At 32.8% G+C, this 57,671-nt stretch carries 50 protein-coding genes, 1 tRNA gene and 2 pseudogenes (1 of these 53 only partly in view); 38 read left to right on the forward strand and 15 right to left on the reverse strand.

Annotation, left to right across the window (positions count from 1 at the left end):
* From AAHM86_RS04920 to rimM, 6 genes are all read left to right on the forward strand, one after another.
* A protein-coding gene (locus tag AAHM86_RS04920; protein WP_342267480.1) for an AsmA-like C-terminal region-containing protein crosses the window boundary here: on the forward strand, positions 1–1,276 show its end. Its footprint begins 1,331 nt before the window's first position; the window shows 1,276 of its 2,607 coding nt (coding positions 1,332–2,607); its start codon lies beyond the left edge, outside the window; it ends in the stop codon at positions 1,274–1,276.
* 10 nt (positions 1,277–1,286) lie between these two features.
* Entirely contained in the window at positions 1,287–2,531 is a 1,245-nt protein-coding gene (locus tag AAHM86_RS04925; protein ID WP_342267481.1) for an AmpG family muropeptide MFS transporter, read from the forward strand.
* Positions 2,532–2,535: 4 nt separating this feature from the next.
* Positions 2,536–3,480: a D-alanyl-D-alanine carboxypeptidase family protein gene (locus AAHM86_RS04930; RefSeq protein WP_342267482.1), complete on the forward strand. Its 945-nt coding sequence runs from the start codon at positions 2,536–2,538 to the stop codon at positions 3,478–3,480.
* Between the two features lie 7 nt (positions 3,481–3,487).
* Positions 3,488–4,144 (forward strand): isoprenoid biosynthesis glyoxalase ElbB, encoded by a 657-nt coding sequence (gene elbB, locus AAHM86_RS04935; protein WP_342267483.1) that lies wholly within the window; start codon positions 3,488–3,490, stop codon positions 4,142–4,144.
* Between the two features lie 142 nt (positions 4,145–4,286).
* The gene (locus tag AAHM86_RS04940; protein ID WP_342267484.1) at positions 4,287–5,639 is read left to right on the forward strand and encodes an MFS transporter; all 1,353 of its coding nucleotides are present in this window, start codon (positions 4,287–4,289) and stop codon (positions 5,637–5,639) included.
* A 3-nt stretch (positions 5,640–5,642) separates the two neighbouring features.
* A complete protein-coding gene (gene rimM, locus AAHM86_RS04945; protein WP_342267485.1) occupies positions 5,643–6,134 on the forward strand; it encodes a ribosome maturation factor RimM in 492 nt (163 codons plus the stop codon).
* A 9-nt stretch (positions 6,135–6,143) separates the two neighbouring features.
* Here rimM and typA read toward each other — a convergent pair whose 3' ends face one another.
* The 5 genes from typA to AAHM86_RS04970 form a co-directional block, all read right to left on the reverse strand.
* Positions 6,144–7,964, reverse strand: a complete 1,821-nt coding sequence (gene typA / locus AAHM86_RS04950) for a translational GTPase TypA (protein ID WP_342267486.1) — start codon at positions 7,962–7,964, stop codon at positions 6,144–6,146.
* Between the two features lie 287 nt (positions 7,965–8,251).
* The gene (locus tag AAHM86_RS04955; protein WP_342267487.1) at positions 8,252–9,058 is read right to left on the reverse strand and encodes an MFS transporter; all 807 of its coding nucleotides are present in this window, start codon (positions 9,056–9,058) and stop codon (positions 8,252–8,254) included.
* Positions 8,991–9,599, reverse strand: a complete 609-nt coding sequence (locus AAHM86_RS04960) for an MFS transporter (protein ID WP_342267488.1) — start codon at positions 9,597–9,599, stop codon at positions 8,991–8,993. The genes AAHM86_RS04955 and AAHM86_RS04960 overlap by 68 nt, the downstream gene beginning before the upstream one ends.
* Before the next feature lie 209 nt (positions 9,600–9,808).
* Positions 9,809–10,228 (reverse strand): type II toxin-antitoxin system VapC family toxin, encoded by a 420-nt coding sequence (locus AAHM86_RS04965; RefSeq protein WP_341751551.1) that lies wholly within the window; start codon positions 10,226–10,228, stop codon positions 9,809–9,811.
* On the reverse strand, positions 10,225–10,467 hold the full coding sequence (locus tag AAHM86_RS04970) for a type II toxin-antitoxin system prevent-host-death family antitoxin (RefSeq protein WP_342267489.1): 243 nt from the start codon (positions 10,465–10,467) through the stop codon (positions 10,225–10,227). Before AAHM86_RS04970 ends, AAHM86_RS04965 begins: the two co-directional genes overlap by 4 nt.
* A gap of 202 nt (positions 10,468–10,669) precedes the next feature.
* On the opposite strand from AAHM86_RS04970, the gene AAHM86_RS04975 reads away from it, so the two are divergent.
* The 5 genes and pseudogenes from AAHM86_RS04975 to AAHM86_RS04995 all read left to right on the forward strand — a co-directional run bounded on the left by AAHM86_RS04975 (position 10,670) and on the right by AAHM86_RS04995 (position 19,764).
* Positions 10,670–11,455, forward strand: a complete 786-nt coding sequence (locus tag AAHM86_RS04975; protein ID WP_342267490.1) for an HAD family hydrolase — start codon at positions 10,670–10,672, stop codon at positions 11,453–11,455.
* 392 nt (positions 11,456–11,847) lie between these two features.
* Positions 11,848–12,602, forward strand: a pseudogene (tatC, locus tag AAHM86_RS04980) (twin-arginine translocase subunit TatC).
* Complete coding sequence (serS, locus tag AAHM86_RS04985) at positions 12,580–13,872, forward strand: serine--tRNA ligase (RefSeq protein ID WP_342267491.1); 1,293 nt, start codon at positions 12,580–12,582, stop codon at positions 13,870–13,872. Before tatC ends, serS begins: the two are co-directional and overlap by 23 nt.
* Positions 13,873–13,904: 32 nt before the next feature.
* On the forward strand, positions 13,905–16,337 hold the full coding sequence (locus AAHM86_RS04990; protein WP_342268387.1) for a VirB4 family type IV secretion/conjugal transfer ATPase: 2,433 nt from the start codon (positions 13,905–13,907) through the stop codon (positions 16,335–16,337).
* A gap of 13 nt (positions 16,338–16,350) precedes the next feature.
* Entirely contained in the window at positions 16,351–19,764 is a 3,414-nt protein-coding gene (locus AAHM86_RS04995; RefSeq protein ID WP_342267492.1) for a hypothetical protein, read from the forward strand.
* A 43-nt stretch (positions 19,765–19,807) separates the two neighbouring features.
* Here the strand turns inward: AAHM86_RS04995 and AAHM86_RS05000 are convergent, their stop codons facing one another.
* Entirely contained in the window at positions 19,808–20,578 is a 771-nt protein-coding gene (locus tag AAHM86_RS05000) for a 16S rRNA (uracil(1498)-N(3))-methyltransferase (protein ID WP_342267493.1), read from the reverse strand.
* Between the two features lie 119 nt (positions 20,579–20,697).
* Here AAHM86_RS05000 and AAHM86_RS05005 point away from each other — a divergent pair, with 119 nt between their 5' ends.
* The 14 genes and pseudogenes from AAHM86_RS05005 (at position 20,698) to AAHM86_RS05070 (ending at position 30,656) form a co-directional block, all read left to right on the forward strand.
* A complete protein-coding gene (locus tag AAHM86_RS05005; protein WP_342267494.1) occupies positions 20,698–21,384 on the forward strand; it encodes an isocitrate lyase/phosphoenolpyruvate mutase family protein in 687 nt (228 codons plus the stop codon).
* Positions 21,385–21,515: 131 nt separating this feature from the next.
* On the forward strand, positions 21,516–21,644 hold the full coding sequence (locus AAHM86_RS05010) for a DUF1674 domain-containing protein (RefSeq protein WP_342267495.1): 129 nt from the start codon (positions 21,516–21,518) through the stop codon (positions 21,642–21,644).
* 7 nt (positions 21,645–21,651) lie between these two features.
* Positions 21,652–21,849 (forward strand): annotated as a pseudogene (locus tag AAHM86_RS05015) (type II toxin-antitoxin system RatA family toxin); the annotation flags it as partial.
* Between the two features lie 118 nt (positions 21,850–21,967).
* Positions 21,968–22,747, forward strand: coding sequence for an IS3 family transposase (locus tag AAHM86_RS05020; RefSeq protein WP_342267496.1), 780 nt, complete (start codon positions 21,968–21,970; stop codon positions 22,745–22,747).
* 12 nt (positions 22,748–22,759) lie between these two features.
* Positions 22,760–23,164 (forward strand): integrase core domain-containing protein, encoded by a 405-nt coding sequence (locus AAHM86_RS05025; RefSeq protein ID WP_342267497.1) that lies wholly within the window; start codon positions 22,760–22,762, stop codon positions 23,162–23,164.
* Positions 23,165–23,167: 3 nt separating this feature from the next.
* Positions 23,168–23,467, forward strand: coding sequence for an SRPBCC family protein (locus AAHM86_RS05030; protein ID WP_342267498.1), 300 nt, complete (start codon positions 23,168–23,170; stop codon positions 23,465–23,467).
* A gap of 175 nt (positions 23,468–23,642) precedes the next feature.
* Positions 23,643–24,362 carry a UMP kinase gene (gene pyrH, locus AAHM86_RS05035; protein ID WP_341747884.1) on the forward strand — a complete coding sequence of 240 codons (720 nt, stop codon included), beginning with the start codon at positions 23,643–23,645 and terminating at the stop codon, positions 24,360–24,362.
* A gap of 3 nt (positions 24,363–24,365) precedes the next feature.
* Positions 24,366–24,926, forward strand: coding sequence for a ribosome recycling factor (gene frr / locus AAHM86_RS05040; RefSeq protein ID WP_342267499.1), 561 nt, complete (start codon positions 24,366–24,368; stop codon positions 24,924–24,926).
* Between the two features lie 132 nt (positions 24,927–25,058).
* The gene (gene gatC / locus AAHM86_RS05045) at positions 25,059–25,361 is read left to right on the forward strand and encodes an Asp-tRNA(Asn)/Glu-tRNA(Gln) amidotransferase subunit GatC (protein WP_342267500.1); all 303 of its coding nucleotides are present in this window, start codon (positions 25,059–25,061) and stop codon (positions 25,359–25,361) included.
* Between the two features lie 3 nt (positions 25,362–25,364).
* A complete protein-coding gene (gatA, locus tag AAHM86_RS05050; protein WP_342267501.1) occupies positions 25,365–26,852 on the forward strand; it encodes an Asp-tRNA(Asn)/Glu-tRNA(Gln) amidotransferase subunit GatA in 1,488 nt (495 codons plus the stop codon).
* Between the two features lie 35 nt (positions 26,853–26,887).
* The gene (locus tag AAHM86_RS05055; RefSeq protein WP_341747888.1) at positions 26,888–28,399 is read left to right on the forward strand and encodes an NADH-quinone oxidoreductase subunit M; all 1,512 of its coding nucleotides are present in this window, start codon (positions 26,888–26,890) and stop codon (positions 28,397–28,399) included.
* Positions 28,400–28,545: 146 nt separating this feature from the next.
* Positions 28,546–28,836 (forward strand): hypothetical protein, encoded by a 291-nt coding sequence (locus AAHM86_RS05060; protein WP_341747889.1) that lies wholly within the window; start codon positions 28,546–28,548, stop codon positions 28,834–28,836.
* A gap of 690 nt (positions 28,837–29,526) precedes the next feature.
* Positions 29,527–29,685 (forward strand): hypothetical protein, encoded by a 159-nt coding sequence (locus AAHM86_RS05065; protein WP_410521236.1) that lies wholly within the window; start codon positions 29,527–29,529, stop codon positions 29,683–29,685.
* Positions 29,686–29,735: 50 nt separating this feature from the next.
* Entirely contained in the window at positions 29,736–30,656 is a 921-nt protein-coding gene (locus AAHM86_RS05070) for a hypothetical protein (protein WP_342267502.1), read from the forward strand.
* Positions 30,657–30,728: 72 nt separating this feature from the next.
* Here AAHM86_RS05070 and AAHM86_RS05075 read toward each other — a convergent pair.
* A tRNA-Asn gene (locus tag AAHM86_RS05075) sits at positions 30,729–30,803 on the reverse strand.
* Positions 30,804–31,045: 242 nt separating this feature from the next.
* Positions 31,046–32,146: a rod shape-determining protein RodA gene (gene rodA, locus AAHM86_RS05080; protein ID WP_342268388.1), complete on the reverse strand. Its 1,101-nt coding sequence runs from the start codon at positions 32,144–32,146 to the stop codon at positions 31,046–31,048.
* A gap of 67 nt (positions 32,147–32,213) precedes the next feature.
* Here rodA and cysS point away from each other — a divergent pair, with 67 nt between their 5' ends.
* The 9 genes from cysS to AAHM86_RS05125 all read left to right on the forward strand — a co-directional run bounded on the left by cysS (position 32,214) and on the right by AAHM86_RS05125 (position 42,587).
* On the forward strand, positions 32,214–33,596 hold the full coding sequence (cysS, locus tag AAHM86_RS05085) for a cysteine--tRNA ligase (RefSeq protein ID WP_342267503.1): 1,383 nt from the start codon (positions 32,214–32,216) through the stop codon (positions 33,594–33,596).
* A 192-nt stretch (positions 33,597–33,788) separates the two neighbouring features.
* Positions 33,789–34,676 (forward strand): 30S ribosomal protein S2, encoded by an 888-nt coding sequence (gene rpsB, locus AAHM86_RS05090; RefSeq protein WP_342267504.1) that lies wholly within the window; start codon positions 33,789–33,791, stop codon positions 34,674–34,676.
* A gap of 167 nt (positions 34,677–34,843) precedes the next feature.
* The gene (locus AAHM86_RS05095; protein WP_410521543.1) at positions 34,844–35,041 is read left to right on the forward strand and encodes a palindromic element RPE1 domain-containing protein; all 198 of its coding nucleotides are present in this window, start codon (positions 34,844–34,846) and stop codon (positions 35,039–35,041) included.
* 70 nt (positions 35,042–35,111) lie between these two features.
* Positions 35,112–36,029 (forward strand): translation elongation factor Ts, encoded by a 918-nt coding sequence (tsf, locus tag AAHM86_RS05100; RefSeq protein WP_342267505.1) that lies wholly within the window; start codon positions 35,112–35,114, stop codon positions 36,027–36,029.
* Positions 36,030–36,056: 27 nt separating this feature from the next.
* The gene (locus AAHM86_RS05105) at positions 36,057–37,427 is read left to right on the forward strand and encodes a UDP-N-acetylmuramoyl-tripeptide--D-alanyl-D-alanine ligase (RefSeq protein ID WP_342267506.1); all 1,371 of its coding nucleotides are present in this window, start codon (positions 36,057–36,059) and stop codon (positions 37,425–37,427) included.
* Positions 37,424–38,509: a phospho-N-acetylmuramoyl-pentapeptide-transferase gene (mraY, locus tag AAHM86_RS05110; RefSeq protein WP_342267507.1), complete on the forward strand. Its 1,086-nt coding sequence runs from the start codon at positions 37,424–37,426 to the stop codon at positions 38,507–38,509. Before AAHM86_RS05105 ends, mraY begins: the two co-directional genes overlap by 4 nt.
* A gap of 321 nt (positions 38,510–38,830) precedes the next feature.
* Positions 38,831–39,265, forward strand: a complete 435-nt coding sequence (locus tag AAHM86_RS05115) for a hypothetical protein (protein WP_342267508.1) — start codon at positions 38,831–38,833, stop codon at positions 39,263–39,265.
* A gap of 24 nt (positions 39,266–39,289) precedes the next feature.
* Positions 39,290–39,664: a HEPN domain-containing protein gene (locus AAHM86_RS05120; RefSeq protein WP_342268389.1), complete on the forward strand. Its 375-nt coding sequence runs from the start codon at positions 39,290–39,292 to the stop codon at positions 39,662–39,664.
* Positions 39,665–39,779: 115 nt separating this feature from the next.
* A complete protein-coding gene (locus AAHM86_RS05125) occupies positions 39,780–42,587 on the forward strand; it encodes a 2-oxoglutarate dehydrogenase E1 component (RefSeq protein ID WP_342267509.1) in 2,808 nt (935 codons plus the stop codon).
* Positions 42,588–42,616: 29 nt separating this feature from the next.
* Here AAHM86_RS05125 and ubiA read toward each other — a convergent pair whose 3' ends face one another.
* A complete protein-coding gene (gene ubiA, locus AAHM86_RS05130) occupies positions 42,617–43,474 on the reverse strand; it encodes a 4-hydroxybenzoate octaprenyltransferase (protein WP_342268390.1) in 858 nt (285 codons plus the stop codon).
* A gap of 337 nt (positions 43,475–43,811) precedes the next feature.
* Here ubiA and AAHM86_RS05135 point away from each other — a divergent pair, with 337 nt between their 5' ends.
* The 4 genes from AAHM86_RS05135 (at position 43,812) to AAHM86_RS05150 (ending at position 48,397) form a co-directional block, all read left to right on the forward strand.
* The gene (locus AAHM86_RS05135; protein WP_342267510.1) at positions 43,812–46,310 is read left to right on the forward strand and encodes a valine--tRNA ligase; all 2,499 of its coding nucleotides are present in this window, start codon (positions 43,812–43,814) and stop codon (positions 46,308–46,310) included.
* Positions 46,311–46,486: 176 nt separating this feature from the next.
* Positions 46,487–46,780 (forward strand): patatin-like phospholipase family protein, encoded by a 294-nt coding sequence (locus tag AAHM86_RS05140; RefSeq protein WP_342267511.1) that lies wholly within the window; start codon positions 46,487–46,489, stop codon positions 46,778–46,780.
* 35 nt (positions 46,781–46,815) lie between these two features.
* Entirely contained in the window at positions 46,816–48,042 is a 1,227-nt protein-coding gene (locus AAHM86_RS05145; RefSeq protein ID WP_342267512.1) for a hypothetical protein, read from the forward strand.
* 103 nt (positions 48,043–48,145) lie between these two features.
* Positions 48,146–48,397 (forward strand): BolA/IbaG family iron-sulfur metabolism protein, encoded by a 252-nt coding sequence (locus AAHM86_RS05150; RefSeq protein ID WP_342267513.1) that lies wholly within the window; start codon positions 48,146–48,148, stop codon positions 48,395–48,397.
* 31 nt (positions 48,398–48,428) lie between these two features.
* Here the strand turns inward: AAHM86_RS05150 and AAHM86_RS05155 are convergent, their stop codons facing one another.
* From AAHM86_RS05155 to AAHM86_RS05180, 6 genes are all read right to left on the reverse strand, one after another.
* Positions 48,429–49,919, reverse strand: a complete 1,491-nt coding sequence (locus AAHM86_RS05155) for a HAMP domain-containing sensor histidine kinase (protein ID WP_341748406.1) — start codon at positions 49,917–49,919, stop codon at positions 48,429–48,431.
* Positions 49,920–50,387: 468 nt separating this feature from the next.
* A complete protein-coding gene (locus tag AAHM86_RS05160) occupies positions 50,388–51,767 on the reverse strand; it encodes a S41 family peptidase (RefSeq protein WP_342267514.1) in 1,380 nt (459 codons plus the stop codon).
* A gap of 42 nt (positions 51,768–51,809) precedes the next feature.
* On the reverse strand, positions 51,810–53,792 hold the full coding sequence (gene parE, locus AAHM86_RS05165) for a DNA topoisomerase IV subunit B (RefSeq protein ID WP_342267515.1): 1,983 nt from the start codon (positions 53,790–53,792) through the stop codon (positions 51,810–51,812).
* Between the two features lie 308 nt (positions 53,793–54,100).
* Entirely contained in the window at positions 54,101–54,277 is a 177-nt protein-coding gene (locus AAHM86_RS05170) for a twin transmembrane helix small protein (protein ID WP_341747906.1), read from the reverse strand.
* A gap of 61 nt (positions 54,278–54,338) precedes the next feature.
* The gene (locus tag AAHM86_RS05175; RefSeq protein ID WP_342267516.1) at positions 54,339–56,618 is read right to left on the reverse strand and encodes an NADP-dependent malic enzyme; all 2,280 of its coding nucleotides are present in this window, start codon (positions 56,616–56,618) and stop codon (positions 54,339–54,341) included.
* A 38-nt stretch (positions 56,619–56,656) separates the two neighbouring features.
* A complete protein-coding gene (locus tag AAHM86_RS05180; RefSeq protein WP_341747908.1) occupies positions 56,657–57,586 on the reverse strand; it encodes an AEC family transporter in 930 nt (309 codons plus the stop codon).
* Positions 57,587–57,671 lie beyond the last annotated feature (85 nt).

Raw genomic sequence — 57,671 nt, forward strand, 5'->3', positions numbered from 1 at the left:
CACTAAAGTTACAGGTAATATTACTGCTAGATTTATTGGTTCTATGCCGCATTTTATAGCGACCATTGACTTTTCTTCGATTGATTTAAATAGAGACGATTACCCGATAATCTCACCAATGATCAAATTTGCTAAAAGTTTGTCAGAGAATATGCAAGATGAATCATACTTAGCTAAATATATTCCCATTAGGACAGCTGATTATTTAGGTAATTTTGATATTACTATAAATGATCTGCTGATAGGAAATAATTCATTTGGCAAAGCATATATCTTAGCAAATGTCTCACCAGGTAATATTGGAATTAGTAATCTTGATATAAGAGGCAATAGTGATTACATCAATCTTAGTGCTAGTTTGTTAGCAAGTAACATTAAACCGCAACTAACAATTACAATAAATGATGGTTCTCTTAATGTTAACTTTTTAACCCCTAAATCTTTACTTAATCTGCGAAATAACTTATTGAATGAATTTGACGTAGAAAAAATAGAGTTAAAATTAAATTGTGCATTATCAAAAATAATTCAGAATGATCTAGTATTACAAAATGTTAAACTTGCTTTAGCAAATAATAATGCTTTATTTAAGATTGATAACCTTGAAGCAAATCTACTTTCTGGTAAATTAAAAGCAGAAGGTAATATTTTATTAAATCCATATACTCTGAACTTTGTTTATGCACTTAATTCTATTGATTTAGCTCAATTATCTAATGTTTTGCCAAGAGGATTACTAGACAATTACGGTGGAATGAGCATAAATGGAACACTTGCTACTCATGGCAATAGTTTAAAAGAATTATTGTATGAGCTTAACACTCAATCAGAATTTGTAGTAAAAAATGCCAAGATTAGTAACTTCTCTGTTGATTCATTGATAGAAAAAATTAATAATAAAGACTATAGTCTAAAGTATTTAAAAGATGATTTAGCAAAATTTATGTATCAAGGGCAAACTGAATTGAATAATTTGCGTGGTAATCTTCAGTTAAAAAATGGAATAGTTACAATGAAAGACTTAGTATTTAATACAAAATATGCTAGCGGAGCTGCATCATTAGCTGTAAATATATATAATTTGGATATGGTATTATCTTCAATATTATCTTTCTATATATCAGACTTAAATCCTAATCTAAATAATTCTAGTAATCAAAATACACCTATAAATCTTACAATAAAAACCTCAGGCACTATATTAGATACCATAAAAACGTCAGACGAGACTGAACTAAGAAAGGCTTTAGAGAACAGAAGGAAATCTACAAATTAAAGAAGAATAAATGTTATTATTAAGAATTTTAAAAGATTATAGACTATTCGAAATATTGGTTCTTGGGGCAATTAGTGGCATGCCACTAGCTATATTATTCACTAGCTTAGTTGCTTGGCTTAAAGATTCTAATATTGATATTGCAATTATTACCACTTTTGCCGTTGCAAGACTATCCTATTCGCTAAAAGTTTTTTGGTCTCCTTTGGTAGATTATTTTAATATACCATTATTAAAGAAATTTGGTCATAGAAAAAGTTGGCTGATACTTTGTACTATACTAATATCTTTAGTACTATTCACTATGAGTACAATTTTACCTAATGAATCATTAACTTTACTATATTTTCTTACTATTTGCCTTGGTTTCTTGTCAGCAACATTTGATATTAGTGTTGATGCACTTAGGATAGATAAATTTGATCAGGAAACCCAAGCTATAGCAAGTGCTACGGCAGTATTAGGCTATAGACTTGGCATGCTGATTACTGGAGCTGGGGCTTTGTATTTTGCTGAAGCCACAAGTGATTGGTCAGCTACATTTGTGTCTATGAGTATAATTTTTGTTGTAGCAACAATTTTTATAATTACTGTCAATGAACCTACATTATTACGAGAAAATGTTGATATTTTATCTTTATTATCACTAACAAAAATAGTAATTAACCCTTTTAAGGACTTCTTTGTTAGGAAATATGCCGTTACTATTTTACTAGCAGTAATATTCTTTAAATTAGGTGATGCTATGCTTGCTGTAGTATCTATGCTATTTTATATGGAACTTGGTTATACAAAGGGACAGATAGCACTGATTACTAAATTTTATGGTGTACTAGCTACAGTTGCTGGGTCTTTTGCTGGCGGAATAGTTGTATACCGACTTGGAAATTTTAGAGGACTGATTATAACGGGAATTATACAGAGTATCACGCATTTCGCATTTATTTGGTTAAATCATCAACCAGTAAGTTCTGAATCTCTGTTTATTGCCATTACTATAGAAAATTTTGCTTCTGCTATGGGTATGACTGCACTTGTTGGATATATTAGCATATTGTGTAATAAACAATATTCTGCATCGCAATATGCTTTACTCAGCAGTAGTAGTACTTTATTTAATAATACAGTCACCATTTATGGTGGTAGCCTAGTAAAAATGTTGGGTTGGGATAATTTTTTTATCTTAACAATAATTCTAGCCTTGCCAGGACTTATAATATTGTTCTATCTTAATAAAAAGATTTCTAAAATATAAAATTATGTTAATACGATTATTGCTATTTTTTACTTGCGTAATAATATTCAGTACAAACCTAAATCCTGTTTATGCTGCAAAAAAGCTTGTGTCTTCGCCAACTCAGACAAGTCTTGTCGTAGATTATAATACTGGTAGGATACTGCACGATAAAAATTCTACTACTAGAATATATCCTGCTTCATTGACAAAATTAATGACCTTGTATTTGTTATTTGAAGCGTTAGAATCTGGCAGGTTATCAATGAATCAAAGATTATATGTTTCAAAAAACGCAGAGAAAATGTTGCCCTGCAAATTATGTCTTAAAGCAGAAGAAACTATTACTGTAAAAGAAGCTATTTTCGGGCTAATTATTAGATCAGCAAACGATGTAGCTATGGTAGTAGCTGAAAATATTAAAGGTACTGAAGAAAATTTTGCTCGTTTGATGAATATTCGTGCTAAACAGCTTGGTATGAAAGATACTTATTTTAAAAACGCTTCTGGATGGCATCATCCTTGTCAGAAAACTACAGCCCGAGATCTTGCTAAACTATCTATAGCTATTAAGCGATATTTCCCTAAATATTATGCTTTCTTCTCTAGAAACAACTTTGTTTTTAGAGGCAATATTGTACGGGGACATAATAAAGTAAATGAAACTTATGAAGGAGTTGAAGGGTTGAAAACTGGTTATACCATTCCAGCCGGCTATAACTTGATTACTGCAGCAACTAGACAAAATAAATCTTTGGTTGCTATTGTTACTGGTGGTAAATCTGCTGAGTCTAGAAATATGCAAATGGTAAAACTATTAGATACCCATTTTGACCATCCTAGAAATAATAAGACTATGGTTGATAAATTGATAGTCAAGACAACAGTACCATCAAGAACATATGGTAAGAAAACAAAATCAACTAAAGTTGCTACAAATCTTAAAGCAAGAAACAGAAAAAAACTATAGAAATATTATGAAAAATATTGCTGTAATTATTTCAGGTTGTGGATATTTAGATGGAGCTGAAATCTTTGAAACAGTTTTTACATTATTGGAACTTGATAAGCATAATGTAAATGTAAAAATTTTTGCTCCTAATAAAAATCAACATCATGTGATTAACCATCTAACTCAAGAAAAAATGTTAGAGGAGCGTAATATCTTGGTTGAATCAGCACGCATTGCTCGTGGTAAAATTCAACCATTAAATCAAATACGTGCTGAAGACTTTGATGCTTTAATATTACCGGGTGGGTTTGGTGCTGCACTAAATTTGTCTGATATAGGACTTAAAAATGAAAATGCTACAGTACTAAAAGACTTACAGGAAATAATAGTAGGCTTCTATAATTTATCAAAACCAATTGGAGCTATATGTATTGCTCCTGCTTTACTTGCTATAGTCTTAAGAAATCATACAAAAATTAAGGTTATCCTTGGAGAATCAAATGATCTGATACATAAGCTAGGAGCAACAGGAGAAACTTGTAATGCTCAAGATATAGTCGTGTACGAAGATAATAGATTGGTTACTACTCCTGCTTTTATGTTAAATTCTCCTTTAGCACAAATACATAAAGGTATTAAGGGTTTAGTAATTAAAGTGCTGCAAATGTGTACTAATATCTGAACGATAATAGATTAAAATGTATTCGTAGAAGCACTTCAAGAATACATTTTTCTGAAGAACTTAAATTATTCTAGCTAGTTTTGGATTAAAATTTTTAATTTTAATCCAAAACTGAGGTTAAATAAGGAAGATATAGGTCAATATGAATAGATTAATACAAGCAGATGGGGTATCTCAAACTTGTCTAACTAGAGAACAAAAAGAGGCTGTCGGATTACTTTCAATCGGTATATTTCTAGAGTATTTTGATCTGATGCTCTATATACATATGGCGGTAATTCTTAATGAACTTTTTTTCCCGAAATATGATCCCTATGCAGCACAATTACTTTCAGCCTTTGCTTTTTGTACCACATATTTATTAAGACCTATTGGGGCGTTAATTTTTGGATGGATTGGTGATACTATAGGACGTAAAGTAACTGTTATTATTACTACTTTTATGATGGCATTTTCTTGTATTATTATTGCTAGTTTGCCAACTTATGCTGAAATAGGTATTACTGCTGCTGTGATTGTTTCAATATGTCGTATTATACAAGGCATGACTTCCATGGGAGAAATAATAGGGGCAGAATTATATTTGACTGAAACTATAAAACGTCCACAACAATATATGTCTGTAGCATTAATAAGTTTTTTTGCTGTATTAGGGGCAACCTTTGCTTTGGGCGTTGCATTTATTGCTACCTCTTACAACTTCAATTGGCGTTATGCTTTTTGGTTTGGTGCATTGGTTGCGTTAGTCGGTTCATTAGCTAGAACAACTCTACGAGAAACACCAGAATTTGCTGACGCAAAACGACGAATGAAAATGATTTTTGCAGATATTAATGAGAATTCTAGTATATTGGAAAAGAATCCTATTTGGACAGAAAAAGTTAATAAAGTAACAGCTTTATCTTTGTTTTTAATATTCTGTGCTTGGCCAGTATGTTTTTATTTAACATTTATTCATTGCGGAGAGATTCTTAGAAATAATTTTGGTTATACGGCTGAACAAGTTATCTATCAAAATTTCTTTGTTTCAATAGTAGAAATGTTAGGGAATTTATCATTGATATATTTAGGTTATTATGTGTACCCCCTAATGATTTTAAAAATTAGAATGGTAATTTTTTGGGTTCTTATTCTAGTTTGCCTATACTTATTGAGTCATGCTAGAACACCTTTTGATATTTTTCTGTTCCAAGCATTTATTATATTGATTATACCTGGTTTAACACCAGCCCATTCAATTTTATTTATATATTTCCCTGTTTTTAAACGCTTCACATATGTTAGTTTTTTATATGCTATATCTAGTACTATTATGTATATTATCACATCTTTTGGGCTTATTTATTTAACAAAATATTTAGGTAATTATGGATTGCTGATTATTATAATTCCAGTCATGATAGGATATAGCTTTGGCATATTTCATTTTGAAAAATTAGAGAAAGCAGCTGGAAACTATCCAAAAAAGAAAAAATGGTTTCTCTTAATGAATTAGGTGGTGTCTATTAAAAAAGATTTAATTTTTGTTGGTGTAGTATCATCAGCACACGGAATGCAGGGTAATGTTTACGTCAAATCTTTTACTATGCCAAATACTAATATCATTAAAATGAATTTGGTGGATGAATTAGGAAAAAAAATTATCCTTAAACTCATTAGTAAAAATTCTAAAGGTGATATAATATGCAGATTTAACCAGGTGAATAATAGGACGTTAGCTGAAGGATTAAAAGGATGTAAGATTTTCTGTCATAGAGCAGACTTCCCTTCATTAAGTGAAGATGAATTTTATATTGAAGACTTAAGAGGCTTACTGGTACTAGATACCAATTTGGTGGCTATAGGAAAGATTACAAATGTTTTTAATTTTAAAGCAGGTGATATCATTGAAATCGAGTTTGTCAGCAATAAAAAAGTAGAACTATTTCCTTTTAACAAGCAATTTTTCCCAGTAGTGACGAAAGAGCATGCTATTTTAGCAAAGATTTGACTATAGCAATTAGTCCTCATTACGTCGTTCTGATCTCTTTCGGTCATTAGGGTTTAATACTGCCTTACGAAGCCGAATTGATTTAGGAGTAACTTCTACTCTTTCATCATTTTGGATATAGCTGATAGATTGTTCTAATGTCATAATGACTGGTGGGATAAGACGCATAGCTTCATCTTTGCCAGAAGCTCTGACATTTGATAATTGTTTGGCTTTCAGAGGATTTACCTCTAGGTCATTATCCCGATTATGTTCGCCTATAATCATTCCCTGGTATACTAGTTCATTAGGGTTTATAAACATTTTTCCACGCTCTTCAAGATTCCATAGAGCATAAGCAACAGATTCACCATCCCCATTAGAAATTAATACTCCATTACGTCTTCCTTCAATAACCCCTTTATATGGACCATAACTATGAAAAACACGGTTCATAACACCTGTACCTCGAGTTTCGGTTAGAAACTGACCGTGGTAACCAATAAGACCGCGTGATGGTCCTAAGAATGTGACTCTAGTTTTACCGCCACCAGATGGACGCATATCAGTCATTTCTGCTTTACGTATTGCCAAGGATTTAACAACAACTCCAACAAAATCATCATCAACATCAACTTGGATTTCTTCAATTGGTTCTAATCTTTTTCCCTGTTCATCCTCTTTGAATAATACACGTGGTCTGCTGATTGATAGTTCAAAACCTTCACGTCGCATAGTTTCAATTAATATTCCTAATTGTAACTCACCACGACCTGCAACTTGAAAAGCATCTTTTTCTTCAGTTTGACTGACATGTATTGCCACATTACTTTCGATCTCTCTCATCAATCTATCACCTAAAACTCGTGATGTAAGCTTTGATCCTTCCCGTCCAGCAAGAGGAGAGTCATTTACTCCAAAGGTCATAGATAATGTTGGTGGATCTATAGGTAAGGAAGGGAGTGCTAGCATTATTTCAGGGTCACAGATAGTATCAGCTACCGTAGCGTTTTGGATTCCAGCAATAGCAATGATATCCCCTGCATATGCTACATCGACAGCTACACGTTCCAATCCTCGGAATGATAGTATTTTACTTATTCTAGCATTTTCAATTACCATATTATCGCGATTAAGTACTTTAACATTTTGGTTGATCTTAACCGTACCGCTCTGCACTAGACCGGTAAATACACGACCAAAATATGAGTTATATTCTCTAGTAGTAACAAGCATAGAAAATGGAAGACTGCTATCAGCAACAGGAGCAGGTACATGAGATACTATCAAATCAAAAAGAGGAGAAATATCTTTTTGCTCATCTTCTAGATGACGCGATGCCCAACCGCTACGTCCCGAAGCGTAGATAATTGGGAAGTCTAGTTGTTCATTAGTTGCTTCTAATGCCATAAATAATTCAAATACTTCATCAACTACTTCACTTACTCTTCTATCAGGACGGTCGATTTTATTGATAACAACAATTGGTTTCAAACCAAGTTTTAGAGCTTTTGACAACACAAATTTTGTCTGAGGCATTGTACCTTCAGAAGAATCAACTAGTAATACAACTCCATCTACCATAGTAAGAATGCGTTCTACCTCACCACCAAAATCAGCGTGACCAGGAGTATCAACTATATTGATACGGATATTTTCCCACATAAGGGAGGTACATTTAGCTAAAATAGTTATACCACGTTCGCGTTCAAGGTCATTTGAATCCATAGCACGTTCTGCTACCGCTTGGTTTTCTCGGAAAGTCCCACTTTGTTTAAGCATATTATCAACTAGAGTAGTTTTACCATGATCAACGTGGGCGATAATGGCAATATTGCGAATAGCAAACATCAAAAACCTTTAATATATTTTTAGATATGCATTATAGAGCAAAATATATCAAATTGGAATAGAGTTCTTGTGTTATAGTGAATTCAGTTGAATTAGCAACAACGTTGCTCCTCGCTTGCTAGAATTCTTGGATCGAATTCATAATTTAGAAACGCTAGGAGCTAAATCACTGGAAAAAGCTAAAAAGATAGTAGAAGAAACTGTAATACATTTTTTAACTTTAGCTATGCATTTAAAAATACCAACAGTAACAAAACGAATTATTACATTATGTTGTCAACATTTATCTATACCTCTACATAAGGCTTTTGTGGATAATTCCCAGTCTCTTTCTCCAACTTTTCAAAATGAAATATCCCAAATGCAAAACCTATGTAGACTGGAACTAATATAATCATTATCCCCCAATGATGCCAATACTCAGTTAAGTAAGCAATCAAAAAAGAGCTAACTAAAAACATTAAGGCACGAGATATGGCAAAGGTAAGACTAGCACAGCTAAACCGTTTAAAGACAGGGAAATGTTTATAATAAATTGGCTGTCCTAAGCTGGGACCATTAGGTACAAATAACATAACGAATAATTGCATTAAAAATACATCAAATGAGCTATTAATATTATTTAATAAATAAGGGCAAGCTAAAACAAATACACCAAATATTAATAACAAAGTTTTTACAATTTTTAACGGATATATTTTATAACTTAAATATGCTAATACCAAAGTACTTAGGAAGGAACATATTGAAATAATAAAATTTTGATGAATGACCTGTTCAGCACTATAACCACAAGAAGTTTTTAAAATATTTCCGCAATAAATATAAGCAAAATAAAAACATACGGGACACATACATTCTATTAAGAATAAGGCTATTACTGTTACTTTATTAGCTTTTTCCTGCCATATCCGGTTGTTTTCCAGTTTTTTGAGAACTATACCGGCAACATTTGAAGTCTGCTGAAGAGTTTTTTTTAGTTGACGTTTGGTATTAGCAAATTCCGGCGTTTCTCTAAGACTCTTTCTAGCTACTGTACCAACTAGTGCTACACTCGCTCCCATCCAAAATGCTATACCGCCAATTAAATCCATAGGAGGTCACTAACGATGCTATGCCTAAAGCAGCGACTCCTCCTAAAGTAGCAAAAACCGAAACTGACGAAACAGCTGGATATTGGGCTGGTGGATTTATAGATTCAGTTAAATAAAGTACTGCTCCTACTGTCTCTCCCATAGAGGACATTCCTTGTAGTATACGGCATATGGTGAGCAACCAAGGAGCTGTAATACCTACTTGGGCATAGGTAGGTAGATTAGCTATTATAAGACATGATAAAGCCATTATAAAAGTCGTGATGATAACGGTATTCTTACGCCCTACATTATCACCTATCCAACTAACAATTAATGCACCAACCGGTCGAAAAACAAAGCCAGAACAGAAAGCTGTAGCAGAGTAAATTGCTGTAGTATGTGGATCATATTTTGGGAAAAATAGCTCATTAAGAAATACTGCCATATGAACATATAACATCAGGTCAAAATACTCTAGGAATGTCCCGGCTGAAAGCAATCCGATGGCTTCTTTTTGTTTCCTTGTTAAACCTTTTTGTTCTTTATAGTTCCCTATCATTCATTCACCTTATAATTTTAATAGTACTATAAATATTGATAATTTGGTTAATTAATAGCAAGAAAAAATGATATAGTAGGCTAAAATAATTAAACTATTAGTATAACAATATACTAGTACTTAATACAACCTAAAAGGTCGAGTGGAGATTTATTTGACATAATTCAACTGAATTCACTATAAGTATATATTTGAAGTATTTTAGTATTTTAAATTATAGATTCTATATTTGCTATCTTACAGCTATTAGCCAAATTATTATCTAGAGTAGCAATGCTTGCTTCAAGGCGTAGGGATAATTCAAGGTAAGAAGCATCATAAGACGTTAGACCATATTTAGCTGCAATCCTTGCTATTATATGTAGAGATTCAGGGCTAGAACAAAATTTATCAATATTAATTGGAAGGGTATTTAAGAGGTGTAAATACTCTTCATAATTACTTTTAATAATACGCTGTTTTTTTAAGGATGATATAAGCACGTTGTTACATTCTAAAAAAAAGACAGCAGGGGCAAATATATTATATACTTTGTTAGAAATCTGATGGTAAATATTATCGACCTTAAGCTGCTGTTCATCCGGTAAAATCGATGACATGATGAATGAACAATCTACTACTAAATTCATTTTCTACCAAGATTTTTCATTTTAATAACATCATCTGTAGAGCCAAGAGGACTATGTTTTTTAAGTTCAGCAAGTTTTTTAAATAGATCATCAAATCGTTGGGAATAATATTTAGCTACAGGTATAACAAAAGCTACCTCTTTTCCTCTGTTTGTTATGCATAATTCTTCACCTGCTTCTACTTCTTTTATTAGCTCCGTTAAGTGAGTTTTTGTTTTAAACATACCAACTATTCTCATGAATCCTCTTTAATAAACTAGTTAAATTAACTAGTTTATTATATTTTAATAAGCAATGCAATATGCTAATCACAGTGATTAATCTATTTCATTTTACTTAAATAATCTTAATAATCTGCTTGCAAAAATTTTAAAATTAATTTATTAAGTTCTGAGTTTTTGGGTTCAAGAAGAATAAAAAATAAATATAAGAGAACAACAGATGTCAAAATTAAAACAGGCAAGATTAGAACTCGCCCCTTTAGATTTTAGCATACCAAAAGATAGACAGATACTGAATACTCCGGATGCTGAACAACTAGAAGTTAAACAGCAAAAGAGTTTTTTGGAGAAAAAAACTCAATTTGATAAGATGTTATTATGTATTGATTGGGATGGAACAATAGTAAAAGGTTCCTTACACAATGCTCTTAGTAGTACTTTCAATCGTAAAAATTGTGTAGATCAATTTCTAGCAGATGAAACAAAAAATTGGAAAAATAAAGAGCTATTAGTAGAATTATTACAAAAAGCATTAACTATAGGATGTCATATAGCTATTGTATCTTTTGGCTCATATCCTGATTGGATCAAATACGCTCTTGAGCAACTTGCTTTAGAATCGACTCTATTGGAAAAAATTTATGTAGTGTCGCATCCTCGTAGAGATGACTATGAAGGCAAACAGGAGCATATAGAGGAAGCCAAGAGGCATTTTGGTGTTTCTGAGAATAAGAAGGTTGTTTTAATAGATGATGATTCAGATAATGTGGATATAGCAAGGAAAAATGGTATGCAGGGGATATATGTTACCGAGGATATCGGGTATTTAAATGAGGCTTCTGAGATAGTTACAACACAAGAACAAAAAGAAAATCAAATACAGATTAACTTTGATCAGCCAACAGAGAGTAAATTAGAACTGTTAGATGAAGTTCCTTCCCTAGGAGATTTAAACTACTCTTATGATAGGGATTATACTAATTTTGCTTTGAAGAAAAGACAATAGCAAAACTTCTAGGACTCCTAGTATAATTTTCATTAAAACTAAGGATTATTTCTCCCATTTTTCTTAAAGCTTTGTTATAATCATTCTAGTTACAAACCTTTTTTATAGATGGTATACTGCTCGTAGGATCATTTGAGTATACCGCTAGACTCTTGGATAATGACGACGCAATTTTTGGTTTTCTATTCTAGAGTATATAGTATACTTCTGATGAGTTTTTTATCATTCTATTCAATTTTTAGGTTCATAACAACCTATTTTGACTATCCACGTTAGTAATACCTCCTCACGAAAGCAGGAACGTCCATATATGACATCCTAGGCTATTAAACCGATGTCTTACATCAAACTGAGGTTATATACCTACTTAAACTTGTACATTTGGTTAATTTATGAAGTCATATACTTTTAAAGAGCATTTTTTAGAGCTAAAGGCTAGGTTTTTACGAGTATTTGCTGCATTCATTATTGGTTTTATTATTTGTTATTATTTTAGTAGCGATATATATAACATTTTATTAGAACCACTTGCAGAATTAGATCATGCTGATATAAGGAAAGTAATCTATACTGGTCTTACTGAAGCATTCTTTACTTATATAAAACTTGCAGCTTTTGTTTCTTTTGTCATGATTATGCCAATTATCGCTATAGAATGTTTTTTATTTATAAGACCTGGGTTATATTCAGGTGAGAAGAAATATGCTGCTTTTATTCTTTTTATGTCGCCTGTTTTGTTTTGGTGTGGGAGCATCTTTGTATTTTATTTTGTTATGCCGCGTGCATGGCAATTTTTTCTAAGCTTTGAAGATAATAATGCTATTATTCCACTAATTCTAGAAGCTAGAATTAGTGAATATTTAAACTTAGTAATTCAGTTAATTATTGCGTTTGGTATAGCTTTCCAATTACCAATTATTATGTTAATATTAAATTTATTAAAAATATTAACAGCAAAAGACTTAGTGGACAAAAGAAGATCGTCTATAGTAATTATTTTTATTATTGCTGGTATTTTAACTCCACCGGATGTACTTAGCCAATTTGCCCTTGCAATACCAATGCTTTTATTATATGAAACTTCAATTATTATGTGTAAATTTGTAGAAAATCGAGGAAGTTAAATGTTAGATATAAAGTGGATTAGGGAGAATAAGCAGGAATTTGATGATCTACTTATCAAAAGGGGAATTCCCCCAATGTCCGATAAAATTACTAAACTAGATGAAAGCAAACGCCAGCTAACTAATCTTATTCAGCAATTTCAGCATGCAAGAAGGAAAAAATCTAGGGATCTAGGCAACATGCCTAACAAATTTAGTAAAGAATTTGAAGAAATAAAGCGTGATGTGGATCACATAAATGAGAAACTGGAAGAACTGAATTTAAAATTAAATAGTAATCACCAGTTAAACGATATGTTGGAGGTATTGCCAAACCTTCCTGATCCTGACGTACCATATGGCACTGATGGCAGTATGAATAAACTGCTTAAAACAGTAGGAGACATTACAACAAAACTATCTCTTCCATTACCTAAGCAGCATTTTGAACTTGGTGAAAGTTTAGGAATGATGGATTTTGTACGTACTGCTAAAATGTCTGGTAGTAGGTTTGTGACTCTAAAGGGAGATTTAGCAAGGCTAGAACGTGCATTGATTAATTTTATGATTGATACACATACTCAAGAATTTGATTTTACTGAACTATCTCCTCCATCTTTGGTGCGACCAGCTGCTATGTATAATAGTGGTCAATTGCCAAAATTTGCAGAAGAGTCGTTTGAAACGGTGAATAATTACAGGTTAATTCCAACAGGTGAAGTACCTCTCGTTAATATGGTGGCCGATACCATAATAGCTAGGGAAGAATTGCCTATACGTTATGTTGCTTACACACCCTGTTACAGATCAGAATCTGGAAGTAGTGGTAGAGATACTAGAGGTATGATACGTATGCACCAGTTTGGTAAAGTTGAGTTGGTTACAATAACTACTGCAGAAGAATCTCAGCGTGAACATGAATATATAACTAATGCAGCTGAAACCATTCTAAAAAAACTTGATCTACCATATAGAGTTATGTTGCTTTGTACTGGAGATATAGGATTTACTGCCAAAAAGACCTATGATTTGGAAGTATGGTTGCCTGGTCAAAATCTATACCGTGAGATTTCAAGTTGTTCTAATTGTGGAGATTTTCAGGCTAGAAGGATGAAAGCTAGATATAAAGAATTTGGTAGCAACGAAACCACTCTTGCCCATACTTTGAATGGTTCTGGTTTACCAATTGGTAGGACAATAATCGCAATTCTAGAAAATTACCAAAATGCAGATGGTTCAATAACAGTTCCAGATGTTTTGGTGAGTTACATGGGTGGGTTGGAGCGAATTCATACCACTAAAGAGTATAAATAACATGTATTTGATAGGTATCATTGGTGTTCAAAATAGCTAGCAACTCAAGAAAAGTTGATAAGGATTTATATAATAATTCTGCAGAGGATTTCATTCCAATTGCTTGTCATTATAATGAGAATACTTTGTTAACTAAGAATGGTGAACTACTCCAAACTATCCAAATAAATGGTATCAATGCAGAAAATATTAGCACTAAGTTATTCAATTTACGAGAAGTAGTGCGTAATGCGATTAAGAAAAATGTTCATAATAAAAATTTTGCATTTTGGATACATACTGTACGACGTAAGACAAACTTAGATGACCCAACTCCTTACAATAAATTGTTACCAGCTAATATTCACAATTTATGGCAACAAAAAAATTACTGGGATGATAAATTTGTTAATACCTTATATATCTCAATAATTTATGATTCTAATAACATTAAAGTTAAAGATATCAACTCTTTGATAACTTCTTTGTCTTTCGATAAACTTGTCAATTACCAAAATAACTATTTAGATAGTGTTTTTAAAATGCTAAATAGTACTGTTGACAAAATACTTCTAGATTTACAAGATTTCGGTGCAGTAAAGTTAGGAATAAGATTTGAAGGGGAAGAATCTTACTCTGATTTGATGTTTTTATATCGTAGAATAATTCATCTCAACGAAGAATATTGCTTAGTACCGATTGCAAATCTATCTAATGCTTTAGCCTCTAATCAATATGCAGTTGGTAACGATAAGATTGAAGTAATAAGTAGGCATGATAAAAAGTTTGCCTCCATTATTTCAATAAAGGAATATCAAGAAGTATCATCAGCTGCACTTGATGGATTCCTACAATTACCTGTGGAATTAATAGCAACAGAAATATTTTACTTCGTTGATAAAAAAGAAGTATCTAAAACATTTGAACAACAGGCATATATTTTACAAGTTAGTAAGGATACTAAACTTGCTGAAATTACAGGAATAGATAAGATAATGAACCTTGATGCTTCAATCCCGAACCAATTTTGTAAACAACAAATTTCTATTGCTATTATAGGGTCAGATTTGGAGAAATTGGATCAATCAATTGCCCAAGCATCTAAGGAACTTGCTAAAATTGGTATTGTCCATGTGCGGGAAGATATAAACTTAGAGCAAACATTTTGGGCACAGCTCCCAGGGAACTTTTCCTATGTTAGGAGGCTCGCTCCCACAATTATAGAAAATACCGCCGCTTTGGCCTCATTACATAATTTCCCGACCGGAAACCAAAATAACATATGGGGTAAAGCAGTGACTTTGCTTAGAACAGAAAAAGGAACTCCTTACTTTATGAATTTTCATGCTAAAAGTAATAATAGAGGAAATACTTGTATTTTTGGCACAGCTAATACTGGTAAGACTGTACTAACAAATTTTTTAATTTCTGAAGCAACTAAATACAAGCCAACAATATTATATCTTTCCAATAATAATAATTCAAAGATTTTTGTTGAATCAATTGAAGGGCAGTGGTTTGAAAAGGAGAAGAACCTAATAAATCCATTTCTACTAGATGATACTCTAGAGTCAAGGCATTTCGTTATCGAATTTCTTAAGATAATTTGCAATCATTCTTTTTACCCTCTAACCAAAGCAGAATTAGCTTTTCTAGAAAACTTCGCTGATAAAATTTGGACTTTAGATAATAAAGATCGTAATTTTTCCTCCATTTTAAAAACAATGGACTTTTCTATAGAAGATGGAGATTTAATTAAACTAAGGTTGACTGATTATACAAAAGGAGGATTATATGATGGTATATTTGATAGTGATAAATTCCCTTTATCTGAAGGCGGCATAATCGGATTTAATTTGTATCCTTTTTCTGGGAAGTCTTTTACTGAACGTTTTTATCCAACAGATAGAAAACTTCTAGAAGATTTTTCAATGAATTTGACTAAGCATAATAGTTTATGTGCAGGATTAATATATGCTTTTAATTATTACTTAACTATTATAGGGAAGAGTCCAAAAATATTAGCAATAGATAATCTAGATTCCTTGTATAGACCGGAAAATTTTGATAACATATCACAAATGATTTCTGATAGATTGCTGAGTAATAATGGAATAATGGTTAGTAATTTTAGTTATCTACAGTCAACAAAAACAAAGGTGCTACAGAATTGGTTGGATTTAATAGACACTAAAATAATTTTACCATCAGAAATAAAATCACAGTATTTAGAACAAATTTTAGGATTAAATGAATCAGAAATAAATAAATTATCGAAATTTACAATTGCTTCTAGAATGTTCTTAATAAATCAAAATAATCAATCTATTGCTTTGGAGTTAAGTATAGGAAGTTTAATTGGCATTATCAAGATTCTATCCTGTAGAACCGAGGAATTAAAAATATATCAAGAAATATTACAACAATATCCAGGACATCCTGATAATTGGATTAATCCTTTGTATATAGCATTAAATCATATTTAGTTGTAAGAGGAGTTTGGTGCTAAAAAAATATTATCTAGCATTTTTTTTGTTGATTTACTCTAGCAAGAGTTATTCTTCATTTTGGGATGGAGTTGCACAATGTCTAAGTGATCCTTGCAATTGCGGGTATAGTGAGATAAATGAAACATGGAATGGAAGTATAAAACGAACAATAAAGCCAAATCCTATATGCCCACCATGGAATAGGCGGGATGGACGTGATACAGATAATTGCTTGGTTCAATTTAACCCTCCTGAGATATTTATTGGATTTTATCTTCAGCACTGTGCGGAACGTACACCAGAAAGCTCTTATTTTTCACCAAAGATTCGTATAAGAACTCAAAGTTGTAATGCAGTTGCATGCTGGAATCAATCCACTACTTTGAATTGGGATGGTGAATGCATAATATGGCCTGGGGCTTATGCCCTACCCTTACTCAGAATTTGTGCTAGGGTTGCTGTTCCTGCAGTTGCACCAACAGCCTTGAATAGTAAAGGAACGCCAGCAGACCCTGGTTATACACCTGGAAAACATTTGAATGATGTTGGCTTTACAGAAGATGATAAACCGATTATTGGAAGTGATGGAAAACCGATAGTTGGAGATGATGGAAAACCGTTTAATAGACCAAAGCTATGTGCATATAGTGATCCTGGCTTGGTAAACCTCGTCTCAGCTACCGGAGTTCACTTAGATCCGATGGACTGGAATCCAATAAGACAACCTCTTCATAAAACAGATGAGTTACACCCTTTTGCAAAAATTCTAAAGTTTTTAATAGACATTAAGTCTAGTATGAGTATATCAGTACTATTAAGTAAGTTATTAGACATGATTGCTTCTGACAATACACCAGGTCTTGATGTTATAAAAGAAATAGTTAAATGGATAGGATATATTTTTGAACAACAATGGATGTATGAGGTGGCAAAACAAATAGTAGAAGCACTTGGTGCACTAAATCGTTCTGTTGATGACTACCAATTTGGTTGCGTTGAATTACCATTAGGTCCTTTTCCACCACCATATTGCCCTAAATTAAAACAGTTCATTATTACTCCTACGACAAAGCTTGTATGCAGTAAAAAGAAAGATAATTTATTTGTTCAATCTTCAAATGCACCATGTGTGGTGTCTAAATTAAGAAATAATTTTATTCATAATGTCGTACGTGTTAGTTTAGACAATCTTGTACCTCTTTGTAGAAATAAAGAAAATCCACAAGAAACCGATAAATGTGTAGTAATAGATAATCTTGGTCCATTTTCTTCAGCCAAAGGAATTCATATTGCTACCGTTCAACGCGATGCAATAAAAAAATGTTCAGCTAATGATAAAGAACGTTGTGTTAACACAAAAATTCCCTTTGAATGTACTATTGAGGATGGTTGCAAAGATGGCTTTAGGATAGTTTACGCACAAAAAGTAGGTGATCATTCTACACCAAGTAGTTACTATGTTGATGATTTACCTGATTGTAATAGCGAAGAAGCAAATGGTAAGATTACTTGTCAAGAAATATGGGGCATAAATATTGGTGAGTTTATTGATGTTAGTCTTGCATTTCCTCCTATACAAGGTCAAGATACTACAAGTTTACTACCGCTCAAGAAAACCTTTAAGCTCAGAGATAATGTCAGTGACAGGACTTTTGTTGCTTCAATTACTAGGAATACTATATTGGATACTACCTTAAATCCTAATCTTCGTCGTGATCCAAAATCTATTTGTGTAGCGGAAGGAGATAACTTGGTTGGTTGTGAAGACAGAGTAACAGATGGTTACCAAATCCTAACCTATCCGTGTGGAGGACTTCCTGGAGTTACTTGCCATAATAATAGCTATTATAACCCTCAATTTATTGCGTCAATAGTGTCAGACGATAAAGGGAATACTGTTGATTCAACTAGTACTGTTATTACACCATTGTCGGTTACTCAGTCAATAGCAGGCGAGACAGAAGCAATAATAAATTTAGCAGGATTTAATTTTACTTCCTTCATGGCATATATTTCTAATACCCCCCCCACTATATATACTGCTATGCCATTTTCTGGCAAAAAATCTATGAATCCTTTAACGATATATGGTAATTATAAAGACGACAAGATCCCCTATGATGCTAAGACAGGAATTCCTACTACAGATGCTGTATATTTAAAGGGTCTTGAATATATAAATGGTAAATATATTCAAGGTGCAACGCATGGTTGTTTACAATTAAAAGATATAGACAAATGTATTCCTGGAGTAAATAATACTAACTGTATACTATCAAGACTACTTGAATCAGATACAGTTGATTGCTCAAAATTTAAGACAAAAAGTATGCAATACCTAGGTCTGCAAATCTGTCAGGATACTCATACTGGTTGTAACTCTGCGGAGACTATAGACGATCTTAAGACAAAGGGTATTACGATTTATAAATGTGATAACTCTATGTATTGTTATAAAAATAATCGTAAGCCAAATGTTGAAGTATGTAAAGTGTCTGTAGATAGTAATAATAGAATCGATCCTTCCCCGTCACTAGGTCCTACAATAAACACTGATGGGCAGCATTATACTGCTAAGTTTAATGAGCAAGGTATTCTTGTCGATAAGGATGGTATTTCTCTTGACAAAACTGCTGCAATCCGAGATAAAACCCCACAAGAATTAGGTTTTTGTACTTCAGTTCTTGCCCCTAAATGTCAAGCAATTACCACCCCGACTAATGCCAGTGGTAACGCAACATGGTCTAGCACAGAAACAGGTGATCCTGACACAAAAATAAGTGATTTGGCACTAGGTACTTGTAAGCTTGGTTGGGTATTAATTGATCCGAATAAACCACTACAACGTTATTGTCTATCAAATATCGATACTAAAACAGTGGCCTTTGAAGCCTTACCGGATGGTGTTGGATGTAAAGAGAATATTGGTCTTAATTTCAAATATACAAGTGATAAAAAAGATTTTCCTGTTAACAATAACTACGATACTTTAACTAAGGTTGGAACCTTTATACTTGGTGGACCATACCGTTCTGCAGCACATACTTACGATACATTTTATTGCGTAAATTATGAGTTTGATATACCAAATACTAACATGCTAAACTCTTTCACCATAGGTGGTACTGGCTCATATTATGATGATTACATAATGATTAAAGTTAATAATCAGCTTATTCATACTGGTCCTGATAACTTTAACTCTATGGAATGTAGAAATTACAATGCTGACCGTACTCACTGTGATGTTTACATTTCTAGAAATGGCAAATTTGTAAAAGCATCCGACATAGGTAGAGCTAATAACCTAGCACAACTTAATCTTATGCCACATTTACAAAATGGTAAAAATAATATTAATACTTGTGTGGGAATAGTTGGTGGAGGAACTTTAAATGTTACTATTAAATATCAACTGAAATAACCTGAGTTTGATAAAGACATCAGGCTATCACCATTACTATTAGTCAATTTAGGAGGATTGGTTTAGTTGCAACGCAACTAGCTGTGAATAATTTAATTTGTGCTAGACATGTTGCTACAGCAGTTTCAGTTCGGAGGATATTTGATCCTAGACTTATTGATAAAGTATTAGGTCTTAATGAAAGCATTTGGAGTTCATTTTGTGAAAAACCACCTTCTGGACCAACAACAACTGAAAGATTTGCCGAAATATCTGATGAGTATATAGGCATGATTTTTAATAAAGTATTATTTTCATCTTCATTTTCATTGGTATATATTATAGAATTATCTAAAGTTTGTTCTAGGAAAAGACTAAGTGATACTACTGGCATAAGAATGCAGGGTATTATTAAACGCTCGGACTGCTCTGTAGATTCGATAATACATTTCATCAATCTTTGAGTATTAACAGTGCGAAATTGAGATCTTTCAGCGATTAGTGGAATAATTTTTGTTACCCCAAGTTGTACAGCCATATCTATGGCATCTAACATTCTATCACTTTTAATAATAGATATTCCTAAAGTAAGTTCAGGTTCAACTGTTGCTTTTCTTAAAATATTAGTAAGTCCAACATGTAAATTGTTTTTTGTAATACCAGTAATTTGTGCTATAAACTCACCATCTGTGCCGTTAAAAATTCTAAAATGATCGCCAACCTTTAGTCTTAATACTGTTTTAAGGTAGTGACTATGATCTTCTGCAAGATTTAACGAATAATTTTCAATTAGTTTGGTATTGCTATATATTCTATGAAGACGAGAAATTTTCATAATTTTAACTCTAATGGTTAACACCTAGGCATTTTGACTTTTTCATGTACTTCAAAATATTATTAAGGAAAAAACAACAATGAAAAAAAACTAACTCAAACAGAAGGAGATAATGTAGTATGAAAAGAAAATTCACAGAAATAGAAGATAACTTGTTTAAAACACTTCATAAAAAGGGTAATCCTTTAGTATTGTATAATATTTGGGATGTTGGTTCAGCACAGATTGTAGAGAAATCCGGGGCGAAAGCATTAGCTACAAGTAGCTGGGCAGTAGCAAAATCTTATGGTTATGAAGATGGTGAGAAATTCCCACTTAAATTAGCCTTGCAAAATTTAAAGAATATTATTGAAAAAGTCAAAGTACCTGTGAGTTTTGATTTTGAATCAGGATTTGCATCGAAGTTAAGTGATTTAATAGAGAATGTTGAACACGTAATTAAAACAGGGGCAATTGGTATAAATTTTGAAGATCAAATTATTGGGAAAGAAAAGGCAAGATACTCTATAGAAGAACAATGTAAACGAATTAAAGCAATTAAAGAAGCTATAAAGGAGTTATTGCCTAATATGTTTATTAATGCTAGAACGGATATCTTTCTTCAAAAAGATACATCTGAGCATAATGAACAAGACTTAAAAGAAGCTATAGAACGAAGCAAAGCTTATGCAGAAGTTGGAGCTGATGGGTTTTTTGCACCAGGCTTAGCAAATTATAATTTTATAAAACAATTATGTGAATTTTCACCTATTCCTGTCAATATAATGGTGCAAGATATAACGACAGTAAAAAACTTGTTGATTTAGGTGTATCTAGAATTAGTTACGGTCCTTTCCCATATATTGCAGTGATGCAAGAATTGGATAAATCTGCAACTGAAGTGTTAACATATATAGATACAAATAAAAAGACGTAATAGGAGAGGACTAGTACATTTATGGATAACAAAAAAGATACTACCATAAAAGATGAAAAAGAAAAGCCACAGGAAATAGGTGGTTTTAAAGGTCAAGAACCCACTACCCACGGAGATTGGCAGCATAAAGGTAGAGTAACTGATTTTTAAAGAATTTATGCCAAGTTTTCATCAAGCCAAAATCCTACCATATAATGTACAAGAATTATTTCACTTAGTTCTTGACGTAAAGTCATATCCTGAATTCTTACCATGGTGTAGGGCGGCTAGAATCATCTCAGAGAGTGAGAATCAAATTATAGCTGAATTAGTAATTCAGTTAAAAGATTTTTCAGACAATTATCAATCAAGAATTATATACTCAAATGATTTGAATAAGCAAAGATTATAATAGACTGAAGAAAATGGACAAAAAAATAGAGTTAAAAGTTTCCTAATTAAGATAAAATAATAAGAAAAAATTAGGAGAAAAAATGACAAAAGAAAAAGTAAGAGTTTTTAGTGCTGAAGAAAAAACTAGGATAGTATTAGAAGTGCTGAAAGAAGAGAGTCCATTATCAGTGATAGCATCAAAATATGAGATAAACTCCAAGACAATTAGTAATTGGAAAAAACAATTTATATCAAATGCAGCATTGGCTTTTGAACCAGCAAAACTGGTAAGTAAATATCAGGAACAAATTAATATGCTGAAAGAACAAAATGATGAATTAGCGAAAACTCTTGGAAAAACAATAGTAGAGAGAGATTGGGCTGTGGGAAAGCTACAAAGCTTGGACTTATCAAATAGAAAAGAACTTGTCGATTCCAAGCTAGCAATGTTACCAAAGACAAGGCAATATGAATTATTAAAGATTAATCGTTCTTCAATGTACTATAAAGCAAAACCATTTAGTGGGTATAACTTAAATATTTTAAATAAAATAGATGAAATATATACTGATAATCCTGAATTTGGTTATCGTTATATCCATAGACAATTATTAGAAGATGGCTTGGTTATTGGTAAGGATCGGGTTCTAAAATATATGAACATGATTGGCATAGAGGCTATTTATCCAAAGAGGAAAAAGTTAACATCTGGAAAAGATAAACAGCATAAAATTTATAGTTATTTGCTTGATAAATATTGGTCTAATCTAGGTACAAGTAAAACTGTAGATGTACCTAACGCTAACGAGGTTTGGAGCGGAGATATCACTTATGTTAGAACTAATTCGGGATTTATGTACATGGCGGCAATTATAGATTAGCATAGTAGAGCTGTGTTGAGTTATAAATTGTCAAATAGTATGGATGTAAGTTTGGTAACTGAAGTATTGCATGATGCACTTAACAAATATCCTGCACCGCAGATATTTAATAGTGATCAGGGCAGTCAATATACTAGTCATGAACACATTGAAATTTTACAAGAGCATAACATTAAAGTTTCGATGAATGGTAAAGGAAGAAGTATTGATAATATAATTATGGAGAGATTTTTCCGAACTTTAAAATATAATTGTATATTTATTAATGATTTTAAAGATGTTAAAGAGCTAAAGAGTGGTATTGATGATTACATCAATCACTATAATTATAGAAGATTTTATTCAAGTATTGGTTACAAAAAGCCTATGAATGCCTATCTAAATTCTATACAAAATTATGAACAAATTGCAGCTTGAAAAATGCAAAAATGGGAAACAACATTATTATTTTTTTGTCTTGATTTTTCAGTCCAGTATCGATATTCCATTGAAGTAGAGGCAATCTCCGGACCATTTAAATATTTAAAAAATTTATGGCAATTTTCTCAAGAAGATACTGGTAGTAAAATAGAGTTCTTTATTGATTTTAAGATGAAATTTGCAATAGTTGACAAGTTAGTTAATATATTTTTTACTGATGCTACTGAAAAAATGGTTGATGCATTTGAAAAAAGGGCAGATACTATGTTAACTAAAATAAACTTAACAAACTACTCTTGAAATAGGGATCAAAATAGCATAAAAGGCTATTAAATACTATAGATTTCTGCCTTCGCGGGAATGGACATCATGTGAATTCGGGATAAGAATTAGTTAATTCCTATCCCGAATGGGGGTACATAGAGAGTATATTTAGGGTTTACATAGAAAATTTATAAAATCAAGAATTTAATTTATGTCCTCTTTGAAATATAAACGAGTCTTGTTAAAAGTTTCTGGCGAAGCCTTAATGGGCAACAAACAATTTGGTCATGAGTACTCTATAATCTTAGGAATTGCTGAAGATATAAAGGAAGCAATTGATCTTGGAATAGAAGTATGTGTAGTCGTCGGCGGTGGTAATATTTATCGTGGCACTGATGTCTTATTTGGCATGGAAAGAGCTGCTGGTGATTATATTGGCATGCTTGGCACGGTAATAAACGCACTTACTCTACAAAATATTATGGAAAGTTTAGGTGTTCATACTAGAGTCCTTTCTGCAATCCCTATGATGAGTGTTTGTGAGCCTTATATACGTCGTAAAGCAAAAAAACATATAGAAAAAGGTAGAGTAGTAATTTTTGCCGGTGGTACTGGTAATCCATTTTGTACTACTGATAGTGCAGCTGTTTTAAGAGCAATTGAAATGAGCTGTGATTTATTACTAAAAGGTACTAAGGTTAATGGTGTATACGATGCAGATCCGACAAAGAACCTTAATGCAGTGAAATATTCTACTATAAGTTATACTAATCTTTTAAAAGATAATTTACAAGTTATGGATATTGCTGCTATTGCTGTGGCTAGAGAAAACAACTTGCCAATCAAGGTATTTTCCATTAAAGAGAAAGGTAATTTTGCAAAAGTACTGCAAGGAAAAGGTGAATACACAAAAATTCAAGAAGGTGAATAAAGTATGGATAAAGCAGCTATACGTAAAGAATTACAATCAAAAATGGATAGTTCGATAAGAGTATTAGATCACGAACTCAAGGGACTCAGAACTAGTCGAGCTTCAGTTAACTTACTTGACCCTGTATTGGTTGAAGCATATGGCGATAAAGTACCATTGTCGCAAGTAGCAAGTCTCTCAACTCCAGATGCACGAACTATTACTGTACAAGTGTGGGATAAATCTATAGTAAAATTTGTAGAAAAAGCTATTATAGATACAAATTTGGGTCTAAACCCATCATCAGATGGACAGCTAATAAGAATCACAATACCGTTACTTACTGAAGAACGCCGCAAAGAACTTGTTAAATTTGCTCACAAATATGGAGAAAATACTAAAATTGCCTTGCGTAATATAAGAAGGGATGGTAATGAAGATTTAAAAAAGTTAGAAAAAAACAGTATCATAACTGAAGATGAACAACATAACCTATCAGAAGAAATCCAAAAATTAACTGATGAGTATAGTAATAAAGTAGACTTGCATGTTAAACAAAAAGAACAAGAAATACTGACTATTTAAGTCTAAAAATAGGTGTCATTCCTCAAAGAGATGCCACCTAAATGACTTAGGTATATTTTTTCATAAAATAGCCATAAACTATTAGTGCAGACATATTTCATGCTATAATGACTATAATATTTAAGGTATATAATGATTACAAATGAAGAAGTACAAAAAATAGCAAAACTTGCTATGTTTAATTTTACCCAAAAAGAGATAAGCAGTTTTGCCCATCAATTAACTGATATGATGAATATGATCAACATTTTAAACGATGTAGACTGTAGTAACGTTGAACCACTTACTTCTGTTTGTGATATGCACCAAAGAATGCGAAAAGACCAAGTATTGTATAGTGACATTTCTGATGAATTATTTGCTAACTTGCCAAATGATAAAGCAGAACTTGCCAAAGAAGTAAAATGTTTTGTAGTACCAAAAGTAGTAGAGTAAAATATGTCAGAAATTATAAAATTAACCATCACACAAGCCCTTAAAGCCTTAAAAAATAAAGAATTTTCGTGTGTTGAGCTGACTAAAGCACATATTAAAGAAATGGACAAACATAAAGAGTTAAATGCTTATATTACTGAAACTACAGATATTGCTTTAGAGCAATCTAAAATTGCTGATCAAAATTATCATAATGGAATAGCAAGACCCTTAGAAGGAATTCCTATTGCTGTAAAAGATCTTTTTTGTACAAAAGGAGTACTAACTACTGCCGCCTCAAAAATACTCAGCAACTTTGTACCAACATATGAATCTACTGTAAGTAAAAATGTTCAAGATCACGGTACAATAATGCTTGGTAAGGCTAATATGGATGAATTTGCCATGGGATCGGCTAATATTACTAGCTATTTTGGTAACGTTATTAGTCCTTGGAAAGCGATAGATGCACCTACAACTCCGGTAGTCCCTGGTGGGTCTTCTGGAGGCTCGTCAGCTGCTGTCAGTAGCTTTTTAGCTATGGCAGCTCTTGGAAGTGATACAGGAGGTTCTGTTCGCCAACCTGCCAGTTATACTGGGATTGTCGGATTCAAACCAACATATGGTCGTTGTTCTAGATATGGTATGATTGCTTTTGCCAGTTCGCTTGACCAAGCTGGAGTACTTACAAGAACTGTTGAAGATACTGCTTTAATGCTACAAGCTATGATTGGTTTTGATGAAAAGGATTCTACTTCTATAAACTCTGAAATACTAGAGCTAAGATCGGCATGTAATAGTAGTGCAAAAAACATGAAAATAGGTGTACCATTTGATATTATGAAACAAGATGGTATACAACCGGATATTATTAAGATGTGGCAGCATACTATTGATATTATAAAAAATGATGGGGCAGAAATTATTGATATTTCATTACCCTATTCTAAATATGCTCTAGCTGCATATTACGTTATAGCACCTGCTGAAACCTCATCTAATTTATCTAGATATGATGGTATAAGATATGGAATCAGGGTAGGAAATGAGGGAATATCCATTGAGGAAATGTATGAAAAAACAAGAACTGCTGGCTTTGGTGCTGAAGTTAAAAGACGTATTATGATTGGTACTTATTTACTTTCATCTGCTTTTATGGATGCTTATTACTTAAAAGCCCAAAAAATAAGACGCTTGATTTCAGATGATTTCAAGAAAGCTTTTGCACAAGTTGAAGCAATAATTTTGCCATCTGCACCATCCGAAGCTTTTAACTTAGGTGAGAAACAAGATAATCCTGTGACAATGTATTTAAACGATTTATTTACTATTCCAGCTAGTCTTGCCGGTCTTCCTTGTTGCTCTGTACCTGCTGCATTATCTTCTAGAGGTTTGCCTCTTGGCATGCAAGTAATAGGAAAAGCCCTTGATGAATATAATACTCTAAAGGTAGCAGCAGCAATTGAGCGTGGTTCAAGAGATATTAGTTTTGTATATTCTAATAAACGCTAAAGTTATCGGAGTTAATTTGATTATTAGAGCTTAAAATGTCCGGGTTACCGATCTTATCAATAAGTATTTTTTTGCCTTTAGTAAGTGCATTATATATTCTGCTATTTATCAACCAAAGTAGGTCAGTAAATAAGCAAGCCCAAAATAAACAAGTTTATGCGATGTATGTCGCAGTTTTAAGCTCTATCCTAACCCTAATATCTACTATTTATTTATTAGTTCAATTTGATAATACATCAAAACTTTATCAATTTGTAGAATGCTATAGTTGGATTCAATCTATAGGTCTTGAATTCCACATTGGAGTTGACGGAATTTCAATATTCTTTATTGTTCTGACAAGCTTTTTAACCCTTATCTGTATTATAGCTAGTTTATTTACCGTCAAAAAATATATCAAAGAATTCTTATTTTGTTTTTTATTAATTGAGTCTTTTTGCATTGGGGCTTTCTGCTCAATGAATTTACTATTATTTTACTTATTTTTTGAAGTAATATTGATCCCTATGTATATAATTATAGGAATTTGGGGAGGCGAAAATAAAGTTTATGCTGCTGTAAAATTCTTCCTCTATACTTTTTTGGGGTCGGTATTTTTCTTATTGTCACTCATATATATTTATAGCCAAGTTCATAGTTTTAATATGCTTGATCTAAATGAATTAGTACCTTCATTAACATTACCGGTGCAGAGGGTTTTATGGTGGGCAATCTTTATAGCCTTCGCAGTGAAAGTTCCTATGCTGCCGTTCCATACGTGGCTTCCTGATGCACACGTACAAGCACCAACTGCTGGATCTGTCATTTTGGCTGGTATATTGTTAAAACTTGGAGCATATGGGTTTTTACGTGTATCATTACCAATGTTTCCAAATATATCAAAAGAATTTGCATTTTATGTATTAGTGCTGAGTATTTTTGCTGTAATATATGGTTCACTAGTAGCACTGACTCAAAGAGACATGAAAAAGATGATAGCTTATTCATCGATAGCTCATATGGGCTATGTGACTGGAGGGATTTTTAGCTTAACAGAAGCTGGGATTAAGGGAGCCGTATATCAAATGATTAGTCATGGTACTGTGGCATCTGCTTTGTTTTTGATAATTGGTACTTTGTACGATAGATTGCATACTAAGGAGATAGACAAATATGGTGGAGTGGCAAATAAAATGCCAATACTTGCCACCTTTTTCATGATTGCCATGCTTGGCTCTATAGGTTTACCAGGCACTAGCGGTTTTATAGGAGAATTTTTAAGTTTGGTGGGTATTTATCAAGCTAATGTAGTAGCAGCTATTATAAGTAGTGTTGGCATTATTCTTGGAGCTGTTTATATGCTAAAACTTTATAAGGAAGTAATGCTAGGACAAATTACTAATAATCAGGTTATAAGTTTTAAAGATCTATATCTTTATGAGATACTTGCAATTATGCCGCTTTGTGTAGCAATAATTTATTTAGGTTTGTTACCAAATACAATTATGAACATACTGGATTTATCAACTCATAAAATCTTATCACAAATACCTTGTGTTGTAAAATAATTACTTAAATTAACTTAATTATTATTATTTTAACGATTTTTTTAGATATTTATAAATTAATTTTATATTATTACTTGTAAGACTCAAACAACTATGCTAGGGTTTATTAAAATCTTTCTTAACTATAGAATTAATAGGTTATACAAATGTTAAAAGACAATTTAAATTCAGAAATTATTACTAACGAATTAAATGTTGAAACAGAAAAGATTGAAGAAACAGAAGAAGAAAGAGAAAACCGCTTAGATCGTGAAGAATCGGCTAGAAAATTAAAGGCAATTATATTTGTCGTTATCCCACTTTTGGTTGGGTTTCTAACGTTTACTTATTTCTTTCTTAATTCAATAGAGGAAAAAAGTAAGCTTTTGAAACAAGAACAGTCAAATCAACAGTTAGATCAACAGACTGATCAAAATACTCCAACAAAAACCAAGTAAACCCTAAGTTCACATGCTTTGCTGAGTATAGGAGTATTATATCCTAGTTCATCATTCCATGTGGTGTAGGGGCTTGCCTCATAGTACCCTACATTTTTCTATAATCGTCATAGCAAGGTTCTTTAGATGCCGTGGCGATCTAGGTAAACAGCTAAGCTGTTTTTTTAGAGTAACGCTTCGCGTATCCTAGATTGCCGCGTTGCCGCTTTTTCGCGACTCCTCGCTAATAGACGATCAGTAGCCATTTTAATAGTGGTTATATAAAAAATGTAGGGTACTATGGGGCTGCCTTTGTAATCAAGGTTTTATTACGTGTATACTCGAATGATTTGGAGAAGTGTAACTTGTTACATCGAATTCAGGTGATTTGAAAATGCGGGGCGAGTGAGCGGAACATATATTTAGTCACACTACTGGACAAAAAAGTTAGCTTGGTTGCACAAAGTGTAACATATAAAATATGCAATATCATAAAATATTAAATTACTTTTAACTGTTTCTTAATTATATAAAGTGCGAAACTCCTGATATACTACATTCTCACTTTATGCAAGCAGTTATTTGAAAATTTTTGTAAACATTCATAATGGCATCGTCAAGTTAAGCTAAAAAATAATTTGGATTGCATAATAGATAGTATATATTTATAGAATGGTTTCATAATAATCACGTAATCTATTACTTATATTTATGTACATCAATAAACCTCCAAAGAGACATCGTTTTCCAGTTAGTATTATCAGTCATGCAGTATGGTTATATCATAGGTTCAATAACAGTTATCGTGATATTCAGGAACATATGGTCTATCATGGGATTATACTAAGTCATGAAACAGTGAGGTTTTAGTGTTATAAGTTTGTACCTAATTTCCAATATGTAATAAGAAAAAGAGGTTTATGCAACAAACAAATAAGTTAATCTTTAATTACAAAAAAACATCTCATATACCATGCATATTTAATAATCAGTCATTTATTGTAATTCGGTCATTTAAAAGTAGTAATGAGGACTATTTTGTAATAGTTAATATTAATACTCTAGAAGTTAAGATAGTCGCTCAGAACTTATGTGCTTACCGTAAGAGTGATCAAGATGGCAGATATTTCTCATTAAAGGAACTTGAATCTTCTGTATATTATAGATCATTGTATTATTTTAATAATATAAAAGATAGTAGAGAGAATCAAGGACTCAAGAATATTCCAGGAGTCAAAGGATGTTTTTTATCCATAGATATGTGTCCATCAATAAAAATGTTAGAACATAATTTATTTGATGCAATTTTAAAAACTGCTAAAAGAAGTCAAGAAATAAACCTATTAATAGCTGTAAGTGGTTTATGGATAGCAACACATCTAGAAGACTTTATGTGGTTACAAACTCTTCCAACCCAAAATATAAAAATCACGTGGGTTAATCATAGTTTTAGTCATATTTTCTACCCTGATAAAGATTTTACAGACAATTTTTTATTACTACCAAATACTGATATAGAAAATGAAATATTACAAACCGAACACTTGCTAATTGAAAGGGGCGAATTACCATCTCCATTTTTTAGATTTCCTGGGTTAGTAGCCAGTCAAGAAATATTAGATATATTAACTTCTTATGGGCTAATACAATTAGGTGCAAGTGCGTGGATACATAAGCTTCCTGAACATGAAACAGTTAAAGATGGTGATATAGTATTAATCCATGGAAATGGTAATGAAGATAGAGTATCCCTAGATAAATTGATTAAATTAGTTCAATCAGATCAGTTTTTATGGAAAAATTTACAAACAGAACTAAGTTTGAGTAATATACTGCTATGATTTCAAGAGATAAAGTAGCTTACTAGAATACTCCCGTTTGATATATCCGAAAAAACTACTACTAGTCTTGAATGGCTCCCCGGGCCGGACTCGAACCAGCGACCGAACGGTTAACAGCCGTTTGCTCTACCACTGAGCTACCGAGGAACATTTGCCTTTATATAGACTAGGTTTCTTATAACAAATCTTTTGACTATGGTCCAGTATTTTCTTGTTTTATCTATAAAAAATCAATAGACCTCTTACAGAATTCGTTTATGCTGAGAAATTTAAAGGCAACTTGAAACCTCGACCCGCAGAGTATGAGTATACTCAAATGTACGTGAGGAGCAGAATACCGGTAGCACGTACAAATTACCAACAGAAGTGGTATTATGCAAGAGGTCTATTTAAGAAACATTACTATGCTGGTGTACCTGAGCATTCATTATTAATCCAAAACCAATAAGCATTGATACCATCATTGTACCACCGTAAGATATAAAAGGCAAAGGCACACCTACCACTGGCAATAATCCCATTACCATAGCTATATTTATAAATACATGACTAAATAGGATTGATGTTATGCCTATTACCATCAGTTTACTAAATATAGCTCTACAATTCACAGCAATCATTAATGAAATTATTATAATTGCAGAATAAAGAATTAACAGAAACAAACTACCAACAAAACCAAATTCTTCAGCAAAAGTAGCAAAGATAAAATCGGTCTGATGCTCTGGTAAAAAATCTAGATGGCTTTGGCTACCTTTAGCTAGCCCCTTGCCCCACAACCCACCAGAACCAATAGCGATTTTTGATTGAATAATGTTATATCCAGCTCCAAGAGGATCTTTTTCAGGATCAAAAAAAACCATGATTCGTTTTCTTTGGTAATCATGCATCACTTGCCACATAACTGGTATGCAAGTAAGGACTATAATACCAATTATCACAAAATTTCTCACTCTAAAACCAGCAGCAAAAAAAATAATACTAGCAATAATGATATTAATCACTCCAGTACCTAGATCCGGTTCTTTTATTATCAGTATAACTGGTACTATCACACCTATTATAGGCAATAATATCCTGTAAAATCTAGCACAGTTCTCAATTTTTAGTTGATGAAAATACCTAGCTAACATTAACACTAATGCTAGTTTTGTTGGTTCAGAAGGCTGCACACGGATAACTCCTAAATCTATCCAACGCTTTGCTCCCATAGAAATAGAGCCAAAAAGCTCAACACTAACTAATAAGATAATAATAGCAATGTAAAATATATATGAAAACTTAAATATATATTTTATATCAATGGTTGCAATAATAATCACAACTGGTAAAAACAGGAGAAAATGCATCATCTGCTTATACGCCCAAGGGTGAATATTACTATCTGAAGCGGAATACAGTACAACAAAACCAATGCTACAAATCACACTAATAAGAATAATTAAAGTAATCGGTAGCTTCTTTAGTTTTTCAAAATAATTTCTTTGAATTGACATTCTAGGTAGATATCCATAAAAATTAGCTGTAAAATGACATTATTGATTACGATTAAAAAACATGAAATTATTATTACATAACACACTTACTCACAAGAAAGAAGTTTTCGTACCGCTAGATAGTAATTTAATAAAAATGTATGTTTGCGGCCCAACTGTCTACGATCATCCCCATATTGGTAACGCTAGGTCCGTAGTAGTATACGATATTTTATACCGCTCACTAAGCAAAATATTTGGTCAAAATCATATAAAATATGTGCGTAATATTACCGATGTTGATGATAAGATAATAAATAGAGCCAAAGAACTCAAAATAACGATTTCTGACTTAACAGTTAGAATCACCGAAGAATTTCATGCTAATATGCAATATCTAGGTTGCAAAACGCCAAATATCGAGCCAAAAGCTACCATGCATATTGATGACATGATTGTGATTATTCAAAAATTACTTGACCTAAATCACGCTTATATCGCAGATAATCACGTTTATTTCGATATTTCTACCGCCCCAAATTATACAAAATTATCAAATCGTAATCTTGATGAAATGCTAGAGGGAGTGCGTATTGAAAATAATCCATCAAAAAAGCAACCATATGATTTTGTATTATGGAAACCAGCCAGTAAAGATGAAGAAATATTGGCAAATTTTGATAGTCCTTGGGGAAGAGGTAGACCAGGCTGGCATATAGAATGTTCAGCGATGAGCTATAAATATCTCGGAGAAAATTTTGACATTCATGGTGGAGGGGCAGACTTAATTTTTCCTCATCATACTAATGAGATAGCACAAAGTACATGTGCTTTCCCGAACTCTCACTTTGCTAAATATTGGGTGCATAATGGATTTCTGACCTGCAATGGTGAGAAAATGAGTAAATCGCTCAATAATTTTATTACGGTAAAAGACTTAATAGACCAAAAAATCCCTGGTAGCGTAGTTAGATTACTGTTATTGAGTAGCCACTACCGTAAACCATTAGATTACAACAATAAAGCTCTAGAAGATGCTACAAAAACCATAAATTATTGGTATAGAGCGATAGAAAATTTAGACATTAACAAACTTGACGTTCAGAACATTCCAGAAGAATTTTTATCTCACTTATTCGATGATATGAATACACCTCTAGCCATTAAAGTAATAAACGATTATGCTAAACTGATCTTTGCAAGTAACAAAGAAGATGATAAATACTTATATGCCTCTTACTTACTTTCATGCAGCAATTTTATAGGTCTAATGACCCAACCAGCTAGTAGGTGGTTTTACTGTGAAATAAATGATGAACCGATTCTCCAACATATTAAGCAACGTAGGCAAGCTAAATTACAAAAAAATTGGTTACTAGCTGACCAAATTCGTCAAAATTTATCAAAAGATGGCATAATTCTAGAAGACAAACTAGATGGATCAACTAGTTGGAGAAAAGTTTAATTAAGAATATTACGTTCAACATAACCCTTGCAAATATGTTGATCAAATATATAATAAGCTTTGCTTATTAATATTAAAGCAAAATTCACACGTAAGAGCCTAGTTGTTAGTCCAATTTCTTTGGTATCAACTCTTGCGGAGGAGTACCTATAATATGTAGGTACATAACTAACATTTTAAGGAGATTTAATAATGTCTAAACTACAAGCTGTTAATGTCAGAGATTTACTTGATGCGGGGGTGCATTTTGGTCATAAAACCTCACGTTGGAATCCAAAAATGGCATCTTACATTTATGGTGTAAGAGATGATATTCACGTAATTGACTTACAACAAACTACTGCTCTAATGCAGGTAGCTTTGGGTGTAATTTATGAAACTGTCAAGAAAAACGGTAAAATATTATTTGTCAGTACTAAAGTTCAAGCCAGTGATATAGTAGCTGAGTATGCAGAGAAATGTGGGCAATATTACGTTAACCACAGATGGCTTGGTGGTATGTTAACTAATTGGGGGACAATTTCTGGCTCAATAAAAAAGCTAGATAATCTTGAGAAAATTTTGGGGAATGAAGAGGAATATTCCGGTTATACTAAGAAAGAAATACTGGAAATGACCCGTAAAAAGGATAAATTACTTAAATCCTTAGGGGGTATTAGACATATTGGGACAAGACCCAATTTGCTTGTGGTAATTGATACTAATAAAGAGCATTTAGCAATCCAAGAAGCAGTAAAGTTAGGTATCCCAATAATTGCTATTGTTGACACTAATTCCAATCCAGATAATATAGACCACCCTATTCCCGGTAATGATGATGCAATAAGATCTATAAGACTCTATTGCACCTTGTTTGCTGATGCCGTACTTGCCGGTATAGAAGAGGCTTTAGCTGCATCTGGTGTTGATTTAGGAAGCATAGCTACTCATGAAGAAAAAGGTACAAATATAAAAGGTGTTACTAAGTTAAAATCAACCAAGAAATTTTCTAAGACTCTATATCTAAATAATCAAGAAGCACTAGAGTCAGAGTTTGAGACAGCTTTAGAGCTTGCAGAAGTTGCTGCAACAACAAAATAACTAGTACTTATGGGGGTATTAACTTAATTAAGTAGCCTCGATGTTATTCCTGTTAAGGTTGATGCTATCCCTGATTCCCCTTCGATGTCATTCCTACTTCAGTGCGGAATCTAAAGAAACAGACAGGAATGGTGCTTTAGACATTTTATATCCCAGTCTAGGCTGGGATGACATTAGACCTCTTTCGAAACTCGCTTGTGCCTGAGGGATTTGAAGGAGACGCTTCACCTCGAACCGCAGCATACTCTAATGTACGTGAGGATTCGAGTACCGCATCGACGTACAAATCACCAGCAGAAGTAGAGTTTCGAAGGAGGTCTATTGAAGGTGTAGGGATGCTAGGTCGCAGGAACACCAATTCTTGAAGTTATACTTGAGTATACTACTCCTCAATCCAATAAAAATAACTATAAACCTTAAATAAAGGAGAGTAAAATGATAAATGCTGAACTTCTAAAACAATTAAGAGAGAAAACTGCTGCAGGAATGATGGACTGCAAGAAGGCTTTGCTTGAAGCAAAGGGAGATTTTGAAGCAGCTATTGATTGGTTAAGAAAAAAAGGATTATCAGCTGCAGCAAAAAAAGCAGATAGAATTGCTGCTGAAGGACTAACAGCAATAAGCATTAAAGATAATGTTGGGGCTATTATAGAAGTAAATTCGGAAACAGATTTTGTTGCAAGAAACGATAAGTTTCAGCAATTGGTTAGGAATATTGCTGAACTAGCTTTGACACAAGATAATTTACCATCACTAAAATTAGCAAAAACATCAACAGGTAGATCAGTTGAAGAAGAAATATTAGACAATATTGCTACAATTGGTGAAAATTTAAATCTACGTCGTATGGATGTTTTACGGGTATCAGAAGGTGTGATTGCATCTTATGTACATAATACCGTTGCTGATGGTCTAGGTAAGATTTCTGTCATTGTTGGTTTACAATCAACTACCAAAGATAAAGCTAAGCTTCTAGAATTAGGACAGAAAATTGCTACCCATATAGCGGCAAGTAATCCTTATAGCCTTGATGCATCAAGTTTGGATCAAACATTAATTGAACGCGAAAGAAATATATTTTTTGAACAATCAAAAGCTTCCGGTAAACCGGACAATATCATTGAAAAAATGGTTGAAGGTAGAATACGTAAGTTCCTAGCAGAAGTTGTTCTGCTTGAACAAAACTTTTTATTTGATGATAAATTAACAGTTTCTGAAGTTATGGATAACGCTGCAAAAGAATTAGGAACTTCGATTAAAATTACACAATTTATAAGATATGAACTAGGTGCAGGCATAAAGCAAGAAGATAAGAATTTTGTGGACGAAGTTGCAGCTGTCATGCAAAGTTAGGAAAAACTGATTATATTTGAGAAAATAATGATTTGGTCAGCAAAAGACTTAACTAGTGCGTTGAATATTGAAGTACATCCTGATATTCAGGGGAGGCAGATTCAGTTTAATTCTAATTCCGTTATAAACGGCGATCTGTTCATTGCTCTGCAAGGTAATAATGATGGACATAATTATGCCTTACATGCTCTGCAGCGAGGGGCAAATGCAGTAATTATTAGTAAGGAAATAAAAGGATTATCTGATAATAAAGTAATTATGGTCTCTGATACCTTAACTGCTCTACACCACATGGCTGAGTATAAACGTAAAAAATCTAAAGCAAGGTTTATTGGTGTTACCGGTAGTATTGGTAAAACGGGTACTAAGGAAGCAATCAAAACTATATTAAGTTATTTTGGACCTACTTTTGCTAGCAGAGGAAATTTTAACAACCACCTTGGCGTGCCTATAAATCTTGCTTCGATGCCTGATGATATAGAATATGCTGTTTTTGAAATGGGTATGAATCATTCAGGAGAAATAAGAGAGCTGACAAAAATGGTACGACCTAACATATCAGTAATCACCACAATAGCGGAAGCCCATCTTGAATTTTTTGAATCTATGCTTAGTTTGGTTGATACCAAATGTGAAATTTTTGAAGGAATGCCAAAAAATGGCATAGCTGTTGTAAATTCAGACCATCAATATTATGACAGAATTTTACAGAATCTTAAACAATTATCGATTAATAATATATATAGTTTTGGTAAGTCTGAAGGCACAGATTCTAGATTAACATCATATGAGCATGTTGGACAAGAAGTACGTCTACATTATTCTATCTGTAACACTAAAATAGATACTAAAATTCCTTTTGTACCGGAACATTATGCTAGAAATTATACTGCCGCTCTTCAGGTAGCAGCAATACTGAACTTAGATATTAATGCTACAGCAACACAATTAAGCAAAATATCATTAACTGAAGGATGTGGTAAATTAGTCAACGCTAAATATAATGATCAGAACTATCAAATCATCTGTGATTATTATAATGCTAATCCAGCATCAGTAAAAGCTGCTTTATTATATCTAAAACAGCTTAGTGGACAGAAAAAAGTTGCTATACTAGGTGATATGCTAGAATTGGGAGAAAATTCCATAAAATTCCATAAAGACTTAATACCAGCAATTATTGACTCCGGTACTAAGAGGGTTTTTTTAGTAGGTAATCTTACCAAACATATATACGACTCTTTGCCAAATGACATAGAAAAAATGCATTTTGATAATGTTGATTTGTTGATAGAAAACTTAAATGAATTACTTAAAGGCGATGAATTACTCTTACTAAAAGGATCTAACAGTATCCAACTTAGTAAAATTATACAATCTTTTGAATTGCTACAATGATATACAACCTTCTTGCCCCCTATATACATAAATTACATATAGCAAATTTATTCCACTATGTTACTTTTCGTATTGGACTTGCCATATTATTTAGTTTGACCCTTTCTTTTTTAATAGGACCTAGATTAATTAGATTTTTACAAAATTTACAAAAATATGGTCAACCAATTCGTGACGATGGACCAGAAACGCACAAAGCAAAAGTAGGAACACCAACTATGGGGGGGATAATGATTCTCTTCACCGTTTGTCTTTCCACTCTATTATTCTCTGACCTTACTAATAAATATATATGGATAGTGTTATTTGTCTTTGTTAGTTTTGGTGTACTTGGTTTTATGGATGATTATGCTAAAGTAACAAAAAACCACCATAAAGGCGTTAGCGGAAAGAAGAAATTATTTTTTCAGTTCACTATTTGTCTAATTGCCTGTTTACTATTAAGAGATTCCAATAGTCAAGGAAACAATCTGCTAACTATTCCATTTTTTAAAAATTTATTGATTGATTTAGGTTTGTTTTATATACCATTTAGTATGTTTGTGATAGTTGGTGCATCAAATGCGGTAAATCTAACAGATGGTCTTGATGGTCTTGCCATAGTACCTATTGCTATTACTGCAGGTTCTTTTACCTTAATTATTTACTTGGTCGGTAATAGTTTCTATGCAAATTATCTACAAATTATGTATATACCAAATATTTCTGAATTAACTATCTTCTGTGCTTCAATTGTTGGTGCTAGCCTAGGATTCTTATGGTTTAATGCCCAGCCAGCAGAAATTTTTATGGGAGATACTGGAAGCCTAAGTCTAGGTGGCGTTCTTGGTGTTATTAGCGTTATAACCAAACATGAAATTGTACTAGCAATTATTGGCGGATTATTTGTTATTGAAACTTTATCAGTAATTATTCAAGTATATTATTTTAAAGCTACTAATGGTAAAAGAATTTTCAAAATGGCCCCGCTGCACCATCATTTTGAGAAACATGGCTGGCCGGAATCAAAAGTTGTGATACGTTTTTGGATTATAGCCATAATATTTGCTCTAATTGGTTTATCTTCACTAAAACTGCGGTAGAAAAGCTATAGTCAATTCAGGAAGATTGGGTAGCAGGAGCGATCGAAGACGGCACTACCTACTTCTCATCAATTGACTATATATATTATACCATTTCCGAAAACTAATCATCACGTCGTCGTACTTCATGATCTCCGCTCCGGTGCTTGACACTCGTACTCCGAGTAGCAATTTAGTTTTGGGAAATGGTATTATTATTGCTGATTATGACATGCACAATTATTGATTGTAATTTTAAATTATTTTACAGTCTAAGATTAAATTATTGTTGATTATTTAATTATTTGCTATATAGTTGATCTAAGACAAAAAAATAGCTTTATGAAAACTACCTTACCTAGCCGATCACTAGTTATTAAAGAAAAACTAGACAATATTGTTAAAGAAATTCTAGACGTAGGCAAATCAAAAATAGCGATGATTATTTTATTTGGTTCTTATGCTAGAGGCGATTGGGTACAAGACATATATCAGCAAGAGCATATTACCTACAGCTATCAAAGTGATTTTGATCTTTTGTTGATTTTAAAGAAAGGCAAATATGCAGGTCATCAAGCTAGAGAATTACAATATACGATAGAAAAAAGGCTCGATAAAAAATTCCCAATTACTATAGATACCATGATAAAAAGGCAGTCAGTTACCCTGATATTTGAGCCTATTAAGCGGATAAATAGCCAATTGGAAAAAGGTCAGTATTTCTTTTGTGATATCAAGAAAGAAGGAGTTCTTTTATATGATAGTGGTGAATTTTAGTTTGGAAGAGGTAAAGGATTTCTTATTGGCGTAAATGCTTATCTTGAAAATAATGAAAATGCTTTATCAGCCTTTTCACTTCATCAAGCTACCGAGAGCTTTTATAATGCTGTTCTGCTAGTTTCTACTGGTTATAAACCAAAGTTACATGATATACTGGAACTTAACAAGCAGGCTAGAATTTATCATTATGACCTCTACAAGATATTTCCACTTGAGACCCTTGAACAAGAAGAGTGCTTTAAGTTACTCCTAAATGCTTATGTTGGTGCAAGATATGATAAACACTATAAAATTAGTAAAGAACAATTACTTTATCTTATCAACCGGGTAGAAGAATTAAAGACAGTTACTGAAAGAATCTGTTTAGAAAGAATTAATAATACAGAAGTAACGTAATTGTATATACTCACATGATTTGGAAAATTGGAAATGATACTTACAAGACCAAAAACGATGTCATTCCCCACAGGGAATGCTCTCTAGGTTTTTTACTAATCAGGAATAGGAGTTTATGGATAAAAATTTAAAACAAACTAGTTTTTTATTTGGTAGTAATGCTGTTTTTATAGAAGAGCTATATCAGCTATATTTATCAGATCATACAGCAGTTGATGAAAGCTGGCAAAACTATTTCCAAAATATTGAGAATAATAATAGTTACCAAGTTAATAAAACTATTGCTCATGTTATTACTTCACCTCAAGAAAAACCTTTGCCGTATGTTACGGAATTTTCTGCTGCAACTAACAAGCTCAGAGCAAAAGCAATGATTGCCAGCTACCGTAATTATGGACATTATTTAGTCAAGCTAGATCCCTTGAATCTTGAAGTTCTTAAGACTAAAAATGAGTTGAGACTTAATATAGAAGATTTTGGTTTTACCAAAGATCAGTTGAATAATATTATAGAAATTGATGATGAATTTTTTGGAATAAAAGCATGTTCACTTAAGGAATTAGTTAATTTACTTGATCAAACTTATACTAAAGATATTGCCGTAGAACTTGCTCATGTGACCAATGAAGATGAGAAAATTTGGTTTTTTGAGCAGATAGAAAATAACCAGAGTCTATTAGAATTAGAACAAAACAAGAAGAATATATTGCAAGACTTAGTAGAAATTGAAGGATTTGAACAATATCTACATACCAAATTTCCTGGAGCAAAACGCTTCTCAGTGGAAGGTGGAGAGGCAAGTGTAGTGGCTATAGATAAAGCTATAGATATGTCTATTATCCATGGAATAGAAGATGTAGTAATAGGTATGGCTCACCGAGGAAGACTTAGCACACTAGCTAAGGTAATGACTAAACCTTATAAAGCTATTTTATCTGGATTTATAACAGGTAGTATATTGCCAACCGATTTAGGTGTTTCAGGTGATGTGAAGTATCATATTGGCTATTCATCAGATCAGATAAGAGAGGGGGTTAAGGTACATCTTTCTATGGCAGATAATCCATCGCATTTAGAAGCGGTGAATCCGGTAGTAGCTGGTAAAGTACGAGCAAAACAGGATAGCATCCAAGATACTAATCGTAAGAAAGTAATGGGTATTTTGGTTCATGGTGATAGTGCTTTTTGTGGTCAGGGTGTAGTAGCTGAGAGTTTATTTATGTCGGATATAAAGCCTTATAATGTTGGCGGGATTATTCACTTTGTCATTAATAATCAGCTTGGATTTACAGCGAATAGTTATGACACTAGACCAGGTAGATATTCTACTGAATTTGCTAAGATAATTAATAGTCCAATACTACATGTAAATGGTGATGATATTGAATCAGTGATCAAGGCTACCAATATTGCAGTGAATTATCGGTATAAATTTGCTAGAGACATAGTAGTTGAGATCATTTGTTATCGTAAATATGGTCATAATGAAGGTGATGAACCTATGTATACTCAAGCTGTTATGTATAATGTAATAAAAAATAAGCAATCCCTGGCAACTATTTTTGCAAATAACCTAATAGCAGGTGGAATAATTGACCAAAATTATTTTCCTACATTAAAAGAACAATTTAAACTGAAATTAGATCAAGAATATGAACAAGCCAAAAATTATCAACCGCAAGCTCAGTTTTTAGAAGGTTTATGGTCTAGTTATACTAGATCAAATGCTCAAATGCTCCCTACTGGTGTTAACAAAAATACCTTAAAAGAACTTGGTATAAAGCTTTGCCAGATACCAAAAGATTTTCCTTTAAATCCCAAACTTGCAAAATTATTTGAATTAAGAGAAAATACCTTAAAGCAAGATAGACCTATTGATTGGGCAACTGCAGAACAGTTAGCCTTTGCTAGTTTATTAAATTCAGGCACTAGAATACGTTTTACTGGTCAAGATTGTGGGCGTGGCACTTTCTCTCACCGTCATTCAGTGTTACATAGTCAGGTGGATGATAGAACTTATACACCATTAAATAATTTATCGCAAAGCCAAGCAAATTTTGAAATTGCTGACAGTAATTTATCTGAATATGCAGTTTTAGGTTTTGAGTATGGTTATTCATTAGTTAATCCAAAAGATTTAGTAATTTGGGAAGCTCAATTTGGTGATTTTGCTAATGGAGCTCAAATAATTTTCGACCAATTCATTTCCAGTAGTGAAAGCAAATGGCTCAGGATGAGCGGTATAGTAGTACTACTACCACATGGACTTGAAGGACAAGGTCCAGAGCATAGCTCTGCAAGACTCGAGAGGTTCTTGCAGCTTGCTGCTGAAAATAATATGCAAGTTACATATCCTACGACGCCATCTTCATTTTTTCATTTATTACGTCGTCAAATATACAGTAATATTCGTAAACCACTAATAGTAATGTCACCAAAATCTTTATTAAGACATAAAATGGTTGTATCACCTCTCTCCCAGCTTGATAAGAATACGAGCTTTATACCTGTACTAGACGAAATTAATGATGCTATAAATGCCAAGGAAGTGAAACGAATTATATTATGTAGTGGTAAAGTCTACTATGATTTATTAGAAAAAAGAGAAGAAAAGAATATTTTAGATATTGTGATTATTAGACTTGAACAGCTATATCCGTTTCAAACGGATTTTGTAGTTAAAATATTAGGTAAATATCATAAAGCTAAAGAGTTTATTTGGTGTCAAGAAGAACCTAAAAATATGGGGGCATGGAATTTTGTTAAAGATCACTTAAATGATATCCTAAAAAATGCATCAATTAATAATCAATTTGTATATGTTGGTAGGAATGAGTCTGCTTCACCAGCAGTTGGCTCACCGATCATACATAATGAGCAACAGAAAAAATTGCTTGAAGAAACCTTGATAATTAAGGGATAGAGTTAAGTTAGACACTTTAGCATAATTATTTAGTTATTTAAATCTAATGCACCTAAAGCCAAGGTTAAACCAACGTAATTATTATTTTTAAACCTAGTAAAACAATTTTGTGGGTCTGAGATTTCTAATGTTACTACCTGCCAAGTTAGCATTATATAAGCACAGAGAATAACTATATAGTTAGGTCGATGGGTTGCTATAATGTTAGAAAGTATGAATAATAATATGAAGATAGTATAGTAAATATATAAATGTAATTTATAATTTCTCTTTTCTAAAAAAAGTGGCATTGATTTGACATTAATCTTTTTGTCGTACTCTATATCCATAAAGCCATAAATAATGTCATAACCGATAGTCCAAAAACAGCAGGCAATATACATAATAACAGCTTCTAGTGATATTTTATCAATTACCGCACTATTACCAATTAAAACTCCATTAAATGTTAACCCTAGAAATACTTGTGGAAAGAAAGTAATTCTCTTCATTAGTGGATATAAAACGATCAAGATAAAGGAAAAGAACCCTAAGCAAATTGCTGTTTTATTTAATGACAATAAAATGGTCAGGGAAATAATTGATAATATAGTTAATAAAATCATCGCGTCACTTACATTCAATGATCCATTCGCCAAAAGTCTGTTTTTTGTTCGTAAAACATGCTTATCAAAATCTTTATCAAAAATATCGTTAAGAATGCAACCAGCTCCCCTAGTAATGATACTTCCGATAAAAAATAATGATAATAATTTTACTAAATTATAAATTGCAATATTGGTAAGAAGTACCCCAAAGCATGTTGAGAAAAATAGTAACAGATAGCCAGTAGGACTTTGCAGTCTCATTAATTTAAGGCTCAGAAAAAATTTATTTGGCATCACTATTAATTATAATATATCTTGGTTAAAAAAATGAGCAATACCACAAAAATAATGATAATAGCTATTAGTAGAACATAAAAATCTGCTATATTCACAAATATAACCAAATTTGGCATAACTCGTTATAGCTAACCCGATTAGTATTATACCAAACTCACAAACGTCTATTAGCGAGAAGCCACTTTAGTAGCGACGAAGCAATCAATGATGAGATATGGGTTGCTTTCGTCGACCTTTGGTCTCCCCCCCCCTCGTAATGACGGCGTAGTGCTAACTAGAGTTAACTATATATCGAATTCAGGTTAGTTAGCAACACTCCCTATATAATTAGGATATTATTATGATAGCATTTCCAAAAGATTATAGCTTTAGTGAAAGCGAAAGAAAATGGCAAAAATTTTGGCAAGAACAAAAAATTTATCTTTGGGATAAAAATGAAACAAGAGAAAATAGTTTTATAGTAGATACTCCGCCACCAACAGTCTCAGGACAACTGCATATAGGACATGTTTATAGTTATACCCAGGCGGATTTTATTGTCCGTTTTAAACGGATGCTAGGCAAAAATATTTTTTATCCAATCGGTTTTGATGATAATGGTTTGCCTACCGAACGTTTAGTTGAAAAACAAAAACAGCTAAAAGCAGCTAGTATGGCAAGAGAGCAATTTATTGAAATATGTAAAGAAGTCGTTATTTCTGAAGAAGAAAAGTTTCGTTCATTATTTAATCAAATGGCTTTATCGGTTGATTGGACTTTAGAGTATCAAACAATTAATCCGTTATCACGAAAAATATCACAAATGTCATTTTTAGACTTAGTCGATAAAGGAGAAATTTACCGCAATAATCAACCAATATTGTGGGATACAGTTGATCAAACGGCTTTGGCTCAGGCTGATATCGAAGATCAAGAAAAAACCTCAATGATGAATGACATAATTTTCCAGACTAATAAGGGTGAGAAGATTATTATTGCTACCACTAGACCAGAATTGTTAGCAGCGTGCGTTGCGGTATTTTATAACCCAAATGATGATAGATACAAACATTTGCAAGGGCAATTTGCCATAACACCGCTATTTGATGTTAAAGTATCTATTTTAGCAGATGATTTAGTGCAAATAGATAAAGGAACTGGGCTTGTTATGTGCTGTACTTTTGGTGACGTAACCGACATAACTTGGTGGAGAACGCATAATTTACCTATGAAGATTATTATAGATAAAAAAGGTACGATAGATTTCCCAGCCGAATTATCAAATTCATCTTCTTATAATCAGATAAATGGCTTGAAAATAAAAGATGCCAGAAGTAAAATTATTGAAATCTTAAAAGAGAAAAATTTATTAATTAAACAAGTAGAAATTACTCAAACAGTAAAATGTGCTGAACGTTCAGGGGCGCCGCTAGAAATACTTACAACACCTCAATGGTTTGTTTGTACGATAAAACATAAAGACATTTTAATGCAACGAGCAAATGAGATTAATTGGTATCCCCAAAATATGAAAATTAGGCTTGAGAACTGGATAAATAGCCTATCATGGGATTGGTGTATAAGTCGTCAACGCTATTTTGGCGTGCCATTCCCTGTTTGGTATTCTAAAAGAATTGGTGAAGTAGGCAAAGCTATATTTCCAGATATAACCCAACTACCGGTAGACCCAACCCAAGATTTACCAATTGGCTATTCGCGAGAAGAGGTAGAGCCAGATTATGACGTTATGGATACTTGGGCTACTAGTGCCATCTCGCCGCAATTAAGTAGTCACGGTATATCTGAAAAGTTTAATATAGATGCTGAGCGTCACCATAAATTATTTCCAGCTGATTTACGCCCGCAAGCTCATGAAATTATTAGGACATGGGCTTTTTACACAATACTTAAAGCTCAATTGCATGAAAATACCCTACCTTGGAAAAACATCATGATTAGTGGATGGTGTCTTGCATTCGATCGTAGCAAAATGTCAAAATCTAAAGGGAATATTATTGTACCACAAAAATTGCTAGAGCAATACGGTGCTGATGTAACACGTTATTGGACTTCTAAATCTAGACTTGGGGCAGACACTGTTTACTCTGAAGACGTAATGAAAAATGGCAAGAGGCTTGTTAATAAATTATGGAATGCTTGTAAATTTGCGGCTATTCATTTTGATAAATTAGATATACTAGATAAAAACGCCCAGATTTCTGATATAGAAAGCAAGATTTGTCATAAGTTTGACCAGTGGTTAATAGTTAAACTAGTTGAGTTAGTAAGCAAAATTGAATCAGATATGCAAAATTATGAGTATGCCAATGCTGTGGATTTGATAGAAAAGTTTTTTTGGTCAGTATTTTGTGATAATTACCTCGAGATAACTAAAACCCGAGCTTATAATATGGATGGTTCAGATAATAAAGGGCAGTATAGTGCCATAATAACCTTATATCATTCTATAAAAATCTTGCTTAAATTATTAGCTCCTTTCCTTCCACATATAACAGAAGAAATTTGGCAAATTTTGTATAGTACAAAATCTATACATACAAGGGGCAACTGGCCTCAAATCAAAAATTTATCTTTTCCGGTAGATCAAATTCAGCCTGATAGACTTATTGAAATACTAGACTTGGTTAGGAAAGCTAAAGCAGAAAAGAATTTGTCAGTCAAAGCTGATATTGGGATACTAGAAATTATAGGAGAAAAACTTTCTGATGAGTTAATAATAGATCTCAAAAACGTTACGTCTGCTCGCACCATAGAATTTGTTGAGCAATTTTCATCAACAAGTCAAGTATTAAAGAATGGCGATGTTGTAATTAATGTAATATATACTCAAATGCTTTGAAAAATTGATAAATCAATTTACAAATTTGGTGTGTAATATTTTAGGGTTTCCTATGATACTATATAATTTATTTTTTTACTTTTATTTATTATGATGCAAAATTTTATTTGTTACAATATAAATTTTATGATAACCTAAATATTAGGAAACTTTAAAAGGTTACGGCGGCATAGTTTATGACTACAAATCAAACAGGACAAAATAAAGTTCTTTGCCTTTCAGGTGGTGGGGTAAAAGGAATAGCTGAGTTAGTTGTACTAGCGAAAATAGAAGAAATAACCCAGCAACCTATATCTAAATTATTTAATATTATTTCTGGCACTAGTGTTGGTAGGTTAATTGCAGCCTTATTGACAATTCCTAAAGAAGAAGGATCAACAGAACCTCGTTATTCAGCTAAAGAAGCTTTGGAATTATTTGAAAATACTGCTCCTGAAATCTTCCCCAAAGCTGGTTTAACTGGGGAATAATAAAACACAAATATAGTCAAAAACCTTTGTAGGAAATGCTAGAAAAGCATTTAGGGGATAATAGATTAGATGATAGTCTATGCCGTCTTATTATACCAGTTGCTGATTTGAATGAAGGAAAGAATAGTATGAAGATCTTTGACAGTCATGATAAACATAGTCCACATATTAGAACAAAGGATGTGCTTCTTGCAACTACAGCAGCCCCAACCTATTTTAAAGCTGTTATTAATGAAGAAGCTGTAAGAGATTATGATTATGCTGCGGGTAAGCCTTATGCTTTTGCCGATGGTGGTCTTGGTGCTAATCGTCCAGCTGCTACAGTGCTACAGGTGCTTAAAGAAGGGCTTAGTTATCATGAACAAGCAGACATTATGGAACGCACTATGATTTGTTCTATCAATTTTGGAAAAGGTGAGCAAACAAAATCCCAAATACCATCACCTAATTTTGATGGAGCATTAGGGTGGTTAATTAACGGCTTAATTGATACACTTATGAAAAATGACGAAGAAGCTGATGTAAATGAGGTTAGGTTATATCTAACAAGTGAAGGACAAAATACAGAGATATGGCTTCCTATTCCAAAAGAATGTAGCAAATTAGATGATTCTAGCCAAAATAATATAGCAAAGTTAAAAATAGTTGCTGAGCAATATTTGAAAAATAATTCCAAGTTAGTACAAGATCTGTGTGATAGGTTAAAAGTTGATTGGAAAGATAATATTGAGGAATCTAAAGTCTCAAATATAATGGTAAGTAATGGAGCTAATGATGAAGATTATGAAAGTGATAGAAAATCAGACTATTCTGATATAGTGGTGGCTACTGCAGAACCTGAAGTCTTAAATGCAATGGTAAGTAATGAATTAGAATCTAGTAGTACTATAGTGAGTAATGGAGAAACAGATTCTACTGTAAGTAGTGAGAAATTTACAACAACACTTCAGTGGATTAAAGAGTTATATGCAAAGGATTCCAAATGTGCATTAGAATATTTAGAATATGTTAATAATGTATCTCCTGAAGAGTTAGATCTTACTACAATTGCATCACTACCTGAAGAAGTACAGAAAACCGTTCAATGGATTGTAGGGTTAGATATAGAGAGTCGTTCAGAGCTATTAGAAAATATTAAGTCATTAATAATTAGTACCTCTCATGATGATAAGTATAATATGTCTTATGTTCAAGAAGTGACTAAACTTGAGGGACAGGATACACTATACGAGCATGCTGACGACTTAGTTGACTGTTATTAGAAAGTAAAAAATGTATTACTTTGCCAGTCGACCGACTTTTAAATTTCTCTGATTGCAGACTTTAAGCTTTTGTTGTATGTTACATAAAAAACTCTAAAGAACAATGGCAATATCTATTAAAGAACTTGAAGAAATTATACGTTATAGCTTTCCAAATGCTAAAACAAAAATTGTTGATTTAGCTGGAGATCAGGATCATTATTCCTTAGAAATACAAGATGATGCTTTTCTTGGAATCAGTCTAATTAATCAGCACAAGATGGTAAAAAAAGCTTTAGCAGAAATACTGAATAATAATAAATTACATGCTATCACTATAAAAACTACCAGTTCTCCATTAAATATAGTCAAATAATCATACACCTGCATTCCCAACATTGGGGTAGTTATTGTTCTATACTACTATCATAAGCAAAAGTTAGTGTTACAGTTGTACCTATACCTATTTTACTTTGTAGATCAAATTTACCTCTCATTAGTTCAACCAACTTTCGAGTGAGTGGTAAACCAAGACCAGTCCCTTGATATTTTCTGCCAACGGCACTATCAATTTGACCAAATGTTGAGAGTACTTTTGGAATATCTTTCTCATCAATTCCTATACCAGTATCTATAACTTGCACATAAACTAGTCCTTGAGATTCATTTTTTTCAGCATGAATTGTTATAGAACCTAATGCGTTGGTGAATTTTATAGAATTAGATAAAAGGTTAAAAAATACTTGTTTAAGCCTTTTGGGATCTGCTTTTATAATAATATGATCTTTTGGTAGTTTTTCAATTAATGCTACATTCGCTTGGTCAGCTCTTGGTTTCATTATCCTTATAGTAGAAGTAATTAATTTATTTAGGTCTAACTCTACAAAATCAACTAATAGCTTGTCAGCAGATGCTTTTGACAAGTCTAATATATCGGTTATTATACCTAGTAAATGCTTGCCTGCGTTATGAATATCTTTTACATAAACATCATGTTCCTTATTGTAAGGTGTAGACATCATAATTTCTGAAAAGCCTATAATAGCATTTAGAGGGGTACGCAGCTCATGACTAACATTGGCAAAAAATTTAGTATGAGCAGAACTTTCATTTCTAACCTTAGTTACTGCTTCCTCTAATGCTTTATTAGCCTCAAATTGCCGGTCTATAATTTTTTGTGCATAATTTGTGTTGCTCATAACTATAACTAAAAATATTACCAAAATGATAACAAAAGTTAATAATACTTTTCTTTCAAGCTCTATAATACTTGACCATAAACTAGTAATATTGGTATGTATCTCTAATACACCATCAACAGGATAGTTCAATGGATCACGGTTTATTATTGGGATATAACTTGTTATACAAGATGCTTTCTTTACCTCCCCTGATATATGTAACATGGCTCTAGGAATTAATAGATGAGTTGTTATCCCTTTAAAAGCTTTGTTAAAGGCTTGTTCTATACTCAATTCTTTTAAAAAATATCTATCAATTTTGGTAAGAATTTTTTGATACAGAGTATCTTCAGGAAAATTCATGTGACTTGTTACTTGAATTGGCGAACTAGTTATAATTTTATTACCTTGTAGATCATATAAAGAAATATAGGCATTAAGATTAACAAAAATATCAACTGAAGTAGTTGCAAACCTAATAAAATCTGTATCTTGTAATAAATTTATATAACCAAATTCATGTATCTTATCTACAGCAGTTCTATTCCTATCCCAAACATTTTTTGTATAAACATCAGCTATTTTAATATTTGTTTCTCCGACTTGCTTTAAAATCATTTCTTCAATAATGAAGTAACGATAGTAAATCATATTTACAATAATGTTTATAAATAAGCCAATGGATGACAGTCTAACAATATATTTATTTTGAATCATTAGGTTTGCACATATATTACTTACACATATAGACACAGGACAATATTAAAGTCATAACTAATAGCTGATATTTCCTTTGTAACCTTATCATTCCTAATCACACGAATTCGCATAGGCGTCAACTTAAGAATCTAGCATGTCATTGCGAGGAGACCATAAGGTCGACGAAGCAATCTATATGACAAGTTTCATGGATTGCCTGCCACGCTCACGTACGTTCGCTCGCTAATAGACAGTTTAAGCCTTACAACAACGCTTCGCAATGACGATTTTTTAACTTTCAACAGTTATGCCCAATTACCCTACCCATTGTATACTGCTCGTAAATGAAGAGTTGGTAGACGATAGTATAACTTCAAGAAGAGCTAGCAGTAGTAAAGTCGAGCTGCTAGGCGTACATTAGTACGTGAGCAGCTTCGATCTTTAGACACGACGACGCCAATTCTTGAAGTTCACCGAGTATACCCTTTATTTTTTCAATTCATTGCTACTTTTATTAGTCAAGATTAATCCCATAATTAAATCATAAGCTCTAGCAAATTGATAATCTTTTTTATAAAGATCAGATAATTGTTCTAGAGTATTTTTTGGTTTGGTATTTTTTGTAGTATCATCTGTTTTCTTAATAAGTTCTTTATTTTTATCTGTAGTATCTACTTTTTTATCATCATTTTTATTATTATCGTTTTTTAGATAATTCTTTAGAGAAGATTCAGAAAATCTCTTATCTATTGATTTTGTTTCGGGATACTTAACTTCTGCCATCTCAACCACTATGTCAGGTTCAATACCCTCTGCTTGAATTGAACGACCACTAGGAGTGTAATATTTAGCTGTTGTAAGCTTTATAGCAGCTCTAGGACTAATTGTAGTAAAGCTTTGCACGGACCCTTTACCAAAAGATTTTGTTCCAAGTATTACTGCTTTTTTATGATCTTGCAATGCACCAGCTACGATTTCTGCAGCTGAAGCAGATCCAACATTAATAAGAGCAACAATCGGGACAGATGGTGCTTTTTCTGCAAATTTATTGCTAGTCAATACCGAATTACTATTTTTGCTTCTGCCTTTGGTAGTAACGATTACCCCAGAATCAATAAAATATTCGCTAACCGCAACAGCCTGATCTAACAAACCACCACCATTATTACGTAGGTCTAAGATAATACCTTTTAGACCATTTTTACTTTCATTTTTTAAAGTTTTTATAGATTTTTTTAATTCTGCAATAGTATGTTCATTAAAACTCCCTATCCTTACGTAAGCGATATTATTTCTCTCTAAATGGGCTTTTACTGGTGTAATTGTAACTATTTCTCTAGTAAGTTCAAGTTCCTTTGGCTTGCTTTCACCTTCCGTGATTACCAATAATTTTACCTTTGCCCCTGGTTCTCCACGCATCTCTCTGACCGCTTTATTAAATCCCAAATTTGATACCAACTCATCATTAACCCCCACAATATAGTCTCCAGCTTTTATACCTACCTTATAAGCTGGTAGATCATCAATAGGGGAAATGACTTTGATAGCACCATTGTCATACTGCACTTCAACACCAATACCTCCAAATTCTCCTTTAGTGTGGTCAAGAAAATATTCTAGATCCTCATCAGTAATGTAGTTAGAATGAGGATCTAGCGAAGTTAACATGCCTTCTATAGCTGCATCAGTCATTTTTTGTTTTTCAGGATATTGGACATAGTCTCTATTAACACGTTCAAAGATATCTTGGAATTGTTTTAAATAAGCTGAATTTGGTAATTCTTTCTTCTTTACTTCTTCAGCAAATGTTATATTAGAAAAAATGATAGAACTTGATAATAATATTGTAATTAAACGTAAGAACATAGTACTCCTGTAATTTATAAGTAGTTGGTAGATGACGCAATTTTAAATATCTAGATTGTTTATAATAGTATCCATTTTAATTAAAGCCTGATCATAAATAAACTGGAAACGTTTTTCTGGTTTCTTGCCCATAAGATTGTCTACCATCTTAGCAATATTATCAAAATCATCTATAGTAACTTTTAAAAGTGACCTATTTTTTGGATTCATTGTTGTTTCTTTTAACTGAGCTGGCATCATTTCCCCCAGTCCCTTAAATCTACCAATGTCTATTTTAGCTTTACTATTTTTTAATAATCTAGCAGTTAAATCAGTCTTTTGTTGATCATTTATTGCATAGTAAGTTTTATTAGACTGTGTTAGTCGATAAAGTGGTGGTTTTGCAATATATAAATGACCCGATGATACTAGCTTTGGCATACGAAGGTAAAAAAACGTCATTAACAGTGAGGCGATGTGAGCTCCGTCAACATCAGCATCTGTCATAATTATTATTTTTTCATAACGTAAATTTTCTTCTCGGTAATTTTTAAGGCTACCGCATGCTAGTGCCACTTCTAGATATTGAATTTCTTGATTATTAGTAATCTTTTCTAGAGTCGCATTGGCAACATTTAGGATTTTGCCCCGAAGAGGCAAAATAGCTTGTGTTTCTCGATCTCTTGCCTGCTTAGCTGATCCTCCAGCTGAATCTCCCTCAACCAAAAATAGCTCCGTCCCATTAGGAGACGTTCTTGTACAATCGGCTAATTTACCTGGTAGTCGCAATTTTTGTGTAGCAGTTTTACGTAAGGTATTTTTTTCATTACGCTTATTTATTCGGAATTCAGCAATATTGACTATATGCTCAACTAATTGGTTTGCGGCTACTTTATTACTGCTCAACCAATGATCGAAATGGTCCTTAATAATGTTTTCTACTATTTTATTAACCCCTAGTGAAACCAATTTTTCTTTTGTTTGTCCTTGAAATATTGGATCTTGGATAAATATAGAGAGAACAATAGAAGAAGTTTCAAGAATATCTTCAATAGTAAGTAGAGTTGTTTTTTTATTACCTATCATCTCGCCGTATATTTTTAAGCCGCGAAGTAATGCATTACGCAAACCTTGTTCATGAGTTCCACCAAGGGGGGTGGGAATAGTGTTACAATATGATTGTATGAAGGGTTGGTATTCATTTTTATGCCAAGCAATTGCCCATTCCACTTTTACGTGATCTTGGTCCCAGTCAATATTACCACAAAAAATCTCTCCACTAACTAAATCGTCATGATTTATTTTTGATATTAAATAATCCTTCAAACCATCTGGAAAATGGATCAGGGCTGTTGTCGGTACATCACTTTTAGTCTCAATCTCACATTGCCACTCTATCATTACTCCCCTGTACAAATAGGCTTTTGATTTAGCTAATTCGTATATTTTTTTAGGAGAAAAACACGATTTTTCACCAAAAATTTCTAGGTCAGGATGAAAGTGTATAGATGTTCCCTTTAATTTTTTTGCAACATCTTCGCTTTCTAAATCATTCAATTTATGCCCTTTAGAATAAGATTGCTTAAATAATTTACCCTGCTTGTACACTTTAACTTCTAAATAGTCAGATAAAGCATTAACAACAGAAATACCAACTCCGTGTAATCCGCCTGCTGTTTGGTATACATTATTCGCAAATTTACCTCCCGAGTGGAGCTGAGTTAGAATCACCTCCAAAGCAGATTTTTCAGGAAATTTGGGGTGATTATCGACAGGAATTCCTCTACCATTATCAGAAATAGTGATACTGTTATTCACATGCATTTTTATGGTTATAATGTTAGCAAAACCAGCAACAGCTTCATCCATAGCATTATCCAGTACTTCCGAAACAAGATGATGCATAGCATTTTCGTCTGTTCCGCCAATATACATACCAGGACGCTTGCGTACAGGTTCAAGCCCTTCTAATACTTCAATATCTTTTGCAGTATATGAATTATTAATTTTAGGCTTTTTATCATTAAAACTAAATAGATCAGACATATTATGGTATTAACTTACAAGTTTTTCCAAATCATTCGAGTATACTCAGGTAGAACTTCAAGAATTAAGGTCGTCTTGTCAAAGGCACAACTGTTGAAAGTTTACAAATACCTATACCACAGCGTCATTGCGAGCATAAGCGAAGCAATCCAAGAAACAATCTAATAGATAAATGATGTTACTGGATTGCTTCGTCGGCCTTACGGTCTTCTCGCTAATAGACGTATAAAGAAGCTGTATTTACTAACTTTCAACAGTTGTCCCCTGAAGACGACAACGCAATTCTTGATTTTCATCGAGTATATATACTATTTTGAAAGATAGAGAAAAGCAAGCAAACATACAGCAACTGCCTGAAATATAACCCGTAGTGACATTAATTTTGAGCTAAATTTTTTATCAAATTTCCCACCAATAGCCATAGAGACAATCCCTATCACTAAGACTAATGTAGTCAAGCTTAAAGCAATTAACGTATATATCATTAAAATTCCTCGAAAGAGTTATTATAACCTATTCATAAATAATATAAAATCCGAAAATTAATTATCTTTCGTTCAATAGATTTATTGCATCTATACAGGCAAATGTGGCAATTTTTGTTATCTCACTTGCCGACGCTCCCATTTGTACTATTTGTACCGGATATTCAAAACCATTAATTATTGGTCCTATAAAAACACCTCCAGCTAATTCTTGCAACAATTGTGTTGATATTGCAGCCGAATGTAGACCGGGCATAATTAATACATTAGCAGGACCTGATAGCCTACAAAACTTATATGAATTACGATTAGGGTTCAGAGCAACATTAGCTGACATTTCGCCATCATATTCAAAATCTAGACTCATACTATCTAAAATTCTAACAGCTTCCCGTACTCTATTTGCCTTTTCTCTCATTGGATTACCAAAAGTTGAGAAGGAAAGTAGTGCAACCTTTGGCGTCATTCCCATATTTTTTGCTATATTAGCAGTCTGCAAGGTTATTTCTACAAGATCTTGCTCATTTGGCAGTTCAGCCACACTATTATCAGCAATAATTATATTATGCTCCTTGGCAATCAGAATGGAATAACCTAAAATTCTGTTATTTTCTTTGGCTTCCATTACCTTCATAATATCCTCTAAGCTACTATAATAGCTCTTTGTTACACCAGTAACCATACAATCAGCATCGCCACAAGCTACCATGATAGCTGAGAATATATTTCTATCACTTTTAACTAGTCTAGCACAGTCACGGTATAAGTAACCTTTACGCTGTAACCGGCTATAAAGAGTATCTATATATTTATCAAGATTTTGGTTAATAGCAGCATTCATTATGGTAATACCATCTAAATCATAATTCATACCTATTCTATTTAAAACAGCAGATATTTTATCAGATCTACCAACTAGGATAGGATGAGCATGCGAAGTATCCCGCATACTCATAGCAGCTATAATTACCTCTTCCTCCTCACCTTCAGCAAAAACTATTCTTTGAGGTGTTGACTGTTGAATTCTCTCAAATAATAGATTCATGTAATGAGAGGTAGGATTTAACCTACTTTCCAGCTCCTTTGCATAATTCTTAACATCAAATTCGGTAATTTTAGCAACCCCACTATCTATAGCAGCTTTAGCTACCGCTACCGGAACAGTGGTAATTAATCTTGGATCAAATGGTACAGGAATTATGTAATCTGGACCAAAAAACATTTTTTTACCAGGATATGCTTTATAAACTTCATTCGGAACAGCTTGTCTTGCTAATTCAGCTAAAGAAGTTGCTGCCGCTATTTTCATTTCCTGATTAATAGTAGTAGCTCTAACATCTAAAGCTCCACGGAAAATATATGGAAATCCCATAACATTATTAATCTGATTATTATAATCAGAGCGTCCAGTAGCAATGATTGCATCGCTTCTAACTAGCTGTATATCCTCTGGAGTAATCTCTGGGTCTGGATTAGCCATGGCAAAAATGATAGGATTTGCAGCCATGCTAGCTACCATTTCTTTCGATACTGTTCCTTTAACAGATAAACCAAGGAATACATCGGCTGACTTCATAGCATCACTCAGAGTTCTAAGATCGGTCTCGACTGCATATAATTCTTTCCATTTGTTCATGCCTTCTTGCCGACCTTGGTAAACTACCCCCATTTTATCACATAGTATAACATTTTTTTTGTCTACACTAAGAGCAATTAGTAATTCAATGCAAGCAATTGCCGCTGCCCCTGAACCACTTACGACAATTTTTAGACTATCAAATGAACGATTGGTAAGATAAGCTGCATTAATTAAACCTGCAGCAACAATAATAGCCGTGCCATGCTGATCATCATGAAAAACAGGTATCTGCATACAGCTTTTTAATTTTTCTTCAATTATAAAACATTCAGGAGATTTAATATCTTCTAAATTAATGCCTCCAAAACTGTAATTAAGATATTTTACTGCATTAACAAACTCATAAGGGTCAGTCGTATCTATTTCAAGATCAATAGAATCAATATCCGCAAAGTTCTTGAATAAAACGGCTTTTCCTTCCATTACGGGTTTCGACGCAGCTGCACCTATACTACCAAGGCCAAGAACTGCCGTACCGTTAGTTATTACAGCAACTAAGTTACCTCTAGCAGTATATTTATAAATATCATCTATATTTTTCGCAATTTCAAGACACGGAGCTGCTACCCCTGGCGAATAAGCCAAAGCCAAGTCATGTGCAGTATCCAAAGGCTTAGTTGTCACAATAGCAATTTTGCCTGGCTTACCTTTTTGATGATATTCTAAGGCTTTGAGATAATTTATTTTATTCATTTCACCCATGATGTTATTCCTTCTTAATTACTTCAAGTGTTTATTAGTTATATCATCCACATAAGAACTGACAATGATACTATTGAAAAAAGTGTTGTGAACGTAATGATTGATGCCATAGATTCTGGATCACCACCAAGTTGGCGTGATAGAACGTAAGCAGTGCTAGCACACGGCAGACAGCTATACAGGACACCAACTGATTTAGCAGTACCAGTTATTGACATTAGTGACAACACAATTATTGTGACAACAGGAAAAGCCACTAACTTAACAAAACTAGTAAGCAATACATTTTGTAAAATAGCACCACGCATAAAAAATTTGAGACTTGCCCCAACATTTAGCATGCCTATAGCTAAAGCAGAGTTGGACAGGCTAGATAAGGTTTTTTTTATACCAAGATGTAATTCTAAACCAGAATAATTAAAAAGAAATCCAATTATACTAGCTATAATCAAGGGATTTTGTACTATCAATTTAAGTATCAATATAAAGCTAGCTTTAGGCGACTTAGCTACTGAACTATCAGGGATATAACGTGCAAAAATCATTACTGATATGATATTAGTAAAAATGATCATATAGGATGAAATCACAGATACTATAGCAAGTCCCTCCTGACCCAAGAGAGGACTACTAACACCAAAAAATATATAACTATTAAAACGTATTGCACCTTGAAAAGTTGAAGTAAACTGAACCTTGTCAAAATTGGTTTTCTTCTGATAGATAATTAAAGCCAAAGAAATAATAGAGGTGGAGATGATTAATGCAAATACCAGTTTTATTATAGACGATGCATTTAAATCGGCTGCAGATATATTATTAAAAAGCATAATAGGGAAAAGAAAAAAATATGATAATTTCTCTAATCCTCGCCAAAATTCTTCAGAAGTCAACCATTTCCTTTTGATAATACTACCAAACAAGGGAATCAACAAAACAGGTAATGTACTAGAGAAGATTTCGTTCATCAGTTTACAATTATCCCAATTAGCAATTGCTAGACAATTAGCAATTGGCTGTAAATATTATGTTATACCCCAATTTGGCATAAGA

It is taken from the genome of Candidatus Tisiphia endosymbiont of Empis tessellata (assembly GCF_964031035.1).
Classification (GTDB): domain Bacteria; phylum Pseudomonadota; class Alphaproteobacteria; order Rickettsiales; family Rickettsiaceae; genus Tisiphia.

Coding starts and splice junctions, on each gene's coding strand:
- AAHM86_RS04970 (WP_342267489.1), bottom strand. CDS start 10,467: ATGAGAATAGTTGGTATGTTTAAAACAAAAACTCACTTAACGGAGCTA.
- serS (WP_342267491.1), top strand. CDS start 12,580: ATGTTAGATATAAAGTGGATTAGGGAGAATAAGCAGGAATTTGATGAT.
- AAHM86_RS05095 (WP_410521543.1), top strand. CDS start 34,844: ATGACATTAGACCTCTTTCGAAACTCGCTTGTGCCTGAGGGATTTGAA.
- AAHM86_RS05010 (WP_342267495.1), top strand. CDS start 21,516: ATGGATAACAAAAAAGATACTACCATAAAAGATGAAAAAGAAAAGCCA.
- AAHM86_RS05115 (WP_342267508.1), top strand. CDS start 38,831: ATGAAAACTACCTTACCTAGCCGATCACTAGTTATTAAAGAAAAACTA.
- AAHM86_RS05180 (WP_341747908.1), bottom strand. CDS start 57,586: ATGAACGAAATCTTCTCTAGTACATTACCTGTTTTGTTGATTCCCTTG.
- AAHM86_RS05105 (WP_342267506.1), top strand. CDS start 36,057: ATGATTTGGTCAGCAAAAGACTTAACTAGTGCGTTGAATATTGAAGTA.
- tsf (WP_342267505.1), top strand. CDS start 35,112: ATGATAAATGCTGAACTTCTAAAACAATTAAGAGAGAAAACTGCTGCA.
- AAHM86_RS05020 (WP_342267496.1), top strand. CDS start 21,968: ATGACAAAAGAAAAAGTAAGAGTTTTTAGTGCTGAAGAAAAAACTAGG.
- AAHM86_RS05060 (WP_341747889.1), top strand. CDS start 28,546: ATGTTAAAAGACAATTTAAATTCAGAAATTATTACTAACGAATTAAAT.
- gatA (WP_342267501.1), top strand. CDS start 25,365: ATGTCAGAAATTATAAAATTAACCATCACACAAGCCCTTAAAGCCTTA.
- mraY (WP_342267507.1), top strand. CDS start 37,424: ATGATATACAACCTTCTTGCCCCCTATATACATAAATTACATATAGCA.
- cysS (WP_342267503.1), top strand. CDS start 32,214: ATGAAATTATTATTACATAACACACTTACTCACAAGAAAGAAGTTTTC.
- gatC (WP_342267500.1), top strand. CDS start 25,059: ATGATTACAAATGAAGAAGTACAAAAAATAGCAAAACTTGCTATGTTT.
- AAHM86_RS05070 (WP_342267502.1), top strand. CDS start 29,736: ATGCAACAAACAAATAAGTTAATCTTTAATTACAAAAAAACATCTCAT.
- AAHM86_RS04955 (WP_342267487.1), bottom strand. CDS start 9,058: ATGGATTTAATTGGCGGTATAGCATTTTGGATGGGAGCGAGTGTAGCA.
- AAHM86_RS04925 (WP_342267481.1), top strand. CDS start 1,287: ATGTTATTATTAAGAATTTTAAAAGATTATAGACTATTCGAAATATTG.
- AAHM86_RS04940 (WP_342267484.1), top strand. CDS start 4,287: ATGAATAGATTAATACAAGCAGATGGGGTATCTCAAACTTGTCTAACT.
- AAHM86_RS05030 (WP_342267498.1), top strand. CDS start 23,168: ATGCAAAAATGGGAAACAACATTATTATTTTTTTGTCTTGATTTTTCA.
- AAHM86_RS05055 (WP_341747888.1), top strand. CDS start 26,888: ATGTCCGGGTTACCGATCTTATCAATAAGTATTTTTTTGCCTTTAGTA.
- AAHM86_RS05170 (WP_341747906.1), bottom strand. CDS start 54,277: ATGATATATACGTTAATTGCTTTAAGCTTGACTACATTAGTCTTAGTG.
- AAHM86_RS05005 (WP_342267494.1), top strand. CDS start 20,698: ATGAAAAGAAAATTCACAGAAATAGAAGATAACTTGTTTAAAACACTT.
- pyrH (WP_341747884.1), top strand. CDS start 23,643: ATGTCCTCTTTGAAATATAAACGAGTCTTGTTAAAAGTTTCTGGCGAA.
- typA (WP_342267486.1), bottom strand. CDS start 7,964: ATGTTTGCTATTCGCAATATTGCCATTATCGCCCACGTTGATCATGGT.
- elbB (WP_342267483.1), top strand. CDS start 3,488: ATGAAAAATATTGCTGTAATTATTTCAGGTTGTGGATATTTAGATGGA.
- AAHM86_RS05155 (WP_341748406.1), bottom strand. CDS start 49,919: ATGATTCAAAATAAATATATTGTTAGACTGTCATCCATTGGCTTATTT.
- AAHM86_RS05160 (WP_342267514.1), bottom strand. CDS start 51,767: ATGTTCTTACGTTTAATTACAATATTATTATCAAGTTCTATCATTTTT.
- AAHM86_RS04960 (WP_342267488.1), bottom strand. CDS start 9,599: ATGATAGGGAACTATAAAGAACAAAAAGGTTTAACAAGGAAACAAAAA.
- AAHM86_RS04930 (WP_342267482.1), top strand. CDS start 2,536: ATGTTAATACGATTATTGCTATTTTTTACTTGCGTAATAATATTCAGT.
- frr (WP_342267499.1), top strand. CDS start 24,366: ATGGATAAAGCAGCTATACGTAAAGAATTACAATCAAAAATGGATAGT.
- AAHM86_RS04965 (WP_341751551.1), bottom strand. CDS start 10,228: ATGAATTTAGTAGTAGATTGTTCATTCATCATGTCATCGATTTTACCG.
- AAHM86_RS04975 (WP_342267490.1), top strand. CDS start 10,670: ATGTCAAAATTAAAACAGGCAAGATTAGAACTCGCCCCTTTAGATTTT.
- AAHM86_RS05145 (WP_342267512.1), top strand. CDS start 46,816: ATGCTAGAAAAGCATTTAGGGGATAATAGATTAGATGATAGTCTATGC.
- AAHM86_RS05150 (WP_342267513.1), top strand. CDS start 48,146: ATGGCAATATCTATTAAAGAACTTGAAGAAATTATACGTTATAGCTTT.
- AAHM86_RS05000 (WP_342267493.1), bottom strand. CDS start 20,578: ATGAAAATTTCTCGTCTTCATAGAATATATAGCAATACCAAACTAATT.
- parE (WP_342267515.1), bottom strand. CDS start 53,792: ATGTCTGATCTATTTAGTTTTAATGATAAAAAGCCTAAAATTAATAAT.
- AAHM86_RS05135 (WP_342267510.1), top strand. CDS start 43,812: ATGATAGCATTTCCAAAAGATTATAGCTTTAGTGAAAGCGAAAGAAAA.
- AAHM86_RS05175 (WP_342267516.1), bottom strand. CDS start 56,618: ATGGGTGAAATGAATAAAATAAATTATCTCAAAGCCTTAGAATATCAT.
- AAHM86_RS05140 (WP_342267511.1), top strand. CDS start 46,487: ATGACTACAAATCAAACAGGACAAAATAAAGTTCTTTGCCTTTCAGGT.
- AAHM86_RS05125 (WP_342267509.1), top strand. CDS start 39,780: ATGGATAAAAATTTAAAACAAACTAGTTTTTTATTTGGTAGTAATGCT.
- rpsB (WP_342267504.1), top strand. CDS start 33,789: ATGTCTAAACTACAAGCTGTTAATGTCAGAGATTTACTTGATGCGGGG.
- AAHM86_RS05065 (WP_410521236.1), top strand. CDS start 29,527: ATGTACATCAATAAACCTCCAAAGAGACATCGTTTTCCAGTTAGTATT.